The organism is Pseudomonas sp. FSL W7-0098, from assembly GCF_005930585.1.
In the GTDB taxonomy this organism is placed as follows: Bacteria; Pseudomonadota; Gammaproteobacteria; order Pseudomonadales; family Pseudomonadaceae; genus Aquipseudomonas; species Aquipseudomonas bubulae.
This window is the reverse complement of the sequence record NZ_RXHW01000013.1, coordinates 1-57,671: the sequence shown is the minus strand read 5'-3', so window position 1 is coordinate 57,671 and position 57,671 is coordinate 1. Positions and strand designations below refer to the sequence as shown.

Annotated in this window: 45 protein-coding genes (1 of these 45 running past the window's edge); 22 read left to right on the top strand and 23 right to left on the bottom strand. The window is 58.7% G+C overall.

The genetic code is table 11. The features are described from left to right. Together FHL07_RS20940 and FHL07_RS20935 are read left to right on the top strand one after the other, a co-directional pair. Nucleotides 1-814, top strand: partial view of a DMT family transporter gene (locus FHL07_RS20940; protein ID WP_138738880.1) — the 3' portion only. Its footprint begins 101 nt before the window's first position; only the last 814 of its 915 coding nucleotides appear in the window; its start codon lies off the left edge, out of view; the stop codon is at nt 812-814. A gap of 11 nt (nt 815-825) precedes the next feature. After that, entirely contained in the window at nt 826-2,064 is a 1,239-nt protein-coding gene (locus FHL07_RS20935; RefSeq protein WP_238705572.1) for an ATP-grasp domain-containing protein, read from the top strand. Nucleotides 2,065-2,180: 116 nt separating this feature from the next. Here FHL07_RS20935 and FHL07_RS20925 read toward each other — a convergent pair whose 3' ends face one another. The 3 genes from FHL07_RS20925 to FHL07_RS20915 are packed head-to-tail and all read right to left on the bottom strand — an operon-like array spanning nt 2,181 to nt 7,954. Continuing rightward, nucleotides 2,181-3,593: an efflux transporter outer membrane subunit gene (locus FHL07_RS20925; protein ID WP_138738877.1), complete on the bottom strand. Its 1,413-nt coding sequence runs from the start codon at nt 3,591-3,593 to the stop codon at nt 2,181-2,183. After that, nucleotides 3,577-4,743 carry an efflux RND transporter periplasmic adaptor subunit gene (locus FHL07_RS20920; protein ID WP_095002363.1) on the bottom strand — a complete coding sequence of 389 codons (1,167 nt, stop codon included), beginning with the start codon at nt 4,741-4,743 and terminating at the stop codon, nt 3,577-3,579. The genes FHL07_RS20925 and FHL07_RS20920 overlap by 17 nt, the downstream gene beginning before the upstream one ends. After that, nucleotides 4,733-7,954 (bottom strand): efflux RND transporter permease subunit, encoded by a 3,222-nt coding sequence (locus tag FHL07_RS20915; protein ID WP_095018836.1) that lies wholly within the window; start codon nt 7,952-7,954, stop codon nt 4,733-4,735. The genes FHL07_RS20920 and FHL07_RS20915 overlap by 11 nt, the downstream gene beginning before the upstream one ends. A 189-nt stretch (nt 7,955-8,143) precedes the next feature. On the opposite strand from FHL07_RS20915, the gene FHL07_RS20910 reads away from it, so the two are divergent. Next, nucleotides 8,144-8,554, top strand: a complete 411-nt coding sequence (locus FHL07_RS20910; protein WP_095018837.1) for a PA0061/PA0062 family lipoprotein — start codon at nt 8,144-8,146, stop codon at nt 8,552-8,554. Nucleotides 8,555-8,674: 120 nt separating this feature from the next. Here FHL07_RS20910 and mapR read toward each other — a convergent pair whose 3' ends face one another. From mapR to FHL07_RS23705, 5 genes are all read right to left on the bottom strand, one after another. Next, nucleotides 8,675-10,087 (bottom strand): GntR family transcriptional regulator MpaR, encoded by a 1,413-nt coding sequence (gene mapR / locus FHL07_RS20905; RefSeq protein WP_095002453.1) that lies wholly within the window; start codon nt 10,085-10,087, stop codon nt 8,675-8,677. Nucleotides 10,088-10,233: 146 nt separating this feature from the next. Further along, a complete protein-coding gene (ccoG, locus tag FHL07_RS20895) occupies nt 10,234-11,655 on the bottom strand; it encodes a cytochrome c oxidase accessory protein CcoG (protein WP_095021199.1) in 1,422 nt (473 codons plus the stop codon). A gap of 222 nt (nt 11,656-11,877) precedes the next feature. Continuing rightward, nucleotides 11,878-12,618 (bottom strand): ATP-binding cassette domain-containing protein, encoded by a 741-nt coding sequence (locus FHL07_RS20890; RefSeq protein WP_095025076.1) that lies wholly within the window; start codon nt 12,616-12,618, stop codon nt 11,878-11,880. Further along, complete coding sequence (locus FHL07_RS20885) at nt 12,618-13,358, bottom strand: ABC transporter permease (RefSeq protein ID WP_095018840.1); 741 nt, start codon at nt 13,356-13,358, stop codon at nt 12,618-12,620. The genes FHL07_RS20890 and FHL07_RS20885 overlap by 1 nt, the downstream gene beginning before the upstream one ends. A gap of 369 nt (nt 13,359-13,727) precedes the next feature. Then, on the bottom strand, nt 13,728-13,898 hold the full coding sequence (locus FHL07_RS23705; RefSeq protein WP_165446481.1) for a hypothetical protein: 171 nt from the start codon (nt 13,896-13,898) through the stop codon (nt 13,728-13,730). A gap of 282 nt (nt 13,899-14,180) precedes the next feature. Between FHL07_RS23705 and glgB the strand changes: the two genes are divergently transcribed. Continuing rightward, nucleotides 14,181-16,400, top strand: a complete 2,220-nt coding sequence (gene glgB / locus FHL07_RS20880) for a 1,4-alpha-glucan branching protein GlgB (protein ID WP_446730762.1) — start codon at nt 14,181-14,183, stop codon at nt 16,398-16,400. A gap of 72 nt (nt 16,401-16,472) precedes the next feature. Here the strand turns inward: glgB and FHL07_RS20875 are convergent, their stop codons facing one another. The 6 genes from FHL07_RS20875 to FHL07_RS20850 form a co-directional block, all read right to left on the bottom strand. Beyond that, nucleotides 16,473-17,276: an endonuclease/exonuclease/phosphatase family protein gene (locus FHL07_RS20875; RefSeq protein ID WP_095002370.1), complete on the bottom strand. Its 804-nt coding sequence runs from the start codon at nt 17,274-17,276 to the stop codon at nt 16,473-16,475. Nucleotides 17,277-17,370: 94 nt separating this feature from the next. Continuing rightward, nucleotides 17,371-19,524 carry a glycogen debranching protein GlgX gene (gene glgX, locus FHL07_RS20870; protein ID WP_138738875.1) on the bottom strand — a complete coding sequence of 718 codons (2,154 nt, stop codon included), beginning with the start codon at nt 19,522-19,524 and terminating at the stop codon, nt 17,371-17,373. A 137-nt stretch (nt 19,525-19,661) separates the two neighbouring features. Further along, the gene (locus FHL07_RS20865) at nt 19,662-19,889 is read right to left on the bottom strand and encodes a DUF2934 domain-containing protein (RefSeq protein WP_138738874.1); all 228 of its coding nucleotides are present in this window, start codon (nt 19,887-19,889) and stop codon (nt 19,662-19,664) included. A gap of 26 nt (nt 19,890-19,915) precedes the next feature. Next, entirely contained in the window at nt 19,916-21,997 is a 2,082-nt protein-coding gene (gene malQ / locus FHL07_RS20860; protein WP_138738873.1) for a 4-alpha-glucanotransferase, read from the bottom strand. Between the two features lie 54 nt (nt 21,998-22,051). After that, a complete protein-coding gene (glgA, locus tag FHL07_RS20855) occupies nt 22,052-23,623 on the bottom strand; it encodes a glycogen synthase GlgA (protein ID WP_095002374.1) in 1,572 nt (523 codons plus the stop codon). Nucleotides 23,624-24,162: 539 nt separating this feature from the next. Next, nucleotides 24,163-24,609: a DUF411 domain-containing protein gene (locus FHL07_RS20850; protein WP_095002375.1), complete on the bottom strand. Its 447-nt coding sequence runs from the start codon at nt 24,607-24,609 to the stop codon at nt 24,163-24,165. 158 nt (nt 24,610-24,767) lie between these two features. Between FHL07_RS20850 and FHL07_RS20845 the strand changes: the two genes are divergently transcribed. Together FHL07_RS20845 and FHL07_RS20840 are read left to right on the top strand one after the other, a co-directional pair. Next, nucleotides 24,768-25,547 (top strand): AraC family transcriptional regulator, encoded by a 780-nt coding sequence (locus FHL07_RS20845; protein ID WP_095002376.1) that lies wholly within the window; start codon nt 24,768-24,770, stop codon nt 25,545-25,547. Nucleotides 25,548-25,636: 89 nt separating this feature from the next. Further along, a complete protein-coding gene (locus tag FHL07_RS20840) occupies nt 25,637-26,596 on the top strand; it encodes a quinone oxidoreductase family protein (protein WP_138738872.1) in 960 nt (319 codons plus the stop codon). A 59-nt stretch (nt 26,597-26,655) separates the two neighbouring features. Here FHL07_RS20840 and FHL07_RS20835 read toward each other — a convergent pair whose 3' ends face one another. After that, complete coding sequence (locus tag FHL07_RS20835) at nt 26,656-27,186, bottom strand: DUF4946 domain-containing protein (protein ID WP_095002378.1); 531 nt, start codon at nt 27,184-27,186, stop codon at nt 26,656-26,658. Between the two features lie 227 nt (nt 27,187-27,413). Here FHL07_RS20835 and FHL07_RS20830 point away from each other — a divergent pair, with 227 nt between their 5' ends. The 6 genes from FHL07_RS20830 to rfaD all read left to right on the top strand — a co-directional run bounded on the left by FHL07_RS20830 (nt 27,414) and on the right by rfaD (nt 34,829). Continuing rightward, nucleotides 27,414-28,691 carry a serine/threonine transporter gene (locus tag FHL07_RS20830; RefSeq protein ID WP_095002379.1) on the top strand — a complete coding sequence of 426 codons (1,278 nt, stop codon included), beginning with the start codon at nt 27,414-27,416 and terminating at the stop codon, nt 28,689-28,691. A 149-nt stretch (nt 28,692-28,840) separates the two neighbouring features. Further along, nucleotides 28,841-29,365 (top strand): sigma-70 family RNA polymerase sigma factor, encoded by a 525-nt coding sequence (locus tag FHL07_RS20825; protein ID WP_095002380.1) that lies wholly within the window; start codon nt 28,841-28,843, stop codon nt 29,363-29,365. Beyond that, a complete protein-coding gene (locus tag FHL07_RS20820) occupies nt 29,362-30,345 on the top strand; it encodes a FecR domain-containing protein (RefSeq protein WP_095002381.1) in 984 nt (327 codons plus the stop codon). Before FHL07_RS20825 ends, FHL07_RS20820 begins: the two co-directional genes overlap by 4 nt. A gap of 135 nt (nt 30,346-30,480) precedes the next feature. Further along, nucleotides 30,481-32,925, top strand: a complete 2,445-nt coding sequence (locus FHL07_RS20815) for a TonB-dependent siderophore receptor (RefSeq protein ID WP_138738871.1) — start codon at nt 30,481-30,483, stop codon at nt 32,923-32,925. A gap of 67 nt (nt 32,926-32,992) precedes the next feature. Continuing rightward, entirely contained in the window at nt 32,993-33,769 is a 777-nt protein-coding gene (locus tag FHL07_RS20810; RefSeq protein WP_095002383.1) for a class I SAM-dependent methyltransferase, read from the top strand. 70 nt (nt 33,770-33,839) lie between these two features. Further along, nucleotides 33,840-34,829 (top strand): ADP-glyceromanno-heptose 6-epimerase, encoded by a 990-nt coding sequence (gene rfaD, locus FHL07_RS20805; RefSeq protein ID WP_095002384.1) that lies wholly within the window; start codon nt 33,840-33,842, stop codon nt 34,827-34,829. A gap of 64 nt (nt 34,830-34,893) precedes the next feature. Here the strand turns inward: rfaD and tal are convergent, their stop codons facing one another. The 3 genes from tal to ccoN form a co-directional block, all read right to left on the bottom strand. Next, complete coding sequence (gene tal, locus FHL07_RS20800) at nt 34,894-35,817, bottom strand: transaldolase (RefSeq protein ID WP_095002385.1); 924 nt, start codon at nt 35,815-35,817, stop codon at nt 34,894-34,896. Between the two features lie 155 nt (nt 35,818-35,972). Further along, a complete protein-coding gene (locus FHL07_RS20795) occupies nt 35,973-36,203 on the bottom strand; it encodes a hypothetical protein (protein ID WP_095018850.1) in 231 nt (76 codons plus the stop codon). 57 nt (nt 36,204-36,260) lie between these two features. Then, nucleotides 36,261-37,688, bottom strand: coding sequence for a cytochrome-c oxidase, cbb3-type subunit I (ccoN, locus tag FHL07_RS20790; protein ID WP_095021219.1), 1,428 nt, complete (start codon nt 37,686-37,688; stop codon nt 36,261-36,263). 337 nt (nt 37,689-38,025) lie between these two features. Between ccoN and FHL07_RS20785 the strand changes: the two genes are divergently transcribed. After that, nucleotides 38,026-38,694 (top strand): DUF3313 domain-containing protein, encoded by a 669-nt coding sequence (locus FHL07_RS20785; protein ID WP_095018852.1) that lies wholly within the window; start codon nt 38,026-38,028, stop codon nt 38,692-38,694. A gap of 171 nt (nt 38,695-38,865) precedes the next feature. Here the strand turns inward: FHL07_RS20785 and FHL07_RS20780 are convergent, their stop codons facing one another. Together FHL07_RS20780 and FHL07_RS20775 are read right to left on the bottom strand one after the other, a co-directional pair. Next, nucleotides 38,866-40,284, bottom strand: a complete 1,419-nt coding sequence (locus FHL07_RS20780) for a DUF1254 domain-containing protein (RefSeq protein ID WP_095018853.1) — start codon at nt 40,282-40,284, stop codon at nt 38,866-38,868. 9 nt (nt 40,285-40,293) lie between these two features. Further along, a complete protein-coding gene (locus FHL07_RS20775; protein WP_095026960.1) occupies nt 40,294-41,085 on the bottom strand; it encodes a hypothetical protein in 792 nt (263 codons plus the stop codon). Nucleotides 41,086-41,340: 255 nt separating this feature from the next. Between FHL07_RS20775 and tpx the strand changes: the two genes are divergently transcribed. The 5 genes from tpx to FHL07_RS20750 all read left to right on the top strand — a co-directional run bounded on the left by tpx (nt 41,341) and on the right by FHL07_RS20750 (nt 51,056). After that, nucleotides 41,341-41,841: a thiol peroxidase gene (tpx, locus tag FHL07_RS20770; RefSeq protein WP_095002391.1), complete on the top strand. Its 501-nt coding sequence runs from the start codon at nt 41,341-41,343 to the stop codon at nt 41,839-41,841. 275 nt (nt 41,842-42,116) lie between these two features. After that, a complete protein-coding gene (locus tag FHL07_RS20765) occupies nt 42,117-43,424 on the top strand; it encodes an MdtA/MuxA family multidrug efflux RND transporter periplasmic adaptor subunit (protein WP_095024286.1) in 1,308 nt (435 codons plus the stop codon). Continuing rightward, entirely contained in the window at nt 43,421-46,522 is a 3,102-nt protein-coding gene (locus tag FHL07_RS20760) for an MdtB/MuxB family multidrug efflux RND transporter permease subunit (RefSeq protein WP_095018855.1), read from the top strand. The genes FHL07_RS20765 and FHL07_RS20760 overlap by 4 nt, the downstream gene beginning before the upstream one ends. Then, nucleotides 46,519-49,626, top strand: a complete 3,108-nt coding sequence (locus FHL07_RS20755) for an efflux RND transporter permease subunit (protein ID WP_138738870.1) — start codon at nt 46,519-46,521, stop codon at nt 49,624-49,626. The genes FHL07_RS20760 and FHL07_RS20755 overlap by 4 nt, the downstream gene beginning before the upstream one ends. Continuing rightward, nucleotides 49,623-51,056, top strand: coding sequence for an efflux transporter outer membrane subunit (locus FHL07_RS20750; protein WP_095021211.1), 1,434 nt, complete (start codon nt 49,623-49,625; stop codon nt 51,054-51,056). Before FHL07_RS20755 ends, FHL07_RS20750 begins: the two co-directional genes overlap by 4 nt. A gap of 142 nt (nt 51,057-51,198) precedes the next feature. On the opposite strand, the gene FHL07_RS20745 is transcribed toward FHL07_RS20750, so the two are convergent. Further along, nucleotides 51,199-52,275, bottom strand: a complete 1,077-nt coding sequence (locus FHL07_RS20745; RefSeq protein ID WP_095002396.1) for a GGDEF domain-containing protein — start codon at nt 52,273-52,275, stop codon at nt 51,199-51,201. A 142-nt stretch (nt 52,276-52,417) separates the two neighbouring features. Next, nucleotides 52,418-53,134 (bottom strand): HPP family protein, encoded by a 717-nt coding sequence (locus FHL07_RS20740; protein ID WP_095002397.1) that lies wholly within the window; start codon nt 53,132-53,134, stop codon nt 52,418-52,420. A 711-nt stretch (nt 53,135-53,845) separates the two neighbouring features. Here FHL07_RS20740 and FHL07_RS20735 point away from each other — a divergent pair. From FHL07_RS20735 to FHL07_RS20725, 3 genes are all read left to right on the top strand, one after another. Further along, nucleotides 53,846-54,250: a TraR/DksA family transcriptional regulator gene (locus FHL07_RS20735; RefSeq protein ID WP_016780464.1), complete on the top strand. Its 405-nt coding sequence runs from the start codon at nt 53,846-53,848 to the stop codon at nt 54,248-54,250. A gap of 196 nt (nt 54,251-54,446) precedes the next feature. Next, a complete protein-coding gene (locus FHL07_RS20730) occupies nt 54,447-55,781 on the top strand; it encodes a phospholipase effector Tle1 domain-containing protein (RefSeq protein ID WP_138738869.1) in 1,335 nt (444 codons plus the stop codon). Nucleotides 55,782-55,912: 131 nt separating this feature from the next. Then, the gene (locus FHL07_RS20725; RefSeq protein ID WP_095002399.1) at nt 55,913-56,131 is read left to right on the top strand and encodes a hypothetical protein; all 219 of its coding nucleotides are present in this window, start codon (nt 55,913-55,915) and stop codon (nt 56,129-56,131) included. Nucleotides 56,132-56,140: 9 nt separating this feature from the next. On the opposite strand, the gene FHL07_RS20720 is transcribed toward FHL07_RS20725, so the two are convergent. Continuing rightward, a complete protein-coding gene (locus tag FHL07_RS20720) occupies nt 56,141-56,374 on the bottom strand; it encodes a hypothetical protein (protein ID WP_095002400.1) in 234 nt (77 codons plus the stop codon). 373 nt (nt 56,375-56,747) lie between these two features. Between FHL07_RS20720 and FHL07_RS20715 the strand changes: the two genes are divergently transcribed. Beyond that, on the top strand, nt 56,748-57,218 hold the full coding sequence (locus FHL07_RS20715) for a hypothetical protein (protein WP_095002401.1): 471 nt from the start codon (nt 56,748-56,750) through the stop codon (nt 57,216-57,218). Nucleotides 57,219-57,671: the final 453 nt, after the last annotated feature.

Sequence of the window (57,671 nt, the reverse complement as noted above, 5' to 3'; positions counted from 1 at the left end):
CCTGGTGGTTGTTTTCTATTGCTTTGTTTCGTCTGCTGCATTGTTTATGATGTACAGCCTCCGTGCAGGCAGGCATAGCTTGATGGACAAGATCCAGCAAGACTGGCCATTGGTGGTATGGATCAATCTGTCGGTATTGTTGAATTGGGGCGGTCTTTTTTATGCCCTGCGATTTCTGGAACCAGCGGTAGTAGGGGTAGCCTCAGTAGCCTGCGGCCCAGCATTGACTTTGCTGGTGTCGAGCTTTGTAAAAGGTGCTGGCAAGGCCACTGCACTCGAAACCCTGATTGCCGGACTGGTATTGCTCTCGGTTGCCATAATGCTGTTTCAGTCTTTGGTCGGGGAAAGTGGTATTTCTTCGACTTCCATAGAACAGAGAATTATCGGTATTGTCAGTGTAGTGCTGTGTGCAATGGGCACGGTATTTTATACGATTGTTTCCAAAAAGATGTTTTATTGTCGTTGGAAAACTTATGACATTCTGGCTGTGAGGAGCGTCATGATGGTAGTTGTTTGCAGCCTGTTTATCAGCTTCAGCGACACCTCATTCAGTCTCGCCCCCCAGTGGATCTTGCCGCTGTCAGTTCTGGTTATCGTCGGCCATCTGTTGCCTGTCTACCTTATTCAAAAAACCATTTTTCATCTCAGTCCAATAGCGGTGTCATTTGTATTGCTGACGTTGCCGGTTTTTACCTTGCTACTTCAATACCTGGATTCGCGGGTGGCGATTTCAATGCCGAGCATCCTGGCCGTCTGTCTTATTGTTGGACTGCTGGCCTGGCAGGCTATATCAAACAGGCGAGGTGCGAAATGATAAGAGTTGTAGTGGTTGACGGATTTTCGTCGGGTAAATTCCTGGCAAAGAAATTGTACGAAAATGAATGTGCTTTATTTCATGTTGCGTCCAGTTCTGATCTCGATGGCTATTATTATGCCGGATTTGATTCGTCTATTTACGAGCGATCCATCGTTCATACGGATACGACGTTCACGTTGGCGGAGCTCAGGCATTTTAATCCCGATGTTATTATTGCTGGGGCAGAAAGCGGGGTGTTATTGGCCGATCTGTTGAATGAACAGTTGGGGCTGGATTACGCCAATGAGTTTTCCAGGAGCAGGGCTCGCAGAAACAAATACGAGATGATTCAGTGCGTTACCGAAGCCGGTTTATCCGCCCCTGCCCAGTGCGCAGTGGATACGTGGAGCGACGGTAAAGACTGGGTGGCTGCCCATGGCAGGTTTCCGCTAGTCGTAAAACCCCTGGAAAGCGCAGGGGCGGACGGGGTTTATATTTGCCGCGATCTGGCAGCGTGCAAGGAGGCATTCAAGGCGCTGTTGGGTACGCGCAACAAGTTGAGTCTCGAAAACAGCCAGGTGCTACTTCAGGAGTATTTGGTGGGCACTGAGTATGTCGTCAATATGGTGTCCTTGAATGGGTATCAGTTGGTCACAGAGGTGGTGAAATACACCAAGCGTGTGCTGGAAACAGGCAGCATCGTATATGACATCGATCAACTGCTTGCTTGCACCGACGCTCCGTATGCCGAGTTGGTGGCCTATACCCGCAAGGTGGTGAAGTGCCTGGGTATCCGTAATGGCCCCAGCCATGCCGAGGTTATGTACACCGAGGACGGGCCAAAACTGGTGGAGATTGCAGCACGTACAGACGGAATTCTAAGGCCCGGTGTCTCGGCGCTGACCACCGGTCTTGGACAGATTGATGCATGTGCACTGTCCATCACTCGGCCCCTTGAGTTTGAGCAGCTACTGGCCGGCAATCAGGACTATGTACTGTCCAGGCACACTTACAATGTGTGCCTGATCAATCATTCGGAAGGTGTTTTCTGTACCGGGGCATTTGTGCATCAATTGCGCAGCCTGGCGTCTTTTTTCGAGGTGGTGTTCTACGTCGAAAATGGTCAGCGAATTGCGCCTACCCGGGACGTATTCAGTCAGCCGGGCACTGTTTATCTGGTTCATACCGATCTGGCGCAGATCGAAGCCGATTACGCTCGAATCCGTGAAATGGAAGCAGCCGGGATCTATCTACAAGAGAAGAAATAAGACAGACGCCCCAACCTGTGGGAGCGGGCTTGCCCGCGATGCAAGCACTGCGTTCTGTCAGGCAAATCGCGGTGTTGCCATCGCGGGCAAGCCTGCTCCCACTGATGCGCAGGGCGTCAGCCTTGCCAACCACCCCCCAACGCCGTCAATAACCCTACGCTGGCCTGTAACTGTCGGGTGTGCAATGCCTGCACCTGGCGCTGGGCCTGCAGGGCGGCAGTCTGTGCGGTGACTACGTCCAGGTAACTCACCGCGCCGGCTTCATAGCTGTGGGTGGCGATTTCCCGGGTGTGTTCGGCGGCGTTGGCTGCGGCCTGTTCATCGAGGCTTTCCTGTTGCAGGTCTCGCAGCTGGGCGAGATTGTCTTCAACTTCACGCACCGCGTGCAGCACCTGGCTACGGTAATGGGCTGATGCTTCTGCAAATTCGGCCCTGGCCTGGCGTTCCTGGCCATCGAGCCTGCCGCCGTCAAAAATCGGCAGGTTGACCAACGGCCCCAACGCCCAGAACCTGTTACCGGCAGACAGCAAATTGCCGCTACCCTGGGTTTGCCCGCCAAGCAGGCCGGTCAGGCTGAAGTCCGGGTACCAGGCGGCCTTGGCTACGCCGATCCCGGCGTTGGCGGCGAAAACCCGGCGCTCGGCCGCGGCGATGTCGGGGCGCCGTTGCAGCAGGGTACTGGGCAGGGTGCGCGGTTGATCAGGCAGGTTTAGCGTTTGCGTGTTGGCCACCAGCTGAAAGTTGCTGGCAGGTTCGCCCACCAGTTCACCGATGGCGTGTTCGGTCAGGTTGCGTTGGGCGCGGACGTCATCCAGCTGCGCCTCGGCTTCGGCCAGTTGGCTTTGGGCACGGGTCAGGTCGAGTTCCGAGGCGATCTGCCCCTGATAGCGCGAGCGGGTCAGTTGCAGGGCCTGAGCGTAATCATCCAGCGAGCGGGTGAGGATTTGCTGCTGCGCATCCAGCCCGTCAAGTTGCACATACAGGCTGGCCAATTGGCGTTGCAGGCTCAAACGCGCGACGGCCAGGTCATCCGCCGAGGCCTGGGCTTGAGCATCGCCCGCCGCCACCTGATTGCGGATTTTGCCCCACAGGTCGAGGTCGAAATTCAACGCAAACCCCGCCGTATTGCTGTTGTAGACCGATGGCTGGGTACTGCCGCGCAATGGACGGTTGTCCGATTGACGCTGGCGCAACGGCTGGCCACTGGCGGTAATTTGTGGGAACAGCCCAGCGTGCAACTGGCTGGCATACGCCTGCGCCGCATCGAAGTGGGCCAGTGCCGCGGCCAGATCCGGATTGGCCTTGAGCAACTGCTGTTGCAGGCTGTTCAGGCGTTCATCCTGGTATACCCGCCACCACTGTGGTGAGAGCTGGTCGGCAGGTTGCGCGCTGTGCCACGGGCCGTCGCTGGTTTGCTCACGGTAGTGCTCGGGCAACTTGAGGTCGGGTGCCTTGTAGCCTGGTGCCAGTGAGCAACCCTGCAACGCCAGGGTCAGTAACAGGGCGCTGCGTTTAAGCCTTGGCTGCATGGGGGGCTCCTGCGTCGGCCAGCTTGACCGAGTCGCCTTCGCGCAAGGCGTCGGGCGGATTGTCGATGACGGTGTCGGTGGCCGTAAGGCCTTGATCGATCACCAGTCGTTCGCCCAGATCAAGGCCGATATGGATCGTTTGCAAATGCACATGCCGGGCCTTGTCGAGCACTGCCACCTGTGTGCCCTGGGCACGGAAAATCAGGGCGCTGGCCGGGATACTGACGCCATGGGTATCGGCCGGAATCGACAGCAGCGCCTCGGCATAGTCGCCGGGCATCAGCGCGTCACCGGGGTTGAGGGCGACGAACTGGGCCATCAGGGTGCCGGAGCGCTGGTCAATTGCTGTCGAGTTGCCGATCAGTTTTGCGTTGAACATTTGCCCCGGATGTTCCGGCACACTGAGTTGTACCTGCATGCCGGGGCGGATCACGCTGGCGTAGTTCTGTGGCACCGGCACATACAGGCGCAGTTGGTGCGTGTCGGCAAGGTCGAACAGCTCGGTATCGCTGTCGGTATCGGCCTTGATCAACTGGCCGATATCGGTATTGCGCGCGGTGATGGTGCCGGCAAAAGGTGCACGAATGGTCTTGTAGGCTTCCAGCGTCGACAGGCGTGCGTAATCCGCCTCAGCGGCTTGGGCATTGGCCTTGGCGGCGGCAGCATTGGACAGTTTTTCGTCAGCCTCCTGGCGCGACACCGAATGGCTTGCCAGCAGATTTTGCCAGCGTGTGGCCGTGGTGGCCGCGAGCCGGGCGTTGGCTTGCTCCTGGAGCATATGGGCGCGGGTCTGCGCCAGTTGCTGATCCAGATCCGGACTGTCGATAACCGCCAGGACCTGCCCGGCCTTGACCTTGCTGCCAATGTCGGTTTGCCAGCTTTGCAGGTAGCCGTTGACCCGGGCATGGATCGGCGCCTTGCTCCAGGCCTCCAGATGCGCGGGCAGGCGCAGGGTATCGCCATGGGCGTTCTGCAGGGGCTGGAATACGTTGACAATCGGCAGTGCGGCCGCTTCGGTCCATTGGCTCACCGCGTGCTCATGGCGACTGCGGGCGGCCAGCCCATTGGCGACCAGCAAGGCGGCCAGGGTCAGGCCACCGATGCCCAGGTATATCAAGCGCTTGCGCGAGGGTTTTTGATCAGACGACATGGGAAGTTTCTCCAGCAGCAGCTCGATTTTTTTCACGGCCGTGCACCAGGCTAAAGACCACGGGCACGAACAGCAGGGTGGCAACGGTGGCTAGCATCAGACCGCCAATAACGGCGCGTCCCAGGGGGGCGTTCTGTTCTTCTGACAAGGCCAGCGGGAGCATGCCGATCATCATCGCCAGTGCAGTCATGCACACGGGTCTGAAACGTGTATAGCCCGCTTCCATTGCGGCCTTGAGAGCGTCGCCATGTTCGGCCAGGCGTTCGCGGCAGAAGCTCACCACCAGGATCGAGTTGGCGGTAGCCACCCCCATGCACAAAATAGCCCCAGTCAAGGCGGGCACCGACAGCGAGGTGCCACTGAGAAACAGCATCCACACAATCCCGGCCAGGGCCGCGGGCAGGGCAGTGATGATCACGAACGGATCGAGCCACGACTGGAAGTTGACCACGATCAGCAAGTAGATCAGCACCACCGCGCCGAGCAGGCCGAAGCTCAGACCGCTGAAGGCTTCATGCAGGGCATCGATCTGGCCGTGAAGGCTGATGATTGCGCCTTTGGGCCGCAGGTTGGCTGCGCCATCAATCACTTTTTGCACATCGGCCGCCACCGAGCCCAGATCGCGACCCTGAATATTGGCGTAGAGGTCCAGCGTCGGCTGAATGTTGTAGTGAGTGACCACGGCCGGGCTTTGCACACGGCTGATAGTCGCCAGCCCGCCCAGGATTTGTGACTGGCCGTTACTGCCGGTCACGGGCAGGGCTTCGAGGGCCGGCAGGCTGTCCAGACGATACTGCGGCGTTGCGGCTACCACACCATAAGACACACCGTTCTGCGGGTTGAGCCAGAAGGTCGGTGCCACCTGGGAGCTGCCCGCCAGGGAGGCCACCATGCTGTTGGTCACATCCCGTTCGGTAATCCCCAGGCCATTGGCGCGCAGGCGGTCCACCTTGACCTGCAGCGACGGGTAACCCACCGACTGCTGAATACGCAGGTCGGCAATTCCCGGTACATGTTGCAGGCGACGTTGCAGCTCCAGGGCATAGGCGCGGTTGGCCTCGTCGTCACGCCCGGAAATTTTCACGTCCAGCGGAGCCGGTGCTCCGAAATTGAGGATCTGGGTGCTGATATCTGCAGGCATAAAGGCAAACTGGCTGCCGGGGAAACTCTCCGGCAGGGCTTCTCGCAAGCGTTTTACATAGTCGGCCGTCGGGCTGTGGCCTTCTTTAAGGGTGACCTGAATATCGCCGTCCTGCGGGCCGATAGTGCCACTGCTGCTGTAGGCCATATCGATGCCGCTAAGCGGAATGCCGATATTGTCGATCACTGTGTCCAGTTGCTCGGCCGGGATGATTTCTCGAATCCGTGACTCGATGCGATCGAAGTCCGCAGCGCTTTCTTCGATGCGCGTGCCCAGCGGCAAGCGCACATGCAAGGCCAGGGCACCGGCATCGGTGGCCGGGAAAAAGTCCTGGCCCAGGCTTGGCAGCAAGGCAAAGGAGGCCAGTACACAGGCCATAAAACCCAGCAGAAAGCGTTTGCGATTGGCCAGGGCCAGTTCCAGTACGGCGTAGTAAGCGTCCCGTACTGCCGAAAAGCGGCGCTCGAATCCCGCCTGAAAGCTCAGCAGTGCACGCACTGGTGCCGAGTGCTGGCGGGTGTGCTGATCGCCCTCGTGATGGTTGATGTAGCCGTCTTCCGGGTGATGCCCTGAACCTTGTTCCGGCACATGTGGCTTAAGCAGAAACATCGCTAGGGTCGGCACCAGAGTGCGCGACAGAATAAAGGAACTGCCCATGGCGAAAATCACCGACAGCGCCATCGGCCGGAACAGATAGCCAGCAATGCCCTGCAACATGAACATCGGCACAAACACGATGCAAATACACAGCAGCGACACGAACGCCGGGCCGACAATCTGCTTGGCGCCGTCCAGGATCGCATCGCGCACCGACTTGCCTTGCTCGAGGTGCCAGTTAATGTTCTCGATGGTTACTGTGGCATCGTCCACCAGAATCCCCACCGCCAGCGCCAGTCCGCCAAGGGTCATGACATTGAGGGTTTGCCCGCTCAGGGCCAGCAGGGCGATGGCCGACAGCACGGCCAGGGGGATCGACACGGCAATGATCAGGGTGGAACGCCAGCTGCCGAGGAACAGCAGAATCATCGCGCTGGTCAGCAGGGCGGCAATGATGCCTTCCTGAGCCACGCTGCCCACCGATTGCTTGACGAACACCGAAGCGTCGCCCAGCAACGAGGTTTTCAGCGACGGTGGCAGGGTTTCGTTGATACGCGGCAGCATTGCGCGAATACCGTCGACGATCGACAGGGTCGAGATATTGCCGTTTTTCAGCGCCGGCATCAGCACCGCACGATGGCCGTCGACGCGCACGATATTGGTTTGCGGCGGCGAGCCGTCACGTACGTGGGCCACTTGGCCGATGGTGATCAGCGCGCCATTGACGGTCTTGATCGGCAGGTCATTGAGTTCGTCGATGGCCTTGGGGCTGTTGTTGAGCAACACCGTGTATTCATAGGTGCCAAGCTTGGCGGTGCCCACCGGGATGATCTGGTTTTGCGCTGCCAGGGCATTGCCCACATCCTGTGCGGACAGGCCTTTGGCAGCCAGTGCCTGGGGGTCAAGGTCGAGGGTGATCTGACGCTGCTTGCCACCCATCGGCGTCGGCATGGCCAGGCCCGGCAGGGCACTCAGGGGCAGACGGATATTGTTCTGCACCAGATCGCGGATTTTGGCTTCCGAAAGTGTCGGGCTGGAGAACGCCAGTTGCAGGATCGGCACCGTGGACGCGCTGTAATTAAGGATTAGTGGCGGGGTAATCCCCGGCGGCATCTGCTTGAGCACGGTCTGTGACACGGCGGTCACTTGCGCGTTGGCGGTGCGAATATCGACGCCGGGCTGGAAGAAAATTTTCACGATGCCCATGCCGGGCAATGACTGCGACTCGATATGTTCGATGTCGTTGACCGTGGTACTCAGCGAGCGTTCGTAGGTGTAGATCACCCGGCCGGCCATGTCGGCAGGTGCCAGGCCGGTGTATTGCCAGACCACGGCGACTACCGGAATGCCAATATCAGGAAATACATCAGTAGGGGTCCGCACAGCGGCAAGTGGCCCGATGATGCAGATGAAAATCGCCAGCACGATAAACGTGTACGGCTTGTGCAGTGCGGTCTTTACCAGCCCGAGCATGCCAGAACCTCCGAGGAGTGGAATTGCAAACCTCGGCAGTCTCACCGCTCAAACCTAACGTTCAGCTTTCAGCAACGTGAAGGATCCTTTAGGAAAGGGCTGAAATTCCCTTCATTTTCATTCATTTGGCGCAAGGCGCGAGGCGCCGCAAGCTTGCGGCCTACTCTATTGTTTCGAGGCTCGACTGCGATGAACCTTAAACCGCTTCTGCTGATTCCGTCCCTGAGCCTGGTGCTGTTGCTGTCGGCTTGTGCAGGGCCCATGCCCAAGCAGGACCCGGGCGAAGCCTGGATCGGACTGAAAGAAGAGGGCAACAGTGACCTGATGGCCGAGCGTGTAGACGGCAAAAGCATCAACGATGGCCGCTATTTTGAAGTCACGCCTGGTGCCCACCGGCTGGACGTGACCCTGTATGAAGGTGCCACGGGTGATGAAAACCAGGTGGATTGCCAGGGCAAGGTCAACTACAGCGGGTTTAAAGCGGGTGAGCATTACGAATTGATCGAATCGAGCCTGGGGCCTGAAGTGAGTGCACGCCTGGTGGATGGCCACGGCAAGGAAGTGGCCCACACGGCGGACTTCACCTGTATGCCGGGGTGAGATTGCGATCCCTGTAGATACGCTGTTGCCGGTCAACCCTCCCTGTGGAAGCGAGCCTGCTCGCTCCCACAGTTGAAATGTCCTTCAGACTTTGTAGCCACTGCCGAAGGAACGAGGGCATCAAGTGAACGATTTGACGATCTTGCCCAGGGTCTCCATGGCCTTTTCGCAGGCAGCGTCCCATGGGCTGCCGTAGTTCAGGCGGATGCAGTTCCTAAAACGTTGGGTAGCCGAGAAGATCGGCCCCGGCGCAATGCTGATACCTTGGGCCAACGCCATCTGAAACAGCTTGAGCGAGTCCATTTGCTCGGGCAGCTCCAGCCACAGAAAGTACCCTCCCGATGGCTGGCTGACCCGGGTTTGTGCCGGGAAATAACGCCCTATCGCTGCCAGCATCGCGCTTTGCTGCTCCTCTAGGGCATAGCGTAATTTACGCAGGTGGCGGTCATAGCCGCCATGTTGCAAATAGTCGGCAATCGCCGCCTGGGCCGGCATGGAGGCGCACAGCGAGGTCATCAGTTTAAGCCGCTCGATTTTCTGCGCGTAACGCCCCGCAGCCACCCAGCCAATGCGATAGCCCGGCGCCAGGCTTTTGGCAAACGAGCCGCAATGCATCACCAGCCCTTCGGTATCAAACGCCTTGGCCGGCTTGGGCGGGTGCTGACCGTAATACAGCTCGGCATACACATCGTCTTCGATCAACGGCACCTGATGGTCACTCAGCAACTTCACCAGTGCCTGTTTCTTGGCCTCTGGCATGGTCGCGCCAATCGGGTTCTGAAAGCTGGTCATGCACCACACGGCCTTGATCGGGTGGCGCTCAAGGGTTTGTGCCAGCACGCCGAGGTCGATGCCATCTCGCGGGTGCACCGGGATTTCCACGGCCTTGAGCTTGAGCCGTTCCAGCACTTGCAGGCAGGCGTAGAACGCCGGGGCTTCGATGGCCACCAGATCACCGGGTTCGGTGACGGCCTGCAGGCACAGGTTGAGGGCCTCCAGCGCGCCATTGGTGATCAGCAGTTCCTCCATCGGCAGCATCAGCCCGCCGACCATATAGCGCAGGGCGATTTGCCGGCGTAATTGCGGGTTGCCGGGGGACATGTCGGTCACCACCATGCGCGGGTCCATTTCGCGGCTGGCGGTGGCCATCGAGCGGGCCAGGCGTTGCAAAGGGAACAGCATCGGGCTGGGGAAGGCCGAGCCAAAGGGTACGGTGTGCGGATCCTTGATCGAGTCCAGCACCGAAAACACCAGGGCGCTGACATCCACCTGGGTGGACTCGGTGACGTGGCTGCTGAACACTGGCTCGCAAAACGGACTGGGTGCATGGGTGTTGACGAAATAGCCTGAGCGCGGCTTGGCCCGGATCAAACCGCGACGCTCCAGCAAATAATAGGCTTGAAAAACCGTCGAGGGGCTGACGCCGTAGGTCTGGCTGGCATAGCGCACCGAAGGCACGCGCTGGCCGGGGCCGAGCACCCCGGAGCGAATCAGTTCGGCAATATCGTCGGCAAATTTTTCGTAGCGTTTCATGGAATAAGGCTCGGTCCGGCGTTGGGTTACTGGCGGGGCAATGGTGTGGGAGCGGGCTTGCTCGCGATGGCCTGACTGCGATTTGCCTGACACACCGCAGCAATCCTGTCGCGAGCAAGCCCGCTCCCACACAAAGTATTTGCAGCTTAACGGTTCAGCGGGGCAACAAAACGGCTTTTGGCCACACTGCGCACGCTCGGTTCATCAGTGTCAGTGACCACAAACTCGATGGTCTGCGAGCTGCTTTTCGGGCGCTCGGCCAGCAGGGCAACAGACACCGGTACATCGACAATCTCGCCGGGGGCCAGGGTCAGTTCGGTTTTACCCTGCAACTGGAACGCCTCGCCGTCCTGCAACGAAACCCGGTAGTGCTGAGGCTCCTGGGTCTTGTTGATGATTTTCAGGCTGTAAATGTTCTCGATCTGGCCCTGGCTGTTTTCACGGAACAGGCCGCGGTCCTTGATCACATCCAGGGACACCATGGTGCGCATATTCAGCGCCATCACCAGCGCGCCGATCATCACCACCAGCACCACGGCATAGCCGATCAGCCGCGGGCGCAGCAGATGGGTCTTGCCGCCTTGCAATTCGTGCTCGGAGGTATAACGCACCAGGCCCGGAGCGTAACCCATTTTCTCCATCACCGAGTCGCAGGCATCGATACAGGCCGCGCAGCCGATGCACTCCATCTGCAAGCCATCGCGAATATCTATCCCGGTGGGGCATACCTGCACACACATATAGCAATCGATGCAATCACCCAACCCGGCCTGCTTGGGTTCGACCCCGCGTTTGCGCGGGCCGCGGTTTTCGCCGCGGGCCACATCATAGGAAATGGCCAGGGTGTCCTTGTCGAACATCACGCTCTGGAACCGTGCATACGGGCACATATGCATGCACACTGCCTCGCGCAGCCAGCCGGCGCTGATATAAGTGGCGCCGGTGAAAAACAGCATCCAGAACAGGCTGATACCGGCGATCTCCAGGGTCAGCAGCTCTGTGGCCAGTGGCCGTACCGGGGTGAAATAACCGACAAAGGTCAGTGCCGTCATCACGCTGATGGCCAGCCACAACGAGTGCTTGGCCGTTCGGCGCAGGATCTTGTTCAGGCGCCAGGGCGCTGCTTGCAGCTTTATGCGCTGGTTTCTGTCACCTTCGGTGATCTTTTCGCACCACATAAACAGCCAGGTCCAGGTGCTCTGCGGGCAGGTGTAGCCACACCATACGCGCCCGGCAAATACCGTGATTGCAAACAGGCCAAAGGCTGCAATGATCAGCAGTGCCGAAAGCAGGATGAAATCCTGCGGCCAGAAGGTCGCGCCGAATATATGAAACTTACTTTCAGACAAGTCCCACAGCACTGCCTGACGGCCGTCCCAGTTGAGCCATACGGTGCCAAAGAACAGTAAAAACAACAGGCCTGCTCCCACGATTCGTAGGGTGCGAAACAGGCCGGTGAAACTGCGGGTATGAATCAGGTTGTCGCTGGACTTGTTATTGGTTTTTGCGGCTCTTGGTCGGGGAGCCTCAAATGATTCAAGTATCTGGACGGGAATTTGTTCGCTCATGGTCTTTCGCTCATCAGCCTCCATCAGGCCCGAGCACTATGCCCAGCGAACTGTTTGCATAACAGACTCAGTTATTTGAATTAAAACCGGATCAGATGGCGCCTTCAGGCGGCCTGCGACAATCGGCTGCACCCGAGGTTCTGCCCCGGTTTTGCTGGCTTTGCACGCCTGTAACGCAGTTGGGTGGTACAGGGGGTGATCGGGGTCAAGAAAATCTGCGAATCACGGTCTGATGGGTTGTGATGACTTGTGCATGTCAGCCCCACATGCGGCCTTGATAAAGGCTTGATCGAGGGTGCTGGCCTGATAGTGATATTTGAACGCTTCACCGTCTTCAAAGTGTAGGAATTTCTGTTGGCTGATCATGTAAAAGCCTTGGCAGTTTTCGCTGATTTCATCGACATTGTGCGAGGACACAAGGATTGCCGCCCCGTCCTGTGCCGCACCGCGCAGGCATTGCCAGATATGAAAGCGAAATTCCGGATCTACCCCTGCAGTGGGTTCATCCAAAATGTAGAAATCAGCTGCGACCGACAGCAGTGAAACGGTGAAGAACCAGCGTTTTTCACCGTAACTGCACAGAGAGGATTTTTTGCTCCAGATCTCGTTGTAGCGGTCAAGGATTCGAGGGCTCCAACGGGCCAGCTTCTCTTGTATATGGCATTTGTTAATGGGGGCGGGCGAGCAGAGTAAGGCCGTCATTTTGAAAATGTCATACATGCGCAACGCGGGAGGTGTCATTAGTGTCTGAGATAAATAAAGTTGTTGAGTAAAAGGGTTTATGATCTGGCCATTATCTGGTTTTTTTAAACCGCATAAAATATCAAAGAACGTGGTCTTGCCTGCACCATTAGGTCCTAGTAAACCAGTCATTGAGCCTGAGCAAACCTGCAGGCTAGCTTGGCTGAAAAGCGGTTTTTCTGGGTAGCGGAAATCAATGCAGTCTGCCTGTAAAATACTCATTAGTAGCGGCTCCATACTGGATTGATACGCAAGTACTTGCAGGCCAATAACAAGGCGATGATGAAGGTCGCAAAAATGCTGATAATGATTTTCCATAGCGGTTGTATACCCTGTTGCATAATGCTTTTGCCAAGGCTTAGAGGGTTGAATAATTCAATTGGGAAATAGGTGGGTTCAGGAAGGGCAGCTTGTGCTACCCCGAGGGCAAGCATAATAAAAGATAAGATTGAAAAAACAGTGTTGGCCGTTTGGAAGTTGAGTGGTAGTGCGGTAATGAGCAGGCCGGGTGAGCAGAATAAAATAAAGCAACTATAAAATCGGATCATGAGTGTTGAGGCTTCATAAGTGGAGTAACCCCCAAAAGGAAGCCGTGTCATCATGTAAAAAAACAAGCAGTACAAGCAGGCGATTGTGGAGTAAGCGATGAGTTGCGCTATCAGGAACACTGCTCTGGCGTGTGGCGTATAAATGAATGAACGGATGAAACCACTTTCTCGACGGCCAATGATATAAAAAGAAAATCCAAAGAACGCTACGCTTGAAGATATATAGGCATAAAACCATGCGGTGACAGCGCTGTAATCTTGATTGAAATTATCGTCTCCTTTCGAGTAGATCAGCAGATAGAAAACAGCACCGGGCGACAGTAATATCCAGAACAGTGCAGTCGGTTCCTTGAGCTGTTCCTTGATAAAAATCATGGCCAGTTGAAAGGCTCGAGATCCTGTATTCTTGTGCATGTGGCACCTGCTAAGGAAAGGGCATCTTTGTAGATTTAATACCTACCTTGAAGTTTGTCAAAAATATGCACATCTTGTTTAAGATTGCTCCTACAGTAGTCGTATAGTTTTCCCTGTGGCTTATTAAGGCTTCCTGAAACCTTTGCGATGATCTTATTTCATTTGCGTGAGGGCTTTTATATGCTTCGCCTGAAAATATTAAAAAATTTCAAATGCTTGTGAATGTTTGTTTGTTTTTGGTAGGGCCTGTTTTAAAGAATACTTGTAAGCCCACTCTGTAGTACGGGTATGACTTTTTTTCAAAAAAAGGGACGAGCGGCATGCTGTTTGAATGTGCGCTGCCATACCGCTCCTTGTTATTTGCCGTAATTAGAACTTTTCAGTCTTTACCTTTCGCGGCACTTGCTCACAGGGCGGGTCACCCATGGGTTGCGGGTCACGCTCGGGCGGCTCCTGTTGCGGTTGTGGCCCGGGAACGGGCGGCAAAGCTGGCTGGTCGATATTGGGGTCAGGGGTTTCAGGTGCAATGGGGATACTCATCACGATGACCTCTCGGTGGCGGGATGTAGAGGGCTGTCGGACGGTTGACCGTGTGATGGCAGGTTTGATTCCGCTCACGTGACCGACGGCGCACTGCGCTGCGCGTACCGCAATATTTGCATGGGTTTTGCATAAACCAAGGGTAATTAGCCCTCACGGGGTGCCCCACAAGAGCTAGTCTTGGTGGGACTGTGGATTCAGGACATAGGCCAAGTCGAAGACCGAAACGTATGCACAGGCATGCACAACCTTTACCAGACGGAGAGCAGCATGAGTTCGAGCATGGATACTGGTAAAGGTAAAGACTCGCTGTTACCCGCCCCTACGGACATCGACGCACTGACCAAAGCCGAACACCCCGATCCGTTTGCGGTGCTGGGGCCTCACGCCGATGCTGCAGGCGGGCAGTTTGTCCGGGCTTTTTTGCCCGGCGCGGTCAGTGTCAATGTACTCGCCAGGGATACCGGTGAAGTACTCGGGCGCCTTGATGACGCACAAGTCACCGGCCTTTTTGTCGGGCATTTCACACAGGCGCGGCCGTACTTGCTCCAGGTTGATTGGGGCAATGCCGTGCAAACCAGCGAAGATCCTTACAGTTTTGGTCCGTTGTTGGGTGAGATGGACTTGTACCTGTTTGCCGAAGGCAACCACCGTGATTTAAGCAGCTGCTTCGGGGCGCAATTGCTGGAGGTTGATGGCGTGCCGGGGGTGCGCTTTGCCGTGTGGGCGCCAAATGCGCGGCGGGTGTCTGTGGTAGGCGATTTCAATGGCTGGGATGGCCGTCGCCACCCCATGCGCCTGCGCCACGCCAACGGCGTGTGGGAGCTGTTTGTGCCGCGCCTGCAGGCGGGCGAGGCGTACAAATACGAAATCCTTGGCGCCCACGGCATCTTGCCGCTCAAGGCCGACCCCGTGGCGCTGGCCACTCAGTTGCCGCCTGATACGGCGTCGAAGGTGGCGTCACCCCTGGCCATCGAATGGCAGGATGGTGACTGGATGCAAGCCCGTGAGCAGCGTCAGCGCCGTGACGCACCGTTGTCAATTTACGAGTTACATGCAGGGTCATGGCAGTGCGAGACCGATGATGTTGGCGACATCGAGCGTCAGTACACCTGGCCCGAGCTGGCCGAGCGCCTGATCCCTTACGTGCAGCAACTGGGTTTCACCCATATCGAGCTGATGCCGATCATGGAGCACCCGTTTGGAGGCTCCTGGGGCTATCAGCCTCTGTCACAATTTGCGCCGACGGCCCGCTATGGTTCGCCTGATGATTTTGCCGCGTTCGTCAATGCCTGTCATATGGCCGGTATCGGTGTGATTCTGGACTGGGTGCCGGCGCATTTTCCCAACGATACCCATGGGCTGGCGCAGTTTGATGGCACGGCACTGTACGAATACGCCAACCCTCTTGAAGGTTTTCATCAGGACTGGAACACCCTGATTTACAACCTGGGCCGTACCGAAGTGCATGGTTTTATGCTTGCCTCGGCCTTGCACTGGCTCAAGCACTTTCATGTCGACGGGTTGCGCGTGGATGCGGTGGCGTCCATGTTGTACCGCGACTATTCGCGCAAGGCTGGTGAGTGGGTGCCCAACCGGCATGGCGGGCGGGAAAACCTCGAAGCCATAGAATTTTTGCGCCATCTCAATGATGTGGTTGCCTACGAGGTACCAGGCGCGCTGGTGATTGCCGAAGAGTCCACGGCCTGGCCCGGCGTCAGCGAAAGCACCGATCAGGGCGGGCTGGGGTTTTCCTACAAATGGAACATGGGCTGGATGCACGATTCGCTGCATTACATCCAGCAAGACCCGGTGTACCGCGCCCATCATCACAACGAATTGAGCTTTGGCCTGGTGTACGCCTGGACCGAGCGCTTTATCCTGCCGATCTCCCACGATGAAGTGGTGCACGGCAAACACTCGCTGATCGACAAGATGCCCGGTGATCGCTGGCAGAAATTCGCCAATCTGCGTGCTTACTTGAGTTTTATGTGGGCACATCCGGGTAAGAAACTGCTGTTTATGGGCTGCGAATTCGGCCAGTGGCGTGAATGGAATCATGATCAGCAACTGGACTGGTATTTACTGCAATACCCCGAGCACCGGGGGGTGCAAAAACTGGTTGGCGACTTGAATCGTTTGTACCGCGAGCAGCCAGCGCTGTATGAGCAGGATGATGTATCGCAGGGTTTCCAGTGGTTGATTGGCGATGACGCAGCCAACAGCGTTTATGCGTGGCTACGCTGGAGCAAGGACGGTTCGCCCTTGCTGGTGGTGACCAACTTTACCCCGGTGCCGCGCGAAGGTTATCGGATCGGTGTGCCATTTGCCGGTACCTGGCAGGAGGTTATCAACAGTGATTCGGCGATCTATGCCGGTTCCGATTATGGCAATGGCGGCGGGGTGGTGACCCAGGAGGTAGCCAGCCATGGTCAGGGCGTGTCGCTGGCCTTGAATCTGCCGCCGCTGGGGGTACTGATATTGCGGCCGGTGACGGGGTAGAGCAACAGCGCCCTCACCCTAGGCCTCACCCTCGGGAGAGGGTTGGGGTGAGGGCAGGCGGGCACCTCGGTATTACAGATGCACCTCAACCGCCAACGGTAAATGATCGGATAAATGGCTCCACGGCTTATTGCCAAGGATCTCTGGATTATGGCTGCGTGCATTGCGCAAGTAGATACGATCCAGACGCAGGAGTGGCCAGCGCGCGGGATAGCTCTTGGCCACTTGGCCGTGATGGCGCTCAAACACCTCATGCAGGTCGTCACGCTGGCGCAGGGCAGCATTGCCTTGCTGCTTCCAGTCGTTGAAGTCACCGGCAATGATCACCGGCTCATGGGGCGGCAAGGATTTGAGCAGTTGGTTGAGCAACACGATCTGCAGTTGGCGATGGCTTTCCAGCAGGCTCAAATGCACACAAATGGCATGCACATTGTCATGCCCCGGCACATCCAGCACACAGTGCAGCAAGCCGCGCCGCTCAGGCCCGGTGATCGACACATCGAGATTGCGCGAAGCCTTGATCGGGTACTTGGACAACAGGGCATTGCCGTGATGACCGTCGGGGTAAACGGCATTTTGCCCGTAGGCAAAGTCGCTCCACATGCTGTCGGCGAGGAATTCGTACTGTGAGGTGGCAGGCCAGTCTTCATAACGTGAGGCGTGCTTGCCGTGCTCGCCGAGCACTTCCTGCAAAAACACCAGATCGGCACCGGTGCTGCGCACGGCTTCGCGCAGTTCGGGCAGGATGAAGCGGCGGTTGAAGGCGGTAAAGCCCTTGTGTGTATTGACCGTCAGCACCTTGATTCGATGCACGGCAGGTGCTGTTGCCGGGGTGGCAGATAAAAGTGTATTGCCGACAGCTTGTTCGGTAGGCATGGTCACTCCTCTGTCAGGGGCAGTTTCAAAGCGGCAAGTTACAGTCACAGCTTGCCGCTTTTTATGGGGGTGCACTTGATATTTATCAATACATTCACGCCACCTCGGTGTGTTGCAATTCAAACAGCACCAGCGAACGCCCGGTGACATTGTAGGGTTTGTTGAAGGGCAGATGCTGAGGGCCCTTGATGCTCGGGTCAGTGGTGTCGAGCCGGCATGACCAGCTGATGCCGTGGGGCACTTTGGGCAGGTTGAAGTTGACCGGGTCGTGGTTGGCATTGACCACGATCAGCAAGGTGGCATCAGCGCCGGCGCGCTGCACCCCGGATACCTGCGCCCGGCCATCGAGCAGCATGCCCATGCACCGGGCCTCGGCGTCCTGCCACTGTTCGGTGGTCATCTCGTTGCCATCGGCGGCCAGCCAGGTCACGTCCTTGTACTCGGGCGTGTCAACGGAGTGCCCCACCAGGAACAGGCCGCGCCGCAGGATGGGGTACTGCATGCGTAACTTGATCAGGCGTTTGACAAAGGCCAGCAGGGATTTGCCGGTCTTGTCCAGTTCCCAGTTGATCCAGCCGATTTCGCTGTCCTGGCAGTAGGCGTTGTTGTTGCCGTGCTGGGTGCGGGCGAATTCGTCGCCGGCCACGAGCATCGGCGTGCCCTGGGCCAGGAACAGGGTGGCCATGAAATTGCGCATTTGGCGCTGGCGCAAGGCGTTGATTTCGGGGTCGTCGGTGGGCCCTTCGACGCCGTGGTTCCAGGAAATATTGTTGTTGCTACCGTCCTGGTTGTTTTCGTCGTTGGCCTCGTTATGTTTATCGTTGTAGGACACCAGGTCGTGCAGCGTGAAGCCGTCATGGGCGGTAATGAAGTTGACCGAGCTATAGGGCCTTCGGCCCCGGTGGTTGAACAGGTCGGCCGAACCGGTCATGCGCCCGGCAAATTCAGCCAGTTTGCCTTCGTCGCCTTTCCAGAACGCGCGCACGGTGTCGCGGAAGCGGTCGTTCCATTCCGCCCAGCCGGGCGGGAAGCCGCCGACCTGGTAGCCACCGGGGCCACAGTCCCAAGGTTCGGCAATCATTTTTACCCGGCGCAGCAGCGGGTCCTGGCGACAGGCCACCAGAAAGCTGTGACGTTCGTTGAAGCCGTCGTGATAGCGCCCCAGAATCGTCGCCAGGTCGAAGCGGAAACCGTCGACGTGCATCTCCCGGGCCCAATAGCGCAGCGAGTCAGTGACCATCTGCAAGACGCATGGATGGCTAAGGTCCAGAGTGTTGCCGGTGCCGGAATCGTTGATGTAGTAGCGCTTGTCCTCGGGCATCAGGCGATAGTACGAGGCGTTGTCGATGCCGCGCATGGACAGGGTCGGACCTTGTTCGTTGCCTTCGGCGGTGTGGTTGTAGACCACATCCAGAATCACCTCGAGGCCGGCCTTGTGCAGGCGCGCCACCATCTCCTTGAACTCGGCTATCTTGCCGCTGGCCAGATAGCGCGGGTCGGGGGCAAAAAAAGCGATGCTGTTGTAGCCCCAATAATTGGTCATGCCTTTTTGCAGCAGATGCTGGTCATTGACGAAGGCATGCACCGGCAATAGCTCGATGCTGGTTACGCCCAGGTCGGTGATGTGCTCGACCACTTCATCGATCATCAAGCCGGCAAAGGTACCACGCACCGCATCCGGCACGGCGGGGTGGCGCATGCTGATGCCGCGCACGTGGGCCTCGTAGAAGATGGTGCGTTCCCAAGGCACGCTCAAGCGGTGGTCATGACCCCAGGTGTGCGCCGGGTCGATGACCTTGCACTTGGGCACGAAGGGCGCGCTGTCCCGTTCATCAAAGCTCAAGTCGGCATCCGGGTGACCGATGGTGTAGCCAAACAGGGCCTCGGACCACTTCAGTTCACCCACCAGCTGTTTGGCGTAGGGGTCGATCAGCAGTTTGTGGTGGTTGAAGCGATGGCCGTTTTCCGGGTCGTAGGGGCCATGCACGCGATAACCGTAGACCTGCCCGGGATGGGCGTCCGGCAGATAGCCGTGGAAGGTCTCGTCGGTGTACTCGGGCAGCTCGATACGCTCCAGCTCGACCTCGCCTGCGGCATCGAACAGGCACAGCTCGACCTTGGTGGCATTGGCCGAGAACAGGGCAAAGTTGACGCCCAGGCCATCCCAGGTGGCCCCAAGGGGGAAGGGCAGCCCTTCGCGGATGCGCAAGGGATCGCCAGTGGGCGGTGCTGACGTGTGTTTACTCATGACCTGCTCCTGCACAACCGGATTTTTGGGTGTAGGTGGCCTGTGGGGGCGGGCTTGCGATTGCACTTCTGCGGTTCAATCCGTTGGCCGGGTTGAGGCAATCGCCAGCTGGCGCTCCCACAAGGGGGAAGGTGGACTCAAGACGAGGCAGGCTTGCGCGGTGCCCGGGGCTTTTTCTCGCCGGCAGGTTTTGCTGCGGTCTTGGCCTTGGTGGCCTTGGGGGCTGCCTTGGAGGGGGCCAGGGCTTGTGCCTGGGCCAGTTTGTGGGCCATTTCCCAGTGACGCGCCTCCTGGCCCTCCGGGCGACCTTCAGACTCCCAGATCTGATAGGCAAATTCACGAATGTGCTTGTCGTCATTACTCATGGTGAAGCTCCTTGCTCATGGGTGATTTAGCGGTCTCGCTCGTGGGCTTGCTGGCGGGCGCAGGCCAGCAGTTCAAAACGTTGAGTGGCATCGATGGCGTCCAGCAAGGTATTGCCGTCGCCCGGCAGACGTCGGCACCAATTGGGGTGGCCGCTGACGGTGCCGGGCAAGTTGGCTTGCTCCTCGAGCCCCAGTGCATCTTCGATTGGCAGCAGTACCAGCGGCGCACGGGTGTGCCCCAGATAACGGATGCTGGCGTCCAGTGTCGGAGCGTTGCCCTGGGCTTCTTCCTGAAAGTTTTGTGGATCCAGGCGCAAGGCCAGATCCAGGCCTTCGCACTCGCGCTGACGGCTTTCGCGCCAGTGGTGTGCAGTGACCGGGTCAATCAGGCCCAGGCGTTCATTCCAGTCGATATCGCGTCCGTGCAGCCAGCCGGTGAGTGTCGGCAGGTCGTGGGTGCTGGTGGTGGCCAGGGCATCGTCCGGCCAGTCCAGAATCGGTTTGAAGCGCGCGCCGTAGTCCTGCTCGAACAGCAGCACGCGAATGCCCAGGATTGCCCGCTCGCTGAGCTTTTCCCGCAGGCCGTCAGGTACGGTGCCAAGGTCCTCGCCCAGCACGATGGCCTGGTGGCGCACCGATTCAAGGCACACCAGGCGCAGCAGGTCGTCGATCGGGTAATACAGATAGGCGCCTTCATCGGGCGAAGCCCCCAGGGGTATTACCCACAGGCGCTGCAAACCCAGCACATGGTCGATGCGCAGCCCGCCAGCATGGGCAAAATTGGCCCGCAGCATCTCGATAAAGGCACGAAAACCATTGCGCTTCAGGCCTTCGGGGGAAAACGCCGAGATGCCCCAGCCCTGGCCCGCGCGGTTGAGTGCATCGGGTGGCGCGCCCACGGTCAGTTGCGCCAGCAGTTCATCCTGGCGGCACCAGGCCTGACTGCCGGCACCATCGGCACCCACGGCCAGGTCGGCGATCAGGCCGATGGCCATGCCGCTGCTACGCGCCGTGGTCTGGGCCCGGTCCAGGCAGCGGGCGATCAGCCATTGGCAAAAGGCGTAATAACCGATGAGCGCCTGGTGCCCCTCGGCAAACCGCAATAGCGCCGGGCTGTCCGGGTTGCGCCATTGTTCGGGCCACTCGCGCCAGTCGAAGCTGTGATGCCCGGCCACACAGGTTTCCTGCAGGGCCTCAAAGCGGCAGTGGTTTTCCAGTGCTTCGCCACCCAGCTCGCGAAAGTGATTGAAGTCGGCCAGCAGCGGGTGTTCGTCCCGGGCAAAGTCGTTGTAGAGCTGACGCAGCAATGTCTGTTTGGCCAGGGTTGCGGCTTGCCAGTCGATCAGCGGCAACTGTTCAAGACGTTGCAGTTCGTCTCTCAGGCCTGTGGCTTCAATGGCCCTGTGCAGTGCCTCCTCGCCAAGGATACTGGCGGGTGCTGCATACAGGCTGTTGAGAAACAGGCGACTGGAAGGTGAGTACGGGCTGTAATGTTTGGGCGCGCTGCTGAACATGGCGTGCAGGGGGCTGATTGCCAGCGCATCGGCGCCGCGCTCACCCACAGCCTGCAGCAGGGTTTCGAGTGCCCGGGTATCACCAAAGCCGCCGTCGCCGTGGCGCCGCAATGAGTACAGTTGCACGCTGACACCCCATGCCCGTGGCGCTGTCTGATGCAGGGCATCGCCGATACTGAAGCACCTGGCCGGGGCCACGGCCAGGGTGAACTGTTGATCTTCCAGCTGCACCCGGTGGTAGCCGACGGGGATCATGCCCGGCAACATGGCGTCGGCATCCAGCTGGATTGGCAACGCATCGCCGTTCTCCAGATGCACGATGCACTGACTATGGGCGTGAAAGTAGCGTGACAAGTCCAGGGCCTTGCCGACGTCTGCCGTGAGCAAGGGCGGCAGGCGTTTGTTCTGCTGCTCCAGCTGCAGGTTGAGCAGACTGGTTTCGATGGCTTCGGCGCTGTCGGCGGGCAGTCCCAGCCCCGCCAGAATGGCCTCCAGCACCTGTGGCCTGACCCTCTGTGGCTGGCCGTTGGCATCAATCCAGTCAACGGCCAGTCCGGCCCGGCCGGCGAGTACTTCAAGTTGCGCTTCGCTCATTGGCGGTACCCTTGATGGCGATAAATGAACGAACGTCAGGCAGATCCGCAGGGCTCATGGCTTCACGGTGCGAAGCAATGACTTGGCAACCAGTTGCTCATACAGCTCGGCATAGGGTTCCACGGCCTTGCACCAGTTGAATGGAGCGGCCATTGCGCGGCAGCGCATGGCATTCAACAGTTTGGGGTAGCTGAACACCTTGAAGGCGCGCTTGAGTGCTTCCTCGTAGCTGGCCACGGTGGACTCGTCGAACAGAAAACCGGTCACGCCGTTTTCGATGGTGTCCGCCAGGCCGCCGGTGTTGCGCGCTACTGGCAGCGAGCCGAAGCGTTGTGCATACATCTGGCTCAAACCGCAGGGTTCATAGCGCGAGGGCATCAGCAAAAAGTCGCTGCCCGCGAACATGCGCCGTGCATCGGTTTCATTGAAACCGATGCGTACTCCGATCTGACCCGGGAAGCGCAAGGCAAGTTCACGCATGGCCTGTTCTTCTTCGGGTTCACCGCGGCCGATGATGCAAATCTGCCCGCCCGAAGCGACGATAAAGGCGGCCACGGCTTCGGTGAGGTCCAGGCCCTTCTGGTAAACCAGGCGCGACACGACGGCAAACAATGGCCCTTTGGAGGGGTTGAGGCCGAACAGGGTACGCACATGGGTGGTATTGACGGCGCGGGCATCCCAGTCACCGATACCGAAGGGCGCCACCAGATGGGGGTCGGTGGTGGCTTCCCAGCTTTCATCGATGCCATTGGGAATACCGCTCAACAGGCCTTGCTGGGTCTTGCTGGCCAAAAAGCCATCGAGCCCGCAGCCAAAGGCCGGGGTGGTGATTTCGGCGGCGTAGGTCGCGCTGACCGTAGTGATATGGCTGGCGTAGGCCATGCCGGCCTTGAGAAACGACAGTTTGCCGTAGAACTCCATACCGTCCTGTTGCAGGGCATGGTGCGGGATGCCCAGCTCAGGGCAGCAGGCGCGGCTGAATACGCCCTGGTAGGCGAGGTTGTGAATAGTGAACAGGGTGGGGGTGCGTTGCCCGCGCCAGTGCATATAGGCCGGGGCCAGCCCTGCAGGCCAGTCGTGGGCATGCACGAGGTCGGGTTGCCAGTGTATCTGTGCCAGATTGGCAGCGATATCGGCTGCAGCCAGCCCCAGGCGGGCGAAACGGATGTGGTTGTCGGGCCAGTCGCGGCCATTGTTGGCGCCGTAGGGCGTGCCTTCGCGCTCATAAAGCTCAGGGCAGATCAGTACATAGATGACCAGGCCGTCGGTCATGTCCATGCGTCCGATCTTGCAGGCGGGCAGGGCGGCATGGCCACCGAGTTCACCGATGATGTGGATCGGGTTGTCGCTGTTGAGCACTTGTGGGTAGCCGGGGATCAGCACCCGTACATCATGCAAGTGACGCATGGCCCGCGGCAGTGCTGCCGACACATCACCCAGGCCACCGGTCTTCACCAGGTCGGCCAGTTCGGAGGTGACAAACAGCACCTTCTTTTTATTGGGATTGGCGTTTATCACCGCCAGCGCGGGCCTCCCTGCAGGGGCCAGATCTGGCAGTGAAATCAGCTCATTCACAACTTGCGGGGTCAGACGTTCTTCTTGATGTGGCGCAGCAGCACTGATCATGAATCTCTCCCGTTGTATTTATTGATCTGCTAACGGCCACCCGGCCGGCACTTCCCCACTGACTGATCGGCCATGTCATCCACGGCAAAAATGCGTAAAAGATGATTTGGGCACTGCAAGGAATGCACCAACAGCTGCAACCCAGTCCCAAGTTGGCCTATCACGGGCGAAGAAGATCCGATTATTCAAATACGACAAATACACGCCGTAGATGCGACAGCGTTGAGTGTAGAAGAGATGGGTCAAGCTGCTAGCTAAAGGCAGTGTTTTTTGTAAGACAATGAGAGTTGTCTTGTAGGAAAAGTATCTATCACAAAGTCTGCTTCAGTTTTTGTAGCAGCTGACGAGCGGAGGGAGGCTGCGCAGCAGCCGTAAAATCAGACACTGCGATATGCTAGCCCAATCGGGTTCGCAGGGTTCACGGCCGCTACGCGCCCGAACGCAGCCTCGCTCCGCTCGTCAGCTGCTATGGGGATGGGGGGCGGTTCTGCAAAATAACAGGGCGCGCGCACCGATGTGGTGCGCGCGCCTCGCGTATTTCAGTTGCCAGGGTACTCGGCGATCACCTGGTCTTTACCGTCGTTGTCCAGGCCGATCACCTGGTAGGCGTCCTTGCGGTCACCCATTTCCATACCCGGCGAGCCCATTGGCATGCCCGGTACAGCAATACCCTTGAGGTCGTTGCGCTGGGTCAGTGCCACCACTTGTTCGGCAGGCACGTGACCTTCAACGAACTTGCCGTTGATCACTCCGGTATGGCACGACGCCAGCCGGGGCTGCACGCCGAGGCGCTGTTTGACGCTGGCCATATCCGTTTCTACATGGTCATTGACCTTGAAGCCGTTGCTCTCAAGGTGAGAAATCCAGGCTTTGCAGCAGCCGCAGTTGGCATCGCGGTGCACATCAATGGTCAGTTGTTCGGCCGCTTGCGCCAAAGAGGTCAACAACAGGGCCGAGAGTGCGAAAAGGCGCAATGGAGTCTTCATCGAGATCCTCTATACGAAAAAACGTCAGCCTGAGCGACAGGGACTGTCAGGCAACTGATGGACAGATGACAAATCTGTCAGGTTGGGGCGCTTTGGGTGGAATCAAGGCACTATAACCTCGTTCCCTTAATCGCTCACTTTTCTGATGTGTACCGTATATGGCGCTTGCCGTTCCACCCGATTTGTCTGACACCGATGTGCGGGTACAACCCTTGGCGCGTACTTATCCCCGTGGCCTGTATATCGAGCCGCATCAGCACGAGTGGGGGCAGTTGCTCTACGCAAGCAGCGGCGTGATGTGGGTCGATACCCCGGATGAAGCCCTGGCCGTGCCACCACAGCGGGCGGTGTGGTTGCCGCCGCAGGTGCCCCACGGGATTCGCGTGGTGTCGGATTTGCAGATGCGAAATATCTATTTGCCACCCAAGCTGGCCAGCACCCTGGACAGTCGTGTGCAGGTGATTGAAGTCGGCCGCTTGCTCAGAGAGCTGATTATCAAGTTGGTGGAGCGGGCGGACGGGCAAACGTCCTACACCGAGGCTCTGCTCAATCTGACGTTGCTGGAATTGCAGCGGGCCCGCCGAACCCAGCTTAAGGTGCCCATGCCCGATACCCCGGACCGGCGCCTGCTCAACCTGTGCCAGTCGGTCATGGCCAGCCCTTCGCTGGATATCGCCTTTGAGCAACATGCCGAGAACGCCGGGGCCAGTGTACGAACCCTGGCCCGTCTTTTTCAGGGCGAACTGGGCATGGGCTTCGCCCAGTGGCGGCGGCAGGTGCAATTGGCAACCGCCGCGGCCGAGCTGATCCAGGGCGCTTCTGTCAGCCAGATCTCACGCTCGCTTGGTTATTCGCCCAGTAGTTTCAGCGATATGTTCCGACGCGAGCTGGGTGTGAGTCCTTCTTTGTATGCCTCAGGTCAGGTAGCAGAGATCTGAACTTGTCCGGCAGACAGAAGCCATTGGCAGAAGCACCACGCTTGTCGGCCATAAACTGGGGCATCTCTACAGCATCCAGAGGGCTGAATATGAAAGCACTGCAATTTTCCAAAACCGGTGATCTGGCGGCGCTGAACCTCGTTGAGTTGCCGCTGCCGGTACCTGGTGCCGATGAAGTGCTGGTGCAGGTCAGGGCTGCGGGCCTGAACCCCAGCGATGTGAAAAATGTACTCGGCCGTTTTCCCTACACCACCTTACCCCGCGTGCCCGGTCGGGATTTTGCCGGGGTGATCGTGGATGGACCGCAGGCGTTGGTGGGGCAGGAAGTCTGGGGTACGGGTAAGGAACTGGGGTTCTACCGGGACGGTTCTCATGCGAGCTATTTGGTCTTGCCGGTTGAAGGCGTTGCGCTGAAACCCAAGTCGCTGAGTTTTGAGCAGGCCGCCAGCCTGGGCGTGCCTTACACCACGGCGTGGGATGCTCTGCAACGAACGGGTGTAGGCGCGGATACCCGTTTGCTGGTGATCGGTGCCAATGGCGCGGTAGGCACTGCGGCTATCGCGCTGGCGAAAGTGCTTGGCGCGCGGGTGCTGGCGGCGGTGCGTCGTATCGAGCAGGCGCAGGTGCTGCTGGAGCAGGGCCTTGAAGTGCTGGTTCTGGATAAACCGGAGTCGCTGGGGGCTCAAGTGAATGAGGTATTTGCAGGTGGCGCTGAAGTGATTTTCGACACCACTGGCCATTGGTTGCCAGCGGCAGTGTCGGCGTTGCGCACTTTCGGGCGAATCGCCTTTATTGCCGCACCGCTGGACGGTCATGTGCATTTGCCTGCGCTGGCCCTGTATCGCAAGGGCGGGTCGCTGGTCGGGGTCAACACGCTGCTGTATAGCTGCGGCGATTGCGCGCAGAGGCTCAATCAGTTTGGCCAGTACTTCGATCAAGGGCTGTTGCCGGCACCGGGTGGTTTTCAGGAAGCGGCCCTGGCGGACGGACTGGCCTGTTATGCGCAGGTCAATGAAGGTGCGTGCGCCAAAGTGGTGCTGATCCCGTAGGCACTGCCTGAACTGTGGGAGCGAACAGGCTCGTTCCCACAGAGGCAAGTGCTACCCGGTTATTGCCCCAGCCGCAAGCTGGCGCGAATGCCATTGACCTCAGGCTCGTTGGCTTTGTAGCCGTCAGCCGGGCCTGCGTAGGAAAGGGCGTAGGCGCTGTTGCCCTGGGTGGCGGCCACCAGGGTCTGGGTGATCACGTGGTTGCCGTTCTGGGTGATCTTGCAGGTGGTTTGCAAGGCGTCCAGCCCGCCCAGAGTGCTGCTGTGGATCTTGTTGCAAGCGCTCTGGTAACCGCCTTTGGCGAAATTCTGCTGCAAGGTTTTGCGCATTTGCAGCAACACCGCCTCCATATTGACCTTGTGCTCGGGCGCCAGGGTCGACTGAGTCAGCTCCATAACCATCTGCGGGTCACCATTGGCATCGTTCTTCACCGCCCGCTGGCGCACACTGCTGTCGTCCGGGGCAGGGGGGACGGCCTGCACTTCCCAGCCGCCGGGCCAGGTAATCATCAGACCGTCGGCGCTGGCCATGGGCGCTGCAGCCAGCAGGCACAAGCCGATAAAAACGGGAAAACGTCGGGCAAAATGCATGGTTCTCGGGCCTTTTGAGCGATGGGGGGACTTCAATAGTGTATCAATTGGTGTCCAGGTATTGCTTTGCAACGTGACATCATTTCGACCATTGCTCAGCTAAACCTTTGCTTCTTATGTCTAATCCCGGACAATCGCGCCCCTCTTATGGCCGGGGCGATGTCAGCAAGATGTTTCTTGTCCGCCCCGGCTGCGTGGTAACGACCGGCTAGCGGAGATTCGACCGGATGAATGACCAGGCTAACAGCGTCGACGAACGCTTCGACGAGACACCAGCGACCCTCACTCGCTGGAATCGTCATGACACCACCTGGATGCTGGGCCTGTTTGGCACGGCGATTGGCGCAGGTACCTTGTTTTTGCCGATCAACGCAGGGCTTGGCGGCTTTTGGCCGTTACTGATCCTGGCGCTGCTGGCGTTCCCGATGACCTTTTACGCTCACCGCGGCCTGACCCGCTTCGTTCTCTCCGGGCGTGAAGGCTCAGATATCACTGACGTGGTTGAAGAACATTTCGGCCTGCGTGCAGGTGCTGTGATTACGTTGCTGTACTTCCTGGCCATCTTCCCGATCCTGCTGATCTATAGCGTAGCGCTGACCAACACGGTTGGCAGCTTTATGCTCAACCAGATGCATATCACTCCACCTCCACGGGCAATCCTGTCGCTGGTGCTGATTCTGGGCTTGCTGATTGTGGTGCGCTGCGGCGAGCAGGTGATCGTCAAGGCCATGAGCATGCTGGTCTACCCGTTTATCGTGGCGTTGCTGTTTTTGGCGGTGTTTTTGATCCCGCACTGGAACGGCGGCATTCTCAGTACCGCGACTACGCTGCCTGCGCCTTCGGTATTGCTGCATACCTTGTGGCTGGCGATTCCGGTGATGGTTTTTTCCTTTAACCATTCACCGATCATTTCGGCGTTCGCCGTAGACCAGAAGCGCCGGTATGGCGCCAATGCCGATGAGCGCAGCTCGCAGATCCTGTCCCGTGCTCACCTGCTGATGGTAGTGATGGTGCTGTTCTTCGTGTTCAGTTGCGTGCTGACCCTGTCGCCGGAACAACTGGCCGAAGCCAAGGCGCAGAACCTGTCGATCCTGTCCTACCTGGCCAACCATTTCAGCAACCCGACCATCGCTTTTGCCGCGCCACTGATTGCTTTTGTGGCCATTGCCAAGTCCTTTCTGGGCCACTACATCGGCGCCAGCGAAGGCCTTAAAGGCCTGGTGCTGAAAACCGGCAAGCGCCCGGGCGCGAAAAATCTGGACCGCATGACGGCCGCTTTCATGCTGGTGGTGTGCTGGGCTGTGGCCACGCTCAACCCGAGCATCCTGGTGATGATTGAAACCTTGGGCGGGCCGGTGATTGCAGCCATTCTGTTCCTGATGCCGATGTACGCAATTCGCCGGGTGCCGTCTATGCGCCAGTACTCGGGGCAGATCTCCAACGTGTTCGTGACGGTTATCGGCCTGATTGCGATCTCCTCGCTGGTGTACTCGCTGATCCCTTGATACATACCCCTGGCGCCGCCGTCCTGGCGGCGACAGGGCGCTGATTGACCCGCGCAAGCCGTCCAGGGCTTGAGTCTGGCCGGTACTGCGAATATGATTGCGACCCATTCCTATTCGCAGTGTGCCCACGGCACGTCCCGAGGGTTTCCGTGTCGCCATCCCCGCCGAACCCGCCGTTGCTGCACGCAGATGTGCAAAGCCTCTACAGCGATCACCATGGCTGGCTGCTGAACTGGCTGCGCAGGCGCCTGCGAGATACCGACAATGCTGCCGACATGGCGCAGGACACCTTTCTCTATGTGCTGGGCAAGCCGGAACAGGTTGCGCATTTGCGCGAGCCACGGGCCTGGCTGAGCACCATTGCCAAGGGCCTGTTGATTGACCGCTTCCGCCGCCAGAAAGTCGAGCAGGCCTATTTGCAAGCGCTGGCTCACTTGCCCGAGCAGCACATGCCTGCCGCCGAAGAACGTTTGATCCTGCTGGAAACCCTGACCCGCATCGATGCGTTGCTCGAGGGCCTAAAAGCCAATGTACGCACTGCCTTTTTGCTGTCACGCCTTGAAGGGCTTGGCTATCAGGCTATTGCCGAGCGCCTGGGGGTGAGCGTGAGTTCAGTGGAAAAATACATGGCCACGGCCATTCGCCATTGTTTTCTGATGCGTAACGCCCTGTGAGCGCTGGTTCGTCGCCGCCAGGATTCGCCCCCCATGTCCTTGACCAGGCGATTGACTGGCTGGTCAAAACCCAATCCGGTGCGGCGCCGCCTCAGGTATTTGCGGCGTGCGAGCAATGGCGCGCAGCCGATGCCAGCCATGAAGCCGCGTGGCAAGCCCTGCAAATGACCGAAGCGACCTTGCGCCAGGCCTCGGTGCTGCCGGGTCGTGTGGCTTTGGACACCCTGGCCGGCAGTGGCCGCCTGCGCTCACGGCGTCAGGCCCTCAAAGTGCTCGGCCTGGGCATCCTCGGCGCAGGCGCGGGCGGCCTGGTCCTGCAACAGCAGCCCTGGCGGAGCGTGGGTGCCGACTATGCGACCGGCGTGGGAGAGCGGCATTCGTTCAATCTGCTCGATGGCACGCGTTTGCAGCTCAATACCGACAGTGCTGCTGATGTGCTGTTCACTGCGCAACAGCGCCTGATTGTGTTGCGCGAAGGCGAGATATTTATCCGTACGGGTCAGGATCCGGGATCTGCGAGCGGGCGCAGGCCATTCTGGGTGCATACCCGTGAAGCGCGCCTGCAGGCTATTGGCACCGCATTCGATGTACGTCAGGAGTCAGGGCGTACTCGCTTGATGGTCGAGGAGGGCGTAGTGGCGATTCACTTGCCCGATACCCGGCCAGTGCTGGTACAGGCGGGCAGCGAGTACCTGATCGATCCACGTTCTGCACAGTTGCAGCCTGCGCCCGTGTTTAGTGCCAATGGCTGGGTCAGCGGTGTGCTGGTGGCCAGGCAGATGCGCTTGCAGGATCTCGTGCAAGAACTGGCGCGCTATCGCCACGGCTGGTTGCAGTGTGATCCGGCGGTGGCTGAATTGCGGGTTTCCGGGGTGTTTCAACTCCAGCGCATTGACCATGCGCTGGAGGGTTTGAGCCAGTCGCTGGCGGTGCGTATTGAGCGCCGGACACGGTTCTGGACACGCATTGTGGCGGCTTAGTAGTGTGGAAGCGAGCCTGCTCGCGAAAGCCATTCGCGAGCAGGCTCGCTCCCACAGCGCAAATTTCTTTGCGGGTTTTCGGCTGGCCTTCGACAGATAGGCATAAGACTTATCCATTGCAGGAGCCCCGCGCCAATGTCCCGTGTTTTTCGCAACCCTTCATTGCCTCCCCGCAACCGCCTGGCCATGGCCTTGCATATCGTTTTACTGGGCACCGTGGCGCAGCCGCTATCGCTGGTCAGTGCTGCGCCCTTGAGTGTTCAGCGCAGTTTCGACGTGCCCGCTAGCACGCTTGAAGATTCACTGAACCGCTTCGCCCAGCAGGCCAATATCTCCCTGCCTTATGACCCGGCGCTGGTGCAAGACAAGCAGGCGTCAGCCCTCAAGGGCCGCTTTGATGTGCCCCAGGGCTTGCAGCAACTGCTCAAGGGCAGCGGTTTGACGGCCACCGAAGGCGCCAGCGGAGTCTGGACCCTATACCCACTGACTTCCGCCAATGTGGACGGCCAGTTGCAATTGCAAGCCACCAGCGTCACGGGTTTGGCGTTGGGCAGCACCACTGAGGGCAGTCACTCCTACACCACGGGTGAAACCAGTACGGCGACCAAGTTGCCGCTTTCGCTGCGTGAAACGCCGCAATCGGTGACGGTCATTACCCGTCAGCAAATGACTGACCAAGGTTTGGGCAGTATCGCTCAGGTATTGGCGCAAACCCCCGGCATCACCGTGGTGCATGACGACAGCGAGCGCTACAACTTTTACTCTCGCGGTTTCACCCTCGATAACTTTCAGTACGACGGTGTGCCGACCTCGGATTTCACCACCAATACCAATGGCCTGGGCATGCGTGACATGGCCATTTACGATCGCGTAGAGGTGGTGCGCGGTGCCACCGGCTTGATGAGCGGTGTGGGTAGCCCGTCGGGGGCCGTGAACCTGGTGCGCAAGCGTCCCACCAAGGCGTTTCAGGGCTATGTATCAGGCAGCGGCGGCTCATGGGACCGCTATCGCAGCGAGCTGGATTTGTCCGGGCCGCTGACGGAAAACGGCGCACTGCGCGGACGTGTCGTCGCCGCCCACGAAGATGGCCGTTCCTTTATCGATCGCTATTCCTCGACCAAGGACGTGTTCTATGGCATCGGCGAAGCGGATTTGACCGACGACACCACTCTGTACGCCGGTATCGACTATCAGCGGATCAATTCCAACGGTTCGAGCTTTGGCCAATTGCCGCTGTATTACAGCGATGGCAGCCGCACCCATTTCAAGCGCTCGATGAATCCCGCCGCCAAGTGGGCGTATGCCGACAGTGAAAGCACCAAGTATTTCGCCGGTGTTGAACAGCGTTTTGCCAATGACTGGCTGCTCAAGGTCGAGGCCAGCCACTGGAAGGGCAACACCGAGCAGTTGCAGGGCAACCTGGTGGGCTGGGGGCCTTTTCCGGACAAGGCCACCGGCCAGGCGCAGTTCATGAGCGGGAGCAAAACCTTCGAAATCAATACCGATACACTGGACGCCTATGCGACCGGGCCGTTTGAGCTGTTGGGGCGTACCCATGATCTGGTGGTGGGGATGAACGTCAGTGACCGGCGCACGGACTACCTGGCAATGAATGCCGATGACCTGACCGTCAACTACGAAAACTGGAACAATGACGCGCCGCGTCCTGCTGATCTGAGCCAGGGGTTGAAGCAAAAGTACAAAACCAAAGAGTCGGCAGCCTACGCAGCATTGCGCCTCAAACCTGTGGACGACCTGTCGATCATCCTGGGAACCAGGGTAGTGGACTACGATCGCAAAGGCACAATGACCTATAACGCGGCGCAAACTGTGCCAACCACGGATAACAGCAAAAAAACCGGGAAGATGATTCCTTATGCCGGGATCGTCTACGACCTGAACGAAAACCACTCGGTCTATGCCAGCTACACGGATATCTTCACGCCGCAAAGCTACTTCGACCGTGACGACAAGGTTCTGCCGCCGATGACTGGCCAAAGCTATGAAGCGGGTCTGAAGTCCGAGTATTTCGGCGGGGCGCTGAACACCAGTTTTGCCCTGTTCATGATCAAACAGGACAACTACGCCGAATACGATGGTGTGCGGGATGATGGCCAGGATGCCTACAAGGCAATCAGCGGTACCAAGACCAAGGGCATCGAGGCCGAAATATCCGGCGAAATCATGACCGGCTGGCAATTGCTGGCGGGCTACACCTACGCCCAGCCACGGGACAAGGACGGCAAGCGGATCAACAGCAACCACCCTGAGCAATTGTTCAAACTGGCCACCAGCTATCAACTGACCGGCGACCTCAAAGACCTTAACGTGGGCGGCAACCTGACCTGGCAGGGCTCGACCTACAGCGAGCTGGATTCAACAATCAAGACCGAAGCCAAGGAAGGCAGCTTTGCCGTGGTCGGCTTGATGGCCCGCTATGACATCACCAAGAACCTCAGTGCGTCAGCTAATTTAAACAACGTTTTCGATCGTGAATACCTTAGCGGTTACGGTTTGTACTCGACTTATTACTACGGTGACCCGCGCAACCTGATGCTGGGCATGAAGTACCGTTTCTGACGAGGTTTTCATCTCGCGTGTGCCCTGGGTCGACTATGGTTAAAAACCACGAAATCGGAGGCTGGCAATGAGCGATACCACCATCCACAAGGCAGCAGCAGATGGTTACAAGCAGGGCGCCGACACCTATGTGCGCGGGCGCCCGGATTACCCGGCGGGTGTGACCGCATGGTTGTCCGAAACCCTTGGCCTGGGGCCCGGGCAAACCGTGCTTGAAGTTGGAGCCGGTACCGGCAAGTTCACCACGCGCCTGTTACAGACGGGCGCGCGGGTGATTGTGGTCGAGCCGGTGCAGGCCATGCTCGACAAGCTCTCCAGCAGCTATCCGCAAGTCGAAACCCATCAAGGCACTGCCCAGGCCATTCCTCTGGCCGATGCCAGTGTCGATGTGGTGGTGTGCGCGCAGGCTTTTCACTGGTTCGCCACCTCTGCAGCGCTGACCGAGATTCATCGCGTGCTCAAGCCTGGCGGGCAACTGGGGCTGATCTGGAACCTGCGCGATGCCAGTGTGCCGTGGGTGGCGCAACTGGATGCGCTGGTCAATCAGTGGGAAGGTGATGCCCCGCGCTTCTATACCGGCGCGTGGCGTCAGGCATTTCCTCATCCGGGTTTTGGCCCTTTACGCGAGCAGAAACTGAGCCATTCCCACGACGGACCGGTAGAAGACGTAATCTTCAATCGGGTGCGTTCTACCAGCTTTATCTCGGCTCTGATACCGGCCGAGCGTGATCGCCTGGAACAGCAACTGGCGGCTTTTGTCGCCTCGCATAACGCGTTGAATCACGGTGGCACCGTCAGCGTGCCGTATGTCACGTCGGCATTTGTCACCCGCAAGGACGCTTGACCTGCATCAATGCTGACGCGTCGCACAGGCATAGCCTGAGCTCAACCCATGTTCCAGGAGGTAGCCATAGATGAGCATCATCGTGACCGGAGCTGCCGGGTTTATCGGCAGCAATCTGGTGAAGGCCCTGAACCGACGCGGCGAGCGCGACATCATCGCCGTCGACGACCTGACTGACGGCGACAAGTGCCGCAATCTAGCAGACTGCGATATCGCTGATTATTTCGACAAGCGTGAATTCGTACAGCGCTTTACGACCCATCAACTGGGCGAAGTGCGTGCCGTGCTGCATCAGGGCGCCTGTTCCAGTACGGTAGAAAGTGATGGCCGGTTGATGATGGACAACAACTACCGTTACAGCTGCGACCTGCTGCAAGCCTGTCAGGAACAGTCGGTACCTTTGCTGTATGCCTCTTCGGCGGCGGTCTACGGCGCGAAACGGGAGTTTCGTGAAGCCCGCGAGTACGAGCAGCCTCTGAATGTCTATGCCTACTCCAAATTCCTCTTCGACCAGCGGGTACGCCAGTTGCTGCCCAGGACGCGCAGCCAGATTGTGGGCTTGCGCTACTTCAATGTGTACGGCCCCCGCGAACAGCATAAAGGGCGCATGGCTTCGATGGTCTGGCACTGTTTTAACCAGTATCGCGATCATGGCCATGTCGAGTTGTTTGGCGAGTACGGCGGCTACCCGGCGGGCGGGCATGAGCGCGATTTTGTCTCTGTGGAGGATGTGGTCAAGGTCAATCTGCATTGGCTGGACCATCCGCAAACCAGTGGTGTTTTCAACCTGGGCACTGGGTGCGCGCGGTCATTCAATGACCTGGCACTGGCGACCATCAACAGTGTACGCGCTGCCGAGGACAGGCCGCCCCTGACCCTTGAGACGGCCTTGCTGGACGGAGTGTTGCGGTATTGCGAGTTCCCTGACGGGCTCAAGCACAAGTATCAGGTGTACACCTGCGCAGATCTCGGGCAGTTGCGCGAAGCGGGGTATCGCGAGCCAATGCTTGGGCTGGAGGAGGGCGTGCAGAGCTATTGTGCAGGGCTTCTTGCATCTTAGGTCGTGGGAGCGAGCCTGCTGGCGAAGGGCATTTCGCTAGCAGGCTTGCTCCCACAAAATGAAGTTATTTACCTGACAGCAGTGCTTCCAGCTTTTCCTGGTCACGGGCGAATTGGCGGATGCCTTCGGCCAGTTTTTCGGTGGCCATGGCATCTTCGTTGGAGGCCCAGCGGAATTGTGCTTCGTTCAGGCTCAGGCGGGGTTCGCCTTTATTGCCCGGAGCCAGTTTGCGTTCCAGTTTGCCGTCGTCCAATGCCAGTTTTTCCAGCAGGTCGGGGCTGATGGTCAGGCGGTCGCAGCCGGCCAGCTGTTCGATCTGGTTAAGGTTGCGAAAGCTCGCGCCCATCACCACGGTGTTGTAGCCGTTGGCCTTGTAGTAGTTGTAGATGCGGGTCACGGACTGCACGCCCGGATCATCGGAGCCGGTGTAGTCAATGCCGGTGGACTTCTTGTACCAGTCGTAAATCCGACCCACGAACGGCGAGATCAGGAACACCCCGGCATCGGCACAGGCAGCGGCCTGGGCAAACGAGAACAGCAGGGTCAGGTTGGTTTGAATGCCGTCCTTTTCCAGTTTCTCGGCAGCGCGGATGCCTTCCCAGGTCGAGGCCAGCTTGATCAGCACGCGGTCGCGACCTACACCGGCCTTGTCGTAAAGCTCGATCAACTGGTGGGCTTTTTGCAGCAGGGCAGGCTCGTCGAACGACAGGCGGGCGTCGACTTCAGTGGAAATGCGCCCCGGAATCACATTCAAGATACCGCTACCCACAGACACCGCGAAGTGGTCGCAGGCCTGACCTACATCACCTTTGGCGTGGCTGATGGCGTTTTGCAGCAGTTCTGCGTAGCCGGGCATCGCGGCGGCCTTGAGCAGCAGCGATGGGTTGGTGGTTGCATCCACGGGTTTGAGGCGGGTAATCGCGTCGAGGTCGCCGGTGTCTGCGACCACGGTGGTGAACTGCTTGAGTTGTTCCAGCTTGGAAGTCATGAGCGTCTCTGTCGGAAAGGTATTAATGGCAGTACAGATTGAGTGCGTCTTCGATCATTAGTTCGTTGAACGGTAAGTGGCAGAATGCCGTTGAATACGCCCGCAGTGCAACTAATGGTGCAGATTTAATCTGTCGCAGTGCCATTACCCTGCTTTCACAGGTCGAGCGTGCCCCATCCCGGCTTGCGCAGCTCTGGTTCGGCGGTCTGCACGGCGTTGACGGTTTTGCCGGTGGCCAGCTCGACCCGGCGTGCTACTTCCGGGTCATCGGCAAAGGGAATCAGGCTGGCGTCGTCGAGGTCGTTTTCGGTCTTGTGTTTCAGGCACCAGCCTACGGCAAAGTAAAGGCTGATAACCGCGGCGCTGTTGAGGGCGATGTCGAGCATGGGCAAGGTTCCTTGCTGTAGGGTACCGCAGGCCCTGGGGCCTGCGGTGCAGCGTGGTCAGGCGATGTGTGCGGTCAGTTCGGCCTGCTTGAGGTTGCCTGCACGCACCGTGCGCCAGACGTTCCAGGCCATGAGCAACATGCCGCAGAGGAAAAACAATCCGCCCACCAGGCGAACTACAAAGCCCGGGTGGCTGGCCTGCAACGATTCCACAAACGAATAAGTCAGCGTGCCGTCATCGTTGATAGCTCGCCACATCAGACCCTGGGTGATGCCATTGACCCACATCGAGGCGATGTAGAGCACCGTGCCGATGGTGGCCAGCCAGAAGTGCAGGTTGATCAGGCTGGTGCTGTACATCTGCTCGCGGCCGAAGATTTTCGGGATCATGTGGTACAGCGCACCAAAGGTGATCATTGCCACCCAGCCCAGGGCACCGGCGTGGACATGACCGATGGTCCAGTCGGTGTAGTGGGAGAGGGCGTTGACGGTCTTGATCGCCATCATCGGGCCTTCAAAGGTCGACATGCCGTAGAACGCCAGGGACAGCACCAGAAAACGCAGGATCGGGTCGGTGCGCAATTTATGCCAGGCGCCCGAGAGGGTCATCATGCCGTTGATCATGCCGCCCCAACTGGGTGCCAGCAGGATGATCGACATGGCCATGCCCAGAGACTGCGCCCAGTCGGGCAAGGCGGTATAGTGCAAGTGGTGCGGACCGGCCCAGATATAGAGAGTGATCAGTGCCCAGAAATGCACAATCGACAGGCGATAGGAGTAGATCGGCTTGCCGACTTGTTTGGGCACGAAGTAGTACATCATCCCCAGAAAACCGGTGGTCAGGAAGAAACCTACGGCGTTATGCCCGTACCACCACTGCACCATGGCATCGGTAGCGCCGGAGTACACCGGATATGATTTAAACCAGTCCACCGGAATGGCCAGGTGGTTGACCACATGGAGCATGGCGATCACCAGGATAAAGGCGCCAAAAAACCAGTTGCCGACATAGATGTGCTTGCTTTTGCGGCGTACCACCGTGGTGAAAAACACGATGGCGTAGGCCACCCATACCACCGTCAGCCAGACTGCGCCGGTGAATTCGATTTCGGCGTATTCCTTGGTTGTGGTGTAGCCCAGGGGCAGGGTGACCAGCATGATCACGATCACCGACTGCCAGCCCCAAAAAGTGAAGGCTGCGAGTTTGTCCGAATACAACCGCACCCCGCAGGTACGCTGTACGGCGTAGTAGCTGGCGGCAAATTGCGCGCTGCCGGCAAAGCCGAAAATCACCAGGCTGGTATGCAGCGGGCGCAGGCGGCCGAAGGTGGTCCAGGGCAGGTCGAGGTTCATCTGCGGCCAGGCCAGTTGTGAGGCGATCCACACGCCCATGGCCATGCCGACAACGCCCCATACCACGGTCATGATGGCGAATTGGCGGACGACCTTGTAGTTATAGGCCTGCCCGTTCAGTGCTGTGCTCATGCTCAAGTCTTCCACGGTTCAAAGTCCTGCCAGGCCTCGTGGTCTGGCGCAGGGGGAACTTTAGGAATCAGGGCAAAAACAAAACAGATTCAGAAAACGAGAATTAATGCAGATCACAATTTTGCGCTGGATCAGGCGAATATTTACCCATCTGATCTGGTTTTAGAGTGTTTCTTGACAGACAAATAGAACTGAGCTGTAAAAAGTATGCCGATGTGTATTGAGCATTCGATTACAATCGCCGTCGGATCAATTCGGGTTCTGCGGCGATTGTTCAATGCTTGGCTATACCTATAGGGCGCGTTTCTACGGCTGCGCCCCCTACAGGAGCTACAGAATGAAGCTTGGTCTAATGATCGGTACGTTGTGCATTGCATCAATCGGGATGGTCGGTTGTGCGAGCAAGGTCCAGCAACCTGACGAATATTCCGGATTCTTGAAGGATTACAGCCGCCTCAAAGAGGCCAAGTCGCCCTCTGGTGCTGAGGTGATGCGCTGGATTGACCCCAAACTGAAGCCAGGACAGTACACCAGCGTGTATATCGAGCCGACCCAGTTATATCCGGCGCCAAAACCGACAGAAAAGATCCCGCAAAGTACCCTCAATGGTATTACCCAGTATTACGACCAGGCGCTCAAACGCGAGCTGAGCAAATCATTGCCACTGGCAAGTGCCCCTGGGCCGGGCGTGATTGTGGTACGTGCAGCCATCACTGCGGTGAGCAGTGAAACCGAAAGCCTGGCACCGTATGAGTACATTCCGGTAGCGCTGGTGGCGGCTGCGGTGAGCACAGCGTCGGGGATCCGCGACCAGGAAACCCAACTGGCCACCGAGGCGGTGTTTATCGACGGGAAAAGCCAGGATGTAGTGGCCCAGGTAGTGCGCAAGGGCACAGGCAAGCCCCTGGCCAATGCCAGCCAGGCGATGAAGGCCGATGACGTGAAAAATGTGATCGATACCTGGGCTTCGGACTTGCATCAGTCGTATTTGAAACTCAACAAGTAAACGTACCCGGTGTAGCCGCCAGCCCCGGATATTGCGTAGCAGCTGACGAGCGGAGCGAGGCTGCGTTCGGCGGAGTAGCCGTCGTAGAACCTGAATCCAAGGTTCTACGACCATACCGTGCACCCTGGCATTACGAAGGCCGCACTACGCGGACGCAGCCTTCGGCAGCTGCTACGGAGCTGTTTGGCTAACTACCGGCGTTAGCAAGGGCATTTTCCATGCACCGCTGGCGACCTCGGGTTTGGGCATGTAAATGCGCAATACACCATAGAACGGTCCGTCAGGTGCTGGCAGCCAGTTGTTTAGCCACTCCCCGGCGGGCGGCTGGTTCTGCACATACAGAGTCAAGCTGCCATCAGCGTTGCGTTTGAGATCTGACAGCATGCGCGAGTTGATCAGGTAGCGATTGATCGGGTTTTCGACCAGCAGTTTGGTTTTGCCGTCATACATCGTCAGCGACCAGAACGCATTGGCGGGCGGCAGTGCATCCTTGTTGAAATGCAGGGTGTAGCGATCCCTGGAGGCGTCGACAGGGTGCTGCTGATTGTCGACGAAGTAACCGATGTAATTGGCCTCCGCGGCCGAGTTGCCGAAAATCCCCATATTGGCGCCCGCATAGCGGTACAGGTAATTGTTGTTCAGGTGTTCGCGGGAGCCGAACAGGTCACCGCTGGTGATTTTATGGGTGTCTACCTTGTCATGCTTGAATTGTGCGAACTCGGCTTTGCCTGCCGCAATTCCATCCTCCAGTGAAGTGCGCTGCTCAAGGGTCAGTTCATTGAGGTTGAAGGGCTGGCCCGGTTCAATCCCGATTTTCCTGAAACGCTCGCGCAATGCCGCTTCGCTGGGCTGGGGCTGGGCAAACGCGAGCATGAAACTCAGGTACCTGAACAGCTCGGGGCTGTCGCTCATATCGGCAACAGGTGCGGGCCAGTCCACGGCGGGCGCCGCAGCTGGCGTGGGTTTGCCCAGGAACTGGCTCAGGGGCCGGACCTTGTAACCGCTCTGGATGTGCTTGACCTTGGCCAGGTCTTTGTCATCGAACAACTGGGTGCGGTACAGGCCGTAGGCAATGGCACTCTCGCTGGGAATCACGGCGTCGATACCGGCCGGTTTTTCCCCTGTCCAGCCAGGCCCGGCGATCATGTAATTGCCGCCTTTATTGCCTGTGGTGCGGGTGCCCAGGTACGCGAAGTTTTGTGTGTACAGGTCGATCAGTTGCGTCGAGTAGTAGCGGCCATCCTCGATGGCAGGCAGGGTCAGTACCAGCGGCTCTGCACGCAGGTCCATCCACAGGAATGAGTAGGGCGTGTCCGAGTTGGGCGTCACGAATGCGGTATCCCTGGGGGTAAATACCATGGCGGTATTGCCGATTTCATTGAACGGCGCCTTGAAGTTTTTGCCCTGCGTGTCTACGGCCTGGGTGTAGAGGGTCTTGTACATTTCCACCACGGGGAAGCCGTACAGGTAGGCCTCCCTGGCGATGCTGGCAGCCTCGGTGGGTGAGGCACTGAAATTGATGGCGTCAGCATTGCCCGCCCCCAAGGAGAGGCAGGCAGCGAGCAGACAGGCGGGTGGCTTTATGTGCATGGCAGGTTCCTATTTTCCGAAGGTGACGTTGATCCCGGCAAACAGGGTGAACTGGGGCAGGTCGTCGCCCTTGCGTTCCACGGTCCATTGCGGCTCAACGAAGGCATTGAGGATGTTGCTTCCGGCTTTCCAGGCCTTGCCCACGCCCAGCCCGACGGGGATGTAGTGGGTGTTGTTTTTCAGGTCCCAGGTCCAGGTGCCGGTGGAGCGCAAATACCACCCCTTGGGCAGGTTGTGGATGATAAAGGGCTGGAACGTGGCGCTCTCGACATGCTGGCGGTCGCTGTCCCCGGCAAACGAGCTTTGATACTGCACCAGTGCGCCCAGCAGGCCCCGTGGCGAAGCATCGATGGCAATGGCCGCCAGGCCGGCTTGCCACTTGCCGGTGCCCAGTTCGTCATGCTCGGCAGTGGGTGCGGTTATCTGCGGGCCAATGCCCAATTGCACGCCTTCGGTTTTGAGCAGGAAAATATCGAACAGGTTGAGGTCGCCGATCCCGCTGCTGTAGCCACCGTGCGGGTCTGGACGGGTGCTGACCGGAAGCGTCACGCGCAACAGTTGCGGTACACCGATAACGTCGTTGGGTGCCACGGGCAGGGCGCCGCGCAGCAGGGCGTCATTGGTGTGGATATTGCTGTCGTACACCTGCGGCGTGTAGTAGTCCTGCAGATTGACCCCCGGGGCCAGATTCAGCGGGTTGTTGCTCTTGTTGGCGGTCTCGGCGTTATCTGCCAATGCATCGGCAGCCGGGTACAGGGCCAGGGTGAGCAACAGACTTGAGGCAAGGCGAGTGATGGGCATGCGATCCTGTTCCTTGGGCGCTAGCCATGTACGCTAGCAGTTGGCAGGGAACTGGCGCTTATGTCGGGGCTATTTCCGTCTTTTTTGCGCACCCGGGCACAAAAATACAGCTAATACCTGCGGTGCATGGCGCCTTGTAGGAATCGTCTTTTAGTGCCGCAGAGCATAAGATTTTTTGTTCGATCCATAGGTCAGCCCGGCTGATTCATGTTTAACTTCGGCCTCTTCAACAACCTGTCAAAAAGGACATCGTTCATGGCTCAAGTGACGCTTAAAGGCAACCCTGTTCAAGTCAACGGCGAATTGCCTGCAGTAGGTTCCAAGGCACCAGCGTTTTCGCTGGTTGCGGGTGATTTGTCCGATGCAACACTGGCGAGCTTTGCTGGCAAGCGCAAAGTGCTGAACATCTTCCCAAGCGTTGATACGCCAACCTGCGCTACTTCGGTACGCAAATTCAACGCCGAAGCCAACGCTTTGCCGAACACCGTTGTGCTGAACATCTCGGCTGACCTGCCATTCGCCCAGGCCCGCTTTTGCGGCGCTGAAGGCCTGGAAAACGTGCAAAACCTGTCGACCCTGCGCGGCCGCGAGTTTATCGAGAACTACGGCGTGGCAATCGCTGATGGCCCGTTGGCCGGCCTGACTGCCCGTGCGGTGGTGGTGCTGGACGAAAACGACAACGTGCTGCACAGCGAGCTGGTTAAAGAAATCGCTGAAGAGCCAAACTACGAAGCAGCCCTGGCTGTTTTGAAGTAAGTCGTACTGCAAGACCTGAAGCGGCCTGGCACTTAAGTGCCAGGCCGTTTTTTTTTGTACGGCCTGTTGATCGGTGGGAGCGAGCCTGCTCGCGAAATCTTCAAGCACCATCGTCGGCTGCCTTCGCGAGCAGGCTCGCTCCCACACAGAGTCCACAGATTTCGTCGATCTTCATCTCAATGCCATCTCTATAACGTAAATAGCGGGTAAAGAGCCTTTTCATAACGGCCCGCACTGCTTATCGTTCCACCTCCTGAAAATTATCGCTCGCGCTAATGGTTGATCACTCCATGCAATCCTCTGTTTCCCACAAATCCCGTTTCTGGCTGTTTGGCCTGCTGGTCTTGCTGATAGTCCTTGGCCTGTGCTGGTGGCTATGGCCGTCTGCCGCAAAAAAGGCTGCGACCGATCAGCCCGCCGGGCACACCGGTCGCTCGGGCATGATGCGCCCGGGCTTTGGTGGCTCGACCCAGCCCGTGCCGGTGCGGGTGTCGGAAGTAACGCAGGGCGATTTCCCGATTTACTACAAGGCGCTGGGCACAGTGACCGCATTGAACACCATCAATGTGCGCAGCCGTGTAGCAGGGGAACTGGTCAAGGTCTATTTCAAGGAAGGGCAGATGGTCAAGGCAGGCGAACTGCTGGCTGAGATCGACCCGCGCAGTTATCAAAATGCCCTGCTGCAAGCCGAAGGCACGTTGCTGCAGAACCAGGCCCAGCTGAAAAATGCCCAGGTCGATGTGCAGCGCTACCGCGGGCTGTACGCCGAGGACAGTATCGCCAAACAGACCCTGGACACCGCCGAAGCGCTGGTCAGCCAATATCAGGGCACGGTGAAGACCAATCAGGCGGCGGTCAACGATGCCAGGCTGAACCTGGATTTCACCAAGATCCGCGCACCGATCAGCGGCCGTGTGGGCCTGCGTCAGCTGGACGTCGGTAATCTGGTAGCAGCCAACGACGCCACGGCCTTGGTGGTGATCACCCAGACCGAGCCGATTGTGGTCAGTTTCACCTTGCCCGAGACCAACCTGGCGCTGGTGCTTGAGCGTTATCGCAGCGGCGCGAAAATGCCGGTGCAGGCCTGGAACCGTGGCGATACCAAAGAGCTGGCAGTCGGTGTGTTGAGCAGCATCGACAATCAGATTGATATCACCACCGGTACCCTGAAGTTCAAGGCATTGTTCGAGAACCGCGATCAGGCGCTGTTCCCTAACCAGTTTGTCAATGTACGCCTGTTGGCCGACACCCTTAAAAACGTGGTGCTGGCTCCCACTGCAGCGATTCAGTACGGCACCAACGGCTCGTTCGTGTATGCCATGGACGGTGACAACAAGGTCAAGATTCGCAGCATTAAAGTGGGTGCCACCGATGGCGATGTGACCGTGATCGAAGAAGGCCTCAAGCCCGGTGATCGTGTAGTACTCGAAGGTACCGACCGTCTGCGTGATGGTGGCGCGGTGGAAGTGGTCAACGACAGTGCCGAAGTACCGGAAACGGCTGCCGGGCAACTGCTCGATGGCGGTGCCGATACCGATGCCACCCCGGCCGCGCACAACACCAAGTCCAAGGCCCGCGAATGAACCTGTCGCGCCTGTTTATCCTGCGCCCGGTTGCAACCACGCTGTGCATGCTGGCCATCGTGTTGTCCGGGATCATCGCCTATCGCTTGCTGCCGGTATCGGCCTTGCCCCAGGTGGATTACCCGACCATCCGCGTGATGACCCTGTACCCCGGGGCCAGCCCGGATGTGATGACCAGTGCAGTGACGGCACCACTTGAGCGTCAGTTCGGGCAAATGCCGGGGCTTACGCAGATGGCCTCCACCAGTTCCGGTGGTGCTTCGGTACTGACCCTGCGTTTCAATCTCGACATCAATATGGATGTTGCCGAGCAACAGGTGCAGGCTGCGATCAACGCCGCCAGCAACCTGCTGCCCAAGGATTTGCCGGCACCGCCGGTGTACAACAAGGTCAACCCGGCGGATACCCCGGTACTGACCCTGGCCATCAGCTCCAAAACCATGCTGTTGCCCAAGCTCAATGACCTGGTCGATACGCGCATGGCGCAAAAAATTGCCCAGATCAGCGGCGTGGGCATGGTCAGCATCGCTGGCGGGCAACGCCAGGCGGTACGGATCAAGGTCAACCCTGAAGCGCTGGCTGCCAATGGCCTGAACCTGGCCGATGTGCGCACCCTGATCGGTGCGTCCAACGTCAACCAGCCTAAGGGTAACTTCGACGGCCCTACCCGGGTGTCGATGCTGGACGCCAATGACCAGCTGAAAACCCCGCAAGAATACGCCGAACTGATTCTTGCCTATAACAACGGCGCACCGCTGCGACTCAAGGACGTGGCCGAAATTGTCGACGGCGCCGAGAACGAGCGCCTCGCAGCCTGGGCCAACGAAAACCAGGCGGTGCTGCTCAATATCCAGCGCCAGCCCGGTGCAAACGTGATTGAGGTGGTGGACCGGATCAAGGCACTGCTGCCAAGCATTACCGACAACCTGCCCGCCGGCATCGATGTCACGGTGCTGACCGACCGTACACAAACCATTCGCGCCTCAGTGCGCGATGTGCAGCATGAATTGCTGATCGCCATCGCCCTGGTGGTGATGGTGACCTTCCTGTTTCTGCGCAGGGCCAGCGCCACCCTCATTCCGTCGATTGCCGTACCGCTGTCGCTGGTCGGCACCTTTGGCGTGATGTACCTGGCCGGGTTTTCCATCAACAACCTGACGCTGATGGCCCTGACCATCGCCACCGGCTTTGTGGTCGATGATGCCATCGTCATGCTGGAGAACATCTCGCGCTATATCGAGGAAGGTGACAGCCCGATGCAGGCGGCGCTCAAGGGCGCCAAACAGATCGGCTTCACCCTGATCTCGCTGACCCTGTCGCTGATCGCGGTATTGATCCCGCTGCTGTTTATGGCCGATGTAGTGGGGCGCCTGTTCCGCGAATTTGCCATCACCCTGGCGGTGGCGATCCTGATCTCGCTGGTGGTCTCGCTGACCCTGACCCCGATGATGTGCGCGCGCCTGCTCAAGGCCGAACCCAAGCCTGAAGAGCAGGGGCGTTTCTACCGTGCCAGCGGCGCGTTTATCGACTGGATGATCGCCGAGTACGGGCGCATGTTGCAGTGGGTGCTCAAGCACCAGCCGCTGACCCTGCTGGTGGCCATCGGTACACTGGCCTTGACCGTGTTCCTGTATATGGTGGTGCCCAAGGGCTTTTTCCCGGTGCAGGACACCGGGGTGATCCAGGGCATTTCCGAGGCGCCGCAATCGATTTCGTTCAGTGCCATGAGTCAGCGTCAGCAGGAGCTGGGCAAGATCATTCTGCAAGACCCGGATGTCGAGAGCCTGTCCTCCTATATTGGCGTGGACGGGGATAACCCGACCCTCAACAGCGGTCGCATGCTGATCAACCTCAAGCCCCACAGCGAGCGCAGCGACAGTGCCATCGAGGTGATTGCGCGGCTGCAGCCGCAACTGGACAAGCTGTCGGGCATCCGCCTGTTTATGCAGCCGGTGCAGGACCTGACCATCGAAGACCGCGTCAGCCGTACCCAGTACCAGTTCAGCCTGTCATCCCCGGATGCTGACATGCTCAGCACCTGGACGCAGAAACTGGTCACCGCGTTGTCCAATCAGCCTGAACTGGTCGATGTGGCCAGTGACCTGCAGGACAAGGGGCTGCAGGTATACCTGGTGATCGACCGCGATGCGGCATCACGCCTGGGCGTGTCGGTGGCCAATATTACCGATGCCCTGTATGACGCTTTCGGTCAGCGGCAGATTTCGACCATTTACACCCAGGCCAGCCAGTACCGCGTGGTCTTGCAGGCCAAGGACGGCGAGAAAATCGGCCCGCAGGCGCTGGATCAGATCCACGTCAAGACCACCGATGGTGGCCAGGTGCGGCTGTCGAGCCTGGCCCGGGTCGAGGAGCGTCAGGCACAACTGGCCATTTCCCATATCGGCCAGTTCCCTTCGGTAATGGTCTCGTTCAACCTCGCGCCCGGCGTGGCATTGGGCCAGGCCGTGGAACTGATCGATCAGGTGCAGAAGGACATCGGCATGCCGGTGGGGGTCAAGACCGAATTCCAGGGTGCCGCGCAGGCGTTCCAGGCTTCGTTGTCGAGCACTTTGCTGCTGATTCTGGCGGCGGTGGTGACCATGTATATCGTGCTGGGGGTGCTCTATGAGAGCTACATCCACCCGATCACCATTCTCTCCACCCTGCCATCGGCAGCAGTGGGTGCCTTGCTGGCGCTGATCCTCAGCGGCAATGACCTGGGCATGATTGCGATTATCGGCATCATCCTGCTGATCGGTATCGTCAAGAAAAACGCAATCATGATGATCGACTTCGCCCTCGACGCCGAGCGCAATCAGGGCATGGCGCCGGAGCAGGCGATCTATCAGGCGGCACTGTTGCGCTTCCGGCCGATCCTGATGACTACCCTGGCAGCGTTGTTTGGTGCCGTACCGCTGATGCTGGCCACCGGTTCCGGGGCAGAATTGCGCCAGCCCCTGGGTCTGGTGATGGTCGGTGGTTTGCTGGTGAGTCAGGTCTTGACTCTGTTTACTACCCCCGTGATCTATCTGTACTTCGATCGCTTGGGGCGTCGCTGGCGTGGTGATGCGGCCCAGGCTGAGCAGGCGTCGGTATGAACCTGTCCGGCCCGTTTATCAAACGCCCGGTAGCCACCATGCTGCTGAGCCTGGCAATCATGTTGCTGGGCGGGGTGAGCTTTGGTTTGCTGCCGGTGTCGCCGTTGCCGCAAATGGATTTCCCGGTGATCGTGGTGTCGGCCAGTTTGCCCGGGGCCAGCCCCGAGGTGATGGCATCTACCGTGGCCACGCCGCTTGAGCGGGCCTTCGGTGCGATTGCCGGGGTCAATACCATGAGCAGCAATTCAAGCCAGGGCTCGACCCGGGTGATTTTGCAGTTCGATCAGGACCGCGACATCAACGGCGCGGCGCGGGAGGTGCAGGCGGCGATCAACGCCTCGCGCAACCTGCTGCCCAGCGGCATGAAAAGCATGCCCACCTACAAGAAGATCAACCCCTCGCAAGCACCGATCATGGTGTTATCGCTGACCTCCGAGGTGTTGTCCAAGGGCCAGCTCTATGACCTGGCCTCGACCATTCTTTCGCAAAGCCTGTCCCAGGTGCCGGGTGTAGGTGAAGTGCAGATTGGCGGCAGCTCGCTGCCCGCCGTGCGCATCGAGCTGGAACCGCAACTGCTCAACCAGTACGGCGTCTCGCTGGATGACGTGCGCAACACCATTGCCAATGCCAACGTGCGCCGGCCCAAGGGCGCAGTGTCCGATGGCGAGCGCAACTGGCAGATCCAGGCCAACGACCAGCTGGAAAAGGCCAAGGACTACGAACCGCTGATCATCCGTTACCAGGATGGCGCGGCGCTGCGCCTGAGCCATGTGGCCAAGGTCAAGGACAGTGTTGAAGACCGTTACAACAGCGGTTTTTTCAATAACGATGCGGCGGTGCTGCTGGTGGTCAACCGCCAGGCCGGGGCCAATATCATCGAGACCGTGAACGCGATCAAGGCCCAGTTGCCGGCCTTGCAGGCGATGCTGCCGGCAAGCGTGCAGCTGAACCTGGCCATGGACCGTTCACCGGTGATCAAGGCTACGCTGCACGAGGCCGAAATGACCCTGCTGATCGCCGTGGCGCTGGTGATTCTGGTGGTGTTCCTGTTCCTCGGCAATTTCCGCGCTTCGCTGATTCCGACGCTGGCGGTGCCGGTGTCGTTGGTGGGCACTTTTGCCATCATGTACCTCTACGGCTTCTCGCTGAACAACCTGTCGCTGATGGCGCTGATTTTGGCCACCGGGCTGGTGGTGGACGACGCTATCGTGGTGCTGGAGAACATCTCGCGGCATATCGACGCCGGTGTGGCGCCCATGAAAGCGGCCATGCTGGGCGCCAAGGAAGTCGGTTTTACCCTGCTCTCGATGAACGTGTCACTGGTAGCAGTGTTCCTCTCGATCCTGTTTATGGGCGGGATTGTCGAGAGCTTGTTCCGCGAGTTTTCCATCACCCTGGCCGCTTCGATCGTGGTGTCGCTGGTGGTGTCCCTGACCCTCACGCCCATGCTTTGCGCACGCTGGCTAAAACCCCATGTGCCGGGCACGGAAAACGCCATGCAGCGCTGGAGCATCCGCCTTAACCAGCGCATGGTCAGCGGCTATGCACGCAGCCTGGACTGGGTGCTGCGGCACAAGCGCCTGACATTGCTCAGCCTGCTGGTGACCATTGGGGTCAACGTGGCGCTGTATGTGGTGGTGCCGAAAACCTTTATGCCGCAACAGGACACCGGGCAACTGATCGGTTTTGTGCGCGGTGACGACGGCCTGTCGTTCAGCGTGATGCAGCCGAAAATGGAAATCTTTCGCAAGGCTGTGCTGGCCGATCCTGCGGTAGAAAGCGTTGCCGGTTTTATTGGTGGCAATGGCGGCACCAACAACGCCTTTATGATCGTGCGTCTCAAGCCGATCTCGGAACGCAAGGTGTCGGCGCAAAAGGTCATCGAACGGCTGCGCGAGAGCATGCCCAAAGTGCCCGGCGGCCGCCTGATGCTGATGGCTGACCAGGACCTGCAGTTTGGCGGTGGGCGTGACCAGACCAGCTCGCAGTACTCCTACATCCTGCAAAGCGGCGATCTGGGCGAGTTGCGCACCTGGTATCCAAAAGTGGTGGCCGCGTTCAAGGCATTGCCTGAGTTGACCGCTATCGATGCCCGTGAAGGCCGCGGTGCCCAGCAGGTGACCCTGGTGGTTGATCGCGACCAGGCCAAGCGCCTGGGGGTGGATATGGACATGGTCACTGCCGTGCTCAACAACGCCTACAGCCAGCGGCAGATTTCCACCATCTACGACAGCCTGAACCAGTATCAGGTGGTGATGGAGGTCAACCCCAAGTACGCCCAGGACCCCGAAACCCTGAATCAGGTGCAGGTGATAACCGCCGATGGCCAGCGTATTCCGCTGTCGGCCATTGCCCACTATGAGAACAGTCTGCAGAACGACCGGGTATCCCACGAGGGCCAGTTCGCCTCGGAGAGCATTGCGTTCGACCTGGCCCCCGGTGTCACCCTGGAGCAGGGTACGGCAGCCATTGAACGGGCGGTGGCCAAGCTCGGCCTGCCGGAAGAAGTGATCGTGAAAATGGCCGGTACGGGCGATGCTTTTGCCGCCACGCAAAAAAGCCAGCCGTTCATGATTCTTGGCGCCTTGGTAGCGGTGTACCTGGTGCTGGGGATTCTCTATGAGAGTTACATCCACCCGTTGACCATTCTGTCGACCTTGCCGTCTGCCGGTGTTGGTGCGTTGTTGAGCATTTACCTCACGGGCGGGGAGTTCAGCCTGATTTCACTGCTGGGGCTGTTCCTGTTGATTGGTGTGGTAAAGAAAAACGCGATTTTGATGATCGATCTTGCCCTGCAACTGGAACGTCATTCGGGCCTCGACCCGCAAGCGTCGATCCGCAGTGCCTGCCTGCAACGTTTAAGGCCGATCCTGATGACCACCCTGGCGGCCATTCTCGGTGCCTTGCCACTGATGCTGAGCAGCGCCGAAGGCGCGGAAATGCGCCAGCCCCTGGGCCTGACCATTATCGGCGGGCTGATCTTCAGCCAGATTCTGACCCTTTACACCACGCCTGTGGTTTACCTCTATCTCGACCGCCTGCGCCATCGCTTCAACAAATGGCGCGGCGTGCGCACTGATGCTGCTCTGGAAACTCCGCTATGACCTCTCGTTCGTTTTTCCTTGCCCCGGCGTTGTCCGTTGCGCTGCTTAGCGGCTGTGCCATCGGCCCGGACTACCAGCGCCCGCAAACGGCGGCGCCCCTTGAGTACAAGCAGGCAGCCGGCTGGACCCAGGCCAATCCGAGCGACTCACTGGCCCGAGGTGCCTGGTGGGAGCTGTATGGCGACCCGCAGCTCAATGCGCTGGTCGACAAACTCAACAGTGCCAACCAGAGCGTTGCGCAGTCTGAAGCCCAGTTCCGTCAGGCCCAGGCCTTGGTGCGCAGTGCGCGCGGGGCGTTCCTGCCCAGCGCCGACCTTAGCGTGGGCAAGACCCGGTCCAGCCAGGGCACCGGCAGCTCAAACTCCAGCCTGACCAGCTCCAGCAGCGGCATACGGGACACCTTGAATGCCCAGGTCGGGGTGAGCTGGGAGGCCGACGTTTGGGGCAAGTTGCGCCGTGGTCTGGAAGCCAACGAGGCGAGTGCCGAGGCCAGCCTGGCCGACCTCGCGGCGATGCGCCTGAGCCAGCAGTCGGAGCTGGTGCAGAACTACCTGCAATTGCGGGTGATCGATGAGCAGAAGCGTTTGCTCGAAGCCACGGTCGAGGCCTATCAACGTTCACTGAAAATGAGCGAAAACCAGTACCGTGCGGGAATTTCCGGCAAGGATGCGGTGGCTCAGGCGCAAACCCAGTTGCGCAATACCCAGGCCAGCCTGATCGACCTGATCTGGCAGCGGGCGCAATTTGAAAACGCAATAGCGGTGCTCACCGGTCAAGCACCAGCAGGGTTCAACCTGGCGGAAATTAAAAACGTACCCAAGTTGCCGCAGATCCCGGTCAGCCTGCCGTCGCAACTGCTGGAGCGGCGTCCTGACATCGCTTCGGCGGAGCGCTCGGTGATTGCTGCCAACGCCAACATTGGTGTAGCCAAGGCGGCTTACTACCCCGATTTCAGTTTGAGCCTGTCGGGTGGCTACAGCAGCAGTCAGTATCAGGACTGGATCAGCGTGCCCAACCGCTTCTGGTCGGTGGGGCCGAAAATCTCCCTGCCGTTGTTCGATGGTGGCCAGCGCTCGGCAGAAGTCGATCGCAATGAAGCCGTGTATGACCAGACGGTGGCCAAGTATCGCCAGACCGTGCTCGACGGTCTGCGGGAAGTGGAAAACTACATGGTGCAGTTGAAGGTCCTGGGCGATGAGTCGGTGGTACAGGAGCAGGCACTGGAGTCGGCCCGCGAGTCGTTGCGCCTGACCAGTAACCAGTACAAGGCGGGCTTGATTGCTTACCTGGACGTGGTTTCGGTGCAAACAACAGCCCTGAGCACCGAGCGCAGCGTACTTAACTTGCTGCAGAGCCGTCTGATTGCCAGTGTGCAACTGATTGCGGCGCTGGGTGGCGGCTGGGATGGCAATACCGAGTTGAGCGACTGACGCAGACCCCTCACCCCAGCTTGATCCGCTTTTGCTCTTGGTTCCCTCTCCCTCTGGGAGAGGGCCAGGGTGAGGGGCTTTTGATCCGGCTCAATACGGCCAGCTCGCCGAATTACGCTATATCCCCCGATCTGCCAGCCGCTCACGAATAAAACGTAAACCTGTCCTTGCCGTCATGCTTGGAGCCGTACAGCGCCTTGTCGGCCTTGGCCAGCGCCTGGTTGAGGGTGTCTTCCTCTTCGACCCGGGCCAGGCCGATACTGATGGTCACGGGGTGTGCGTCGGGATCTTCACGCACCCGGCGACACAGACTCTGCGCCAGTACTTCGACGTCTTCGCGGCGCACGCCGGGCAGGTACACGGCAAACTCCTCACCACCCAGCCGTGCGTACGCAAAATCAGCCATCACTGCCTTGATGCTGGCGGCCGTACGCTTGAGCACCTCATCGCCAATATCATGGCCGTACTGGTCGTTGACCTTCTTGAAATTGTCGATATCGATCATCGCCAGATAGTGGTCGTGCTCCCTGGGGCGGGTCAGCAGTACATGCCCGGCCTGAAGCATGAAAGAGCGCCGGTTGGGGATCTCGGTCAGGGCATCGATGTAGGCCTGGGCCACCAGTAACTTGGACATGGTGTAATTGTGCAGCTTGATCCGGCGCAGCTTGAAAAAACTGTAGGTGGTCAGGCTGCACAAAAAGGTGAAGTAGCAGAGGATCAGCAAGCCGCGCAGATCCATGACCGAGACATCGGCCATCAGGAAAGGGTTGAGGGTGACACAGCTGATGGCGGCAACGGCGAGAAACGCCCAGCGGCTGAGCGGCAGCACCGACGCGCTATAAAGAATGCTTGAGGTGGCGAGTGCCAGCCAGATCGGCTGGGTCTCGGCTGGCAGGCCGAAAATGATCAGGCGCAAACCGAGTGTGATGATGGCTACGAAAACCGTATTGAGTACATCGAAGTGCCGGTAATTGCCGACAAAGCCCAGAATAATGGTCAACCCCACCATGACGCTGATAAACAGCAGGGACAGGCCGGTAAACCCCTGGCCGCCCTTGGTGCTGACAATCAGGTTGAACAGTAACCAGATAGCAATGCTGGTGATATAGGTCAGGCTGCAAAAATTGCGCAGCTTTTCGAAATCATGTTGGGCAAATTCAGCTTGCAAGGCGGGCGGGGCGGCCTGTTTCGAGATCTCATTTTCAATGGTTTTGAGCATTGCGAGCCTTGATCACTGTCGGATGGCGGAATCCGGGTGATCAGGCACTCAAGCATGTCTGCCGCCCAGGTTACCTCGTTAACCCTAGCAGGAGTTGGGCGCTTATCGATACAGGGCAAGCAGGGCAGGCAGCGCCCCAGGCTCAACCGTTCTGGCTGAACACTTCACCGATACTGCGCCGGCGCGCATGCAGCTCGCTGGCTCGAATCAACTCTTCGAGATCTTCGGGGGTAACGTCGATAAATGCGTCCATTTGCTGCAACGCATGGTGCAAATCTTCAGCACTGATGCCCGGGTTGATCGGTGCCTGATCGGTGCTGGCCGCAGGGCTCGGCTCGGACGGTTTTTTCGGGTAACGCACGCGGGTCAGGTTGTTATAGGCCAGCGCCGCGAGCAGCATGCACACTGCGCCGAGCATCACCGGTGCAAGCATGCCCCAGCCAAGACTGGCACTGTCCGGGTCGGCCAGTACCACCAGCAGCGCCAGTGCACCTGCAGGCGGGTGCAGGCAGCGCAGCAGGCACATGCTGATCATTGCCAGACCTACGGCCAGGCACGCGCTGTCGAGGCTGCGGCCAAGAAAATGCACCACCCCCAGCGACACGACCGTGGCGCACAGATAGCCGCCGACAATCGACCAGGGTTGCGCCAGTGCACCCGAGGACACGGCAAACAGCAAAATGGCCGAAGCGCCCAACGGGCCGATCAGGTGCATGGCCACGGGCAGGCCATAGAACAGGCTGCAGAACCACACACTGAATAGTGTGCCAAGGGACACGCCAATGGCGGCACGGCTCCATTCGGTGGGGCGGGTGTTCGTAGCCGCAGGCAATAGGCGGCTGATCCAGCGGGTTTGCATGGTCAGGTAAATCCGGTTTTGTGAAGCAGGAAGGTAAAAAAAGGGCCTGGCGGGTTAACCGGCAAGCCCTTGAAAATGTTCCTTCATCTGGGGGAGGAACGCGAGCAGTCTGCCCAGCCGTTAACCAATACGCAAATGCATAATAATGATGGTTAAGTGCATTTAAATTGATGTTTGGTGGGGTGGAGCATTACCTGGGCATGGCTGCCCGGTTTCCCGGGCGAGCCAGCCATGAAAAGTTGGCCCAATACGCGCTCATGCACCCCATTGCTTACTAAACGTCGCTCGATCTGGTTGCACACGGCAGGGCTGTATTGGCCAGTGGTTCTTTTATTACGAGCAGGGCATTTCGCGGTTTTATCGGCGTGCCCGGTTCGGGTGCGCGGGTCTCGCCCTTAACAATATAGAGATGACCCACCAGCTGTGGGTCATCGCACCTGGCAGGGGATTTTCAGCCTGCGCATTGAATTTCTTGCTATAAACGCACTCCATTAGCCCCGCTGAGCACGTTTTTCGTCACTTTCCAGGTTTTGCTGGACAAATAGGTGTGTTTTCAGTTGCTGAGTCGATAACTCGGCCTTAGACTGCCGCCCCTCGTAAATTGAGTGCCGGGTGGCGCTTGAAATAGATGGCACCTAACTGGTTGGGATGAAGATCGGTCAGAACGCTCCCTAATTCGCCTTAATGCACGTATTTTTTATAGAGAAATCAATGACAAAGGATAAGTTGCTGGCCATGCCGGCGGATGACTACATGAATGCCGAGCAACATGCTTTTTTCAGCGAGTTGCTGCAAAACATGAAGGTCGAAACCCACGAGCGTATCGAGCAGAACCGCATCGCGATCGAGAGCCTGGACACTCCGGCTGACCCGGCCGACGCTGCTTCGGTTGAAGAAGAGCGCACCTGGCTGGTGAACGCCATCGACCGTGATCAGCGCATGCTGCCCCAGCTCGAACAGGCGCTGGAACGTATCAAGGATGACAGCTTCGGCTGGTGTGATGACAGTGGCGATGCAATTGGCCTCAAGCGCCTGCTGATCAGCCCTACCACCAAGTACTGCATCGAAGCTCAAGAGCGTCACGAGCAAATCGACAAGCATCAGCGTCAAGCCTGAAGGCTTGACCTTGCCGGAGCCGTGTCCTGCGGTTCCGGTAGCTTGGGCTGCGCAGCCGTCCGCGCTGTCGCCCTGGCCTCTGTTGTAATTCCCCGTAAAAATTTAAACCTGACGTTGAGCTGAGTGTTTTGGTCATGCCCCTTTATATTTGGCACGGCGTTTCCACGCGAAGCTGAAAAGAACGAGGGCCAGTGTCATGAGTCACTCAAGCAATACGGGGTATGTATTGCGTGTCGGTATTTTTTTTGATGGCACGGCCAATAACCAGTTCAATATCCTCTCGGGCCGCGAGCGCCAGGCCCGGGGCCTCAAGGTCGAACCCGGCAGCAGTTATGCCGGTGAACCCACCAATATCGCCCGCCTGCACCGGCACTACCCTGTGCAAACGACGTTCAAGGATGCACAGGCGCTGACTTCGCTCTACGTCGGCGGTATTGGCACAACCACAGGGGCAGTTGATACCTCCTTCCCGGGCCTGACCTATGGCCGTGGGCGCACCGGGGTGCTGGGCAAGGCCGATGAGGCCCTGGAGCAACTGAGCCAATGTCTGGCGCAATTTCTACGGCTGGCTCCCGCCAATGCCCTGAGCCGTCTGCAACTTGACCTTTTTGGCTTCAGCCGCGGCGCTGCCGCAGCCCGCCACTTTGCCAACCAGGTGCATGCCACGGCCTTCACACAGCAGTTTGCGCTGGCTTCTGACTTCAAGTGCAGCATCGAGTTTATCGGGCTCTTCGATACTGTTGCAGCCATGGGCGGGCTGGAGGACCTGGGTGATGTGGGGGATGACATCAATCCGGGGCTCAATCTGTATCTGGGGCCTGAGTGCGCGCAACAGGTGGTTCAGCTGTGCGCACGGGATGAGCAGCGACGCAATTTTTCCCTGACCCGCATTGCCCCGCAATGGCCGCTGGATATATCCCTGCCCGGAGTCCATGCCGATCTTGGCGGCGGTTATCCGGTCGAGATGCAAGAGCAGGTGCAGTTGACGCGCTGGCAAAGCAATCTGGTCAGCCCGTCCACACCCATCAGGCTGACCAGTGCCTGGAAGCTGGCCCAGGCGCAGTTGCTGGACTGGCAAGCCAGGGATTTGATTGATCCGCTCGCTGAGCAGGACTTCGTGCAAATGCGCACCGAAGAGCAGAAGGCCGGCAGCCGCCAGGACCCGATGAAGCGCGTCCAGGCCGCCGTCTTTATGCAGCGCCGGGTGCTGGGTCATCTTTCCCGTGTGTATCTGCGCATCATGCATTCGCTGGCATGCAAACAGGGTGTGCCCTTTGCCGCCTTGAACAGTGCCCAGGATGCCTTGCCTGATGAACTGTTGCCCATCGCTGCAAGGCTCGAAGCGCAGGTACTGAAAAGTACAATCAAGCTCACCCCTGCCCAGGAGCGCTTGTTGCGTCAGCGCTACGTTCATCAATCGGCCAATTTCAATGCCAATGTGGGCCAGGGGCTAGGGGTACTCGACAAGGCGTTTTTCAATATTGCCCAAGAGGGCGGGCGCAATGTTTTCGAGCAAAAACCGCCGGTTTGAGCCCGCATGCAGGGGATATTGTTACCGCTGATGCAATGCAGCTATGCAGGGCATAGCTTTTTCCAGCGTCCTTAACTCTTTAAGATGGCCGACATCGTTAGGTGACTAACTAAATAGTTGGAGTATCCACCATGTCCAATCGGGTAGATGTTGCCGTGATGATCGGCTCGGGTGTCCCCAAGGGGTTGCGGGCCACGGGGCAGAAGGCCTGCTGGGTTGTGCTGGTCAACGGCGAGCAACGCGGGACGGCGTTCTCCAGCCGCATGGAAGCTGAAGAGTGTCGCGCTGCCTGGCTGGCGCAGCTGAGCGCTAGCGCGTGCGCAATGCAGGCTCGGGCTCAGCGTGCTTGACGGGTTACGTCAAGATGCGTTCAGGGCGCCTGCGTCCACTGCGAGCTTCAATTCCTGCGCCGAACCCCTGGCGGCAATTTCAGCCTGCTCGGCGGTCTTGAACCAGCGGTCTTTCTCGACCTGATGGTAAGTCACGGTTTTCAACGGTGGCTTGGCGCGCATCACGATCACGGCCTGAAACTCACCATCGACTTCTTTGGACTCGCCGCGGATAAAAAATTCGCCAATATCAAATTCCGTCACGTGTCGCTTTCCCTTCGAGGTAATGAAGCCGGACAACCCGGCGGCATGGGCCAGGCTGATTTTTCGGCCAGTATGGCAGTTGTTGACAGCCAGCGGCGCAGTTAACGACGAAAGCCCTGTAGAACCGGGCCTCAATCAAGAAAAATTTACGGATTCCCTGACTGAGAAGTGGATGTGTATACCCAACTTCGGGCATGAGCCGGTAGAATGGTGGTCCTGTCGTATTTTTAGTCTTGATGTCACATGCCACTCCTTGCCCCATCAGCCAGGAGATTTTGCTGTACCCGGTTTTTTAATAAGTGGGCTGAGGCCTTTTTTCTGCTGCCTGTTATTTGTTCTGGTAGCGCCACTTCACGTTTTCGAGGGTTTTTCGTTGGCAGTCAGCAATCTGGAAATGCATGCGTTGTTTGTTCTGGGTGATTTGCGGGCACGTTTGGTCAAACTGTTCCAGTCCCGCTTTGTGTACGTTACCGAGCAGAACGCTGAAGGTATTTACATCGCTGAAATCGATACTGAATCAGCGCTGGTGGTAGATGACAAGCCGGGTCTGGGGCTCAAGGTCGGTGATCATTTTCGCGCAGCAGTCTTGCCCAGCCGCGAAGGTGGCAAGTTCGAAATCAAATTTCGCGATATCAAAATGACGATCTACGGCATCGGTGACTACGCCTATGTCAGCTCGCCTCTGGGCGAAGGTATCGTGTTCAAGGAAGGTCAGACCGTGATGCTGATCTTCGCAGCCCAGGAGCAGCTCAAGGAAGGCCTGAGCAAGACCCTCAAGGCCGTGACCGCCAAAGCGGCCAAATGGCCCAAGGGCGAGCTGGCGTTCAAGGCCAGCAAAGAGTGACCGAAACCTGAGCAAAACACCTGTTGCAGTTGACGAGTAGAACGAGGCTACGTCCGGCGGCGAAGCCGTCGTAAACCCGGTGAGCCGGGTTTGACTGGCAGACCGCAGTGCCTGTTTTGGGGCTGCTGCGCAGCACAACGCAGCCTCGTTCCTACGCCAGCAGCTACAGAATCACTGCAACTGTGGGAGCGAGCCTGCAACAGAGTCTCTCCAGAGACTGCCAGCTCACGTTTTTCGGGATTTTTCGTACAGGTTTGTCAATTGCTGCGTGACGGTTGAGGCCTGCTTGATCTTGTTTGTTTAACTGATACGTTGAGTACATATCCGGCATTTGTGTCTAACTGAGACTATGGTTTCGACCTTACGTCGAGTCCCTTTTGGAAGGACCCAAAAGGAACCAAAAGGTCCTCGCCCCATCGTACGGCCTTCGCTGCGCTCAGGTTCCCTCGCTCC

What these genes read in the sequence shown, in the direction of transcription:
- FHL07_RS20925 (WP_138738877.1), bottom strand. Translation starts at nt 3,593, where the DNA reads ATGCAGCCAAGGCTTAAACGCAGCGCCCTGTTACTGACCCTGGCGTTG.
- FHL07_RS20920 (WP_095002363.1), bottom strand. Translation starts at nt 4,743, where the DNA reads ATGTCGTCTGATCAAAAACCCTCGCGCAAGCGCTTGATATACCTGGGC.
- FHL07_RS20915 (WP_095018836.1), bottom strand. Translation starts at nt 7,954, where the DNA reads ATGCTCGGGCTGGTAAAGACCGCACTGCACAAGCCGTACACGTTTATC.
- FHL07_RS20910 (WP_095018837.1), top strand. Translation starts at nt 8,144, where the DNA reads ATGAACCTTAAACCGCTTCTGCTGATTCCGTCCCTGAGCCTGGTGCTG.
- mapR (WP_095002453.1), bottom strand. Translation starts at nt 10,087, where the DNA reads ATGAAACGCTACGAAAAATTTGCCGACGATATTGCCGAACTGATTCGC.
- ccoG (WP_095021199.1), bottom strand. Translation starts at nt 11,655, where the DNA reads ATGAGCGAACAAATTCCCGTCCAGATACTTGAATCATTTGAGGCTCCC.
- FHL07_RS20890 (WP_095025076.1), bottom strand. Translation starts at nt 12,618, where the DNA reads ATGAGTATTTTACAGGCAGACTGCATTGATTTCCGCTACCCAGAAAAA.
- FHL07_RS20885 (WP_095018840.1), bottom strand. Translation starts at nt 13,358, where the DNA reads ATGCACAAGAATACAGGATCTCGAGCCTTTCAACTGGCCATGATTTTT.
- FHL07_RS23705 (WP_165446481.1), bottom strand. Translation starts at nt 13,898, where the DNA reads ATGAGTATCCCCATTGCACCTGAAACCCCTGACCCCAATATCGACCAG.
- glgB (WP_446730762.1), top strand. Translation starts at nt 14,181, where the DNA reads ATGGATACTGGTAAAGGTAAAGACTCGCTGTTACCCGCCCCTACGGAC.
- FHL07_RS20875 (WP_095002370.1), bottom strand. Translation starts at nt 17,276, where the DNA reads ATGCCTACCGAACAAGCTGTCGGCAATACACTTTTATCTGCCACCCCG.
- glgX (WP_138738875.1), bottom strand. Translation starts at nt 19,524, where the DNA reads ATGAGTAAACACACGTCAGCACCGCCCACTGGCGATCCCTTGCGCATC.
- FHL07_RS20865 (WP_138738874.1), bottom strand. Translation starts at nt 19,889, where the DNA reads ATGAGTAATGACGACAAGCACATTCGTGAATTTGCCTATCAGATCTGG.
- malQ (WP_138738873.1), bottom strand. Translation starts at nt 21,997, where the DNA reads ATGAGCGAAGCGCAACTTGAAGTACTCGCCGGCCGGGCCGGACTGGCC.
- glgA (WP_095002374.1), bottom strand. Translation starts at nt 23,623, where the DNA reads ATGATCAGTGCTGCTGCGCCACATCAAGAAGAACGTCTGACCCCGCAA.
- FHL07_RS20850 (WP_095002375.1), bottom strand. Translation starts at nt 24,609, where the DNA reads ATGAAGACTCCATTGCGCCTTTTCGCACTCTCGGCCCTGTTGTTGACC.
- FHL07_RS20845 (WP_095002376.1), top strand. Translation starts at nt 24,768, where the DNA reads ATGGCGCTTGCCGTTCCACCCGATTTGTCTGACACCGATGTGCGGGTA.
- FHL07_RS20840 (WP_138738872.1), top strand. Translation starts at nt 25,637, where the DNA reads ATGAAAGCACTGCAATTTTCCAAAACCGGTGATCTGGCGGCGCTGAAC.
- FHL07_RS20835 (WP_095002378.1), bottom strand. Translation starts at nt 27,186, where the DNA reads ATGCATTTTGCCCGACGTTTTCCCGTTTTTATCGGCTTGTGCCTGCTG.
- FHL07_RS20830 (WP_095002379.1), top strand. Translation starts at nt 27,414, where the DNA reads ATGAATGACCAGGCTAACAGCGTCGACGAACGCTTCGACGAGACACCA.
- FHL07_RS20815 (WP_138738871.1), top strand. Translation starts at nt 30,481, where the DNA reads ATGTCCCGTGTTTTTCGCAACCCTTCATTGCCTCCCCGCAACCGCCTG.
- FHL07_RS20810 (WP_095002383.1), top strand. Translation starts at nt 32,993, where the DNA reads ATGAGCGATACCACCATCCACAAGGCAGCAGCAGATGGTTACAAGCAG.
- rfaD (WP_095002384.1), top strand. Translation starts at nt 33,840, where the DNA reads ATGAGCATCATCGTGACCGGAGCTGCCGGGTTTATCGGCAGCAATCTG.
- tal (WP_095002385.1), bottom strand. Translation starts at nt 35,817, where the DNA reads ATGACTTCCAAGCTGGAACAACTCAAGCAGTTCACCACCGTGGTCGCA.
- FHL07_RS20795 (WP_095018850.1), bottom strand. Translation starts at nt 36,203, where the DNA reads ATGCTCGACATCGCCCTCAACAGCGCCGCGGTTATCAGCCTTTACTTT.
- ccoN (WP_095021219.1), bottom strand. Translation starts at nt 37,688, where the DNA reads ATGAGCACAGCACTGAACGGGCAGGCCTATAACTACAAGGTCGTCCGC.
- FHL07_RS20785 (WP_095018852.1), top strand. Translation starts at nt 38,026, where the DNA reads ATGAAGCTTGGTCTAATGATCGGTACGTTGTGCATTGCATCAATCGGG.
- FHL07_RS20780 (WP_095018853.1), bottom strand. Translation starts at nt 40,284, where the DNA reads ATGCACATAAAGCCACCCGCCTGTCTGCTCGCTGCCTGCCTCTCCTTG.
- FHL07_RS20775 (WP_095026960.1), bottom strand. Translation starts at nt 41,085, where the DNA reads ATGCCCATCACTCGCCTTGCCTCAAGTCTGTTGCTCACCCTGGCCCTG.
- tpx (WP_095002391.1), top strand. Translation starts at nt 41,341, where the DNA reads ATGGCTCAAGTGACGCTTAAAGGCAACCCTGTTCAAGTCAACGGCGAA.
- FHL07_RS20765 (WP_095024286.1), top strand. Translation starts at nt 42,117, where the DNA reads ATGGTTGATCACTCCATGCAATCCTCTGTTTCCCACAAATCCCGTTTC.
- FHL07_RS20760 (WP_095018855.1), top strand. Translation starts at nt 43,421, where the DNA reads ATGAACCTGTCGCGCCTGTTTATCCTGCGCCCGGTTGCAACCACGCTG.
- FHL07_RS20755 (WP_138738870.1), top strand. Translation starts at nt 46,519, where the DNA reads ATGAACCTGTCCGGCCCGTTTATCAAACGCCCGGTAGCCACCATGCTG.
- FHL07_RS20750 (WP_095021211.1), top strand. Translation starts at nt 49,623, where the DNA reads ATGACCTCTCGTTCGTTTTTCCTTGCCCCGGCGTTGTCCGTTGCGCTG.
- FHL07_RS20745 (WP_095002396.1), bottom strand. Translation starts at nt 52,275, where the DNA reads ATGCTCAAAACCATTGAAAATGAGATCTCGAAACAGGCCGCCCCGCCC.
- FHL07_RS20740 (WP_095002397.1), bottom strand. Translation starts at nt 53,134, where the DNA reads ATGCAAACCCGCTGGATCAGCCGCCTATTGCCTGCGGCTACGAACACC.
- FHL07_RS20735 (WP_016780464.1), top strand. Translation starts at nt 53,846, where the DNA reads ATGACAAAGGATAAGTTGCTGGCCATGCCGGCGGATGACTACATGAAT.
- FHL07_RS20730 (WP_138738869.1), top strand. Translation starts at nt 54,447, where the DNA reads ATGAGTCACTCAAGCAATACGGGGTATGTATTGCGTGTCGGTATTTTT.
- FHL07_RS20725 (WP_095002399.1), top strand. Translation starts at nt 55,913, where the DNA reads ATGTCCAATCGGGTAGATGTTGCCGTGATGATCGGCTCGGGTGTCCCC.